Source organism: Clostridium omnivorum (genome assembly GCF_026012015.1).
Classification (GTDB): Bacteria; Bacillota; Clostridia; order Clostridiales; family Clostridiaceae; genus Clostridium_AX; species Clostridium_AX omnivorum.
The window spans coordinates 1,087,401-1,145,071 of sequence record NZ_BRXR01000001.1; the positions used below are offsets into that span (position 1 = coordinate 1,087,401).

The 57,671-nt window shown below is 34.9% G+C and carries 58 protein-coding genes and 1 pseudogene (2 of these 59 cut by a window edge); 9 read left to right on the top strand and 50 right to left on the bottom strand.

What is annotated here, in order from left to right:
* The 6 genes from bsdE14_RS04990 to bsdE14_RS05015 all read right to left on the bottom strand — a co-directional run.
* Window positions 1–383, bottom strand: the 5' portion of a protein-coding gene (locus tag bsdE14_RS04990; protein ID WP_264848863.1) for a glycerate kinase family protein. It extends 748 nt beyond the left edge of the window; only the first 383 of its 1,131 coding nucleotides appear in the window; its start codon is at window positions 381–383; its stop codon lies beyond the left edge, outside the window.
* Between the two features lie 48 nt (window positions 384–431).
* The gene (locus bsdE14_RS04995) at window positions 432–1,163 is read right to left on the bottom strand and encodes a nuclease-related domain-containing protein (RefSeq protein ID WP_264848864.1); all 732 of its coding nucleotides are present in this window, start codon (window positions 1,161–1,163) and stop codon (window positions 432–434) included.
* A 94-nt stretch (window positions 1,164–1,257) separates the two neighbouring features.
* A complete protein-coding gene (locus tag bsdE14_RS05000; protein ID WP_264848865.1) occupies window positions 1,258–2,142 on the bottom strand; it encodes a class II fructose-bisphosphate aldolase in 885 nt (294 codons plus the stop codon).
* Between the two features lie 19 nt (window positions 2,143–2,161).
* Window positions 2,162–3,250, bottom strand: a complete 1,089-nt coding sequence (locus bsdE14_RS05005) for a PTS fructose transporter subunit IIC (RefSeq protein ID WP_264848866.1) — start codon at window positions 3,248–3,250, stop codon at window positions 2,162–2,164.
* A complete protein-coding gene (locus bsdE14_RS05010) occupies window positions 3,250–3,558 on the bottom strand; it encodes a PTS fructose transporter subunit IIB (RefSeq protein WP_264848867.1) in 309 nt (102 codons plus the stop codon). The genes bsdE14_RS05005 and bsdE14_RS05010 overlap by 1 nt, the downstream gene beginning before the upstream one ends.
* A 2-nt stretch (window positions 3,559–3,560) precedes the next feature.
* Window positions 3,561–4,019: a PTS sugar transporter subunit IIA gene (locus bsdE14_RS05015; protein WP_264848868.1), complete on the bottom strand. Its 459-nt coding sequence runs from the start codon at window positions 4,017–4,019 to the stop codon at window positions 3,561–3,563.
* A 410-nt stretch (window positions 4,020–4,429) separates the two neighbouring features.
* Between bsdE14_RS05015 and bsdE14_RS05020 the strand changes: the two genes are divergently transcribed.
* Entirely contained in the window at window positions 4,430–5,608 is a 1,179-nt protein-coding gene (locus bsdE14_RS05020; RefSeq protein ID WP_264848869.1) for an iron-containing alcohol dehydrogenase, read from the top strand.
* A 45-nt stretch (window positions 5,609–5,653) separates the two neighbouring features.
* On the opposite strand, the gene bsdE14_RS05025 is transcribed toward bsdE14_RS05020, so the two are convergent.
* The 5 genes from bsdE14_RS05025 to bsdE14_RS05045 all read right to left on the bottom strand — a co-directional run bounded on the left by bsdE14_RS05025 (window position 5,654) and on the right by bsdE14_RS05045 (window position 13,005).
* Complete coding sequence (locus bsdE14_RS05025) at window positions 5,654–7,609, bottom strand: BglG family transcription antiterminator (RefSeq protein WP_264848870.1); 1,956 nt, start codon at window positions 7,607–7,609, stop codon at window positions 5,654–5,656.
* 116 nt (window positions 7,610–7,725) lie between these two features.
* Entirely contained in the window at window positions 7,726–8,913 is a 1,188-nt protein-coding gene (locus tag bsdE14_RS05030; RefSeq protein WP_264848871.1) for a thiolase family protein, read from the bottom strand.
* A gap of 20 nt (window positions 8,914–8,933) precedes the next feature.
* A complete protein-coding gene (locus tag bsdE14_RS05035; protein WP_264848872.1) occupies window positions 8,934–9,782 on the bottom strand; it encodes a 3-hydroxyacyl-CoA dehydrogenase family protein in 849 nt (282 codons plus the stop codon).
* Window positions 9,783–9,797: 15 nt separating this feature from the next.
* Complete coding sequence (locus tag bsdE14_RS05040; RefSeq protein WP_264848873.1) at window positions 9,798–11,378, bottom strand: acyl CoA:acetate/3-ketoacid CoA transferase; 1,581 nt, start codon at window positions 11,376–11,378, stop codon at window positions 9,798–9,800.
* Entirely contained in the window at window positions 11,365–13,005 is a 1,641-nt protein-coding gene (locus bsdE14_RS05045; protein WP_264848874.1) for a class I adenylate-forming enzyme family protein, read from the bottom strand. The genes bsdE14_RS05040 and bsdE14_RS05045 overlap by 14 nt, the downstream gene beginning before the upstream one ends.
* A 250-nt stretch (window positions 13,006–13,255) precedes the next feature.
* Between bsdE14_RS05045 and bsdE14_RS05050 the strand changes: the two genes are divergently transcribed.
* Window positions 13,256–14,269 carry a LacI family DNA-binding transcriptional regulator gene (locus tag bsdE14_RS05050; protein WP_264848875.1) on the top strand — a complete coding sequence of 338 codons (1,014 nt, stop codon included), beginning with the start codon at window positions 13,256–13,258 and terminating at the stop codon, window positions 14,267–14,269.
* Window positions 14,270–14,319: 50 nt separating this feature from the next.
* Here bsdE14_RS05050 and bsdE14_RS05055 read toward each other — a convergent pair whose 3' ends face one another.
* From bsdE14_RS05055 to bsdE14_RS05105, 11 genes are all read right to left on the bottom strand, one after another.
* Window positions 14,320–15,492, bottom strand: a complete 1,173-nt coding sequence (locus bsdE14_RS05055) for a M20 family metallopeptidase (protein WP_264848876.1) — start codon at window positions 15,490–15,492, stop codon at window positions 14,320–14,322.
* 12 nt (window positions 15,493–15,504) lie between these two features.
* Entirely contained in the window at window positions 15,505–16,920 is a 1,416-nt protein-coding gene (locus bsdE14_RS05060) for a YfcC family protein (protein ID WP_264848877.1), read from the bottom strand.
* A gap of 120 nt (window positions 16,921–17,040) precedes the next feature.
* The gene (locus bsdE14_RS05065; protein WP_264848878.1) at window positions 17,041–17,961 is read right to left on the bottom strand and encodes a LysR family transcriptional regulator; all 921 of its coding nucleotides are present in this window, start codon (window positions 17,959–17,961) and stop codon (window positions 17,041–17,043) included.
* Window positions 17,962–18,129: 168 nt separating this feature from the next.
* Window positions 18,130–19,014: a hypothetical protein gene (locus bsdE14_RS05070; protein WP_264848879.1), complete on the bottom strand. Its 885-nt coding sequence runs from the start codon at window positions 19,012–19,014 to the stop codon at window positions 18,130–18,132.
* A 344-nt stretch (window positions 19,015–19,358) separates the two neighbouring features.
* Complete coding sequence (gene fabV, locus bsdE14_RS05075) at window positions 19,359–20,540, bottom strand: enoyl-ACP reductase FabV (RefSeq protein WP_264852220.1); 1,182 nt, start codon at window positions 20,538–20,540, stop codon at window positions 19,359–19,361.
* 23 nt (window positions 20,541–20,563) lie between these two features.
* Window positions 20,564–21,838: an amidohydrolase family protein gene (locus bsdE14_RS05080; RefSeq protein ID WP_264848880.1), complete on the bottom strand. Its 1,275-nt coding sequence runs from the start codon at window positions 21,836–21,838 to the stop codon at window positions 20,564–20,566.
* Between the two features lie 251 nt (window positions 21,839–22,089).
* Window positions 22,090–22,506 carry an SRPBCC family protein gene (locus bsdE14_RS05085; RefSeq protein WP_264848881.1) on the bottom strand — a complete coding sequence of 139 codons (417 nt, stop codon included), beginning with the start codon at window positions 22,504–22,506 and terminating at the stop codon, window positions 22,090–22,092.
* A gap of 97 nt (window positions 22,507–22,603) precedes the next feature.
* Complete coding sequence (locus tag bsdE14_RS05090; protein WP_264848882.1) at window positions 22,604–22,867, bottom strand: zinc ribbon domain-containing protein; 264 nt, start codon at window positions 22,865–22,867, stop codon at window positions 22,604–22,606.
* A 64-nt stretch (window positions 22,868–22,931) separates the two neighbouring features.
* Complete coding sequence (locus bsdE14_RS05095; protein ID WP_264848883.1) at window positions 22,932–23,399, bottom strand: flavodoxin; 468 nt, start codon at window positions 23,397–23,399, stop codon at window positions 22,932–22,934.
* Between the two features lie 30 nt (window positions 23,400–23,429).
* A complete protein-coding gene (locus tag bsdE14_RS05100; protein ID WP_264848884.1) occupies window positions 23,430–24,158 on the bottom strand; it encodes a MerR family transcriptional regulator in 729 nt (242 codons plus the stop codon).
* Window positions 24,159–24,185: 27 nt separating this feature from the next.
* Window positions 24,186–25,049 (bottom strand): Hsp33 family molecular chaperone HslO, encoded by an 864-nt coding sequence (locus bsdE14_RS05105; protein ID WP_264848885.1) that lies wholly within the window; start codon window positions 25,047–25,049, stop codon window positions 24,186–24,188.
* A 227-nt stretch (window positions 25,050–25,276) separates the two neighbouring features.
* Here bsdE14_RS05105 and bsdE14_RS05110 point away from each other — a divergent pair, with 227 nt between their 5' ends.
* Window positions 25,277–25,675, top strand: coding sequence for a hypothetical protein (locus bsdE14_RS05110; RefSeq protein ID WP_264848886.1), 399 nt, complete (start codon window positions 25,277–25,279; stop codon window positions 25,673–25,675).
* Between the two features lie 84 nt (window positions 25,676–25,759).
* Here the strand turns inward: bsdE14_RS05110 and bsdE14_RS05115 are convergent, their stop codons facing one another.
* Window positions 25,760–26,722 carry a helix-turn-helix transcriptional regulator gene (locus bsdE14_RS05115; RefSeq protein WP_264848887.1) on the bottom strand — a complete coding sequence of 321 codons (963 nt, stop codon included), beginning with the start codon at window positions 26,720–26,722 and terminating at the stop codon, window positions 25,760–25,762.
* 109 nt (window positions 26,723–26,831) lie between these two features.
* Here bsdE14_RS05115 and bsdE14_RS05120 point away from each other — a divergent pair, with 109 nt between their 5' ends.
* Window positions 26,832–27,311 (top strand): GyrI-like domain-containing protein, encoded by a 480-nt coding sequence (locus bsdE14_RS05120; RefSeq protein WP_264848888.1) that lies wholly within the window; start codon window positions 26,832–26,834, stop codon window positions 27,309–27,311.
* Between the two features lie 105 nt (window positions 27,312–27,416).
* A complete protein-coding gene (locus bsdE14_RS05125) occupies window positions 27,417–27,881 on the top strand; it encodes a DUF8821 family protein (protein WP_264848889.1) in 465 nt (154 codons plus the stop codon).
* A 171-nt stretch (window positions 27,882–28,052) separates the two neighbouring features.
* On the opposite strand, the gene bsdE14_RS05130 is transcribed toward bsdE14_RS05125, so the two are convergent.
* The 12 genes from bsdE14_RS05130 to bsdE14_RS05180 all read right to left on the bottom strand — a co-directional run bounded on the left by bsdE14_RS05130 (window position 28,053) and on the right by bsdE14_RS05180 (window position 37,748).
* Window positions 28,053–28,679: a Vat family streptogramin A O-acetyltransferase gene (locus tag bsdE14_RS05130; protein WP_264848890.1), complete on the bottom strand. Its 627-nt coding sequence runs from the start codon at window positions 28,677–28,679 to the stop codon at window positions 28,053–28,055.
* A gap of 5 nt (window positions 28,680–28,684) precedes the next feature.
* Window positions 28,685–29,050, bottom strand: coding sequence for a DUF4180 domain-containing protein (locus bsdE14_RS05135; RefSeq protein WP_264848891.1), 366 nt, complete (start codon window positions 29,048–29,050; stop codon window positions 28,685–28,687).
* Window positions 29,051–29,213: 163 nt separating this feature from the next.
* Window positions 29,214–30,371: an alpha/beta hydrolase family protein gene (locus bsdE14_RS05140; RefSeq protein WP_264848892.1), complete on the bottom strand. Its 1,158-nt coding sequence runs from the start codon at window positions 30,369–30,371 to the stop codon at window positions 29,214–29,216.
* Window positions 30,372–30,429: 58 nt separating this feature from the next.
* The gene (gene ppsA / locus bsdE14_RS05145) at window positions 30,430–33,036 is read right to left on the bottom strand and encodes a phosphoenolpyruvate synthase (RefSeq protein ID WP_264848893.1); all 2,607 of its coding nucleotides are present in this window, start codon (window positions 33,034–33,036) and stop codon (window positions 30,430–30,432) included.
* Between the two features lie 365 nt (window positions 33,037–33,401).
* Window positions 33,402–34,166, bottom strand: a complete 765-nt coding sequence (locus tag bsdE14_RS05150; protein WP_264848894.1) for an ABC transporter permease — start codon at window positions 34,164–34,166, stop codon at window positions 33,402–33,404.
* A complete protein-coding gene (locus bsdE14_RS05155; protein ID WP_264848895.1) occupies window positions 34,167–34,928 on the bottom strand; it encodes an ABC transporter ATP-binding protein in 762 nt (253 codons plus the stop codon).
* A gap of 190 nt (window positions 34,929–35,118) precedes the next feature.
* Window positions 35,119–35,313, bottom strand: a complete 195-nt coding sequence (locus bsdE14_RS05160) for a cysteine-rich KTR domain-containing protein (RefSeq protein ID WP_264848896.1) — start codon at window positions 35,311–35,313, stop codon at window positions 35,119–35,121.
* A 12-nt stretch (window positions 35,314–35,325) separates the two neighbouring features.
* Window positions 35,326–35,676: a DUF1048 domain-containing protein gene (locus bsdE14_RS05165; RefSeq protein WP_264848897.1), complete on the bottom strand. Its 351-nt coding sequence runs from the start codon at window positions 35,674–35,676 to the stop codon at window positions 35,326–35,328.
* A gap of 9 nt (window positions 35,677–35,685) precedes the next feature.
* Complete coding sequence (locus bsdE14_RS05170) at window positions 35,686–36,033, bottom strand: DUF1048 domain-containing protein (RefSeq protein ID WP_264848898.1); 348 nt, start codon at window positions 36,031–36,033, stop codon at window positions 35,686–35,688.
* Window positions 36,033–36,359, bottom strand: coding sequence for a PadR family transcriptional regulator (locus bsdE14_RS05175; RefSeq protein ID WP_494337211.1), 327 nt, complete (start codon window positions 36,357–36,359; stop codon window positions 36,033–36,035). The genes bsdE14_RS05170 and bsdE14_RS05175 overlap by 1 nt, the downstream gene beginning before the upstream one ends.
* A 449-nt stretch (window positions 36,360–36,808) precedes the next feature.
* Window positions 36,809–36,874: a DUF2200 family protein gene (locus tag bsdE14_RS22350; RefSeq protein ID WP_309298134.1), complete on the bottom strand. Its 66-nt coding sequence runs from the start codon at window positions 36,872–36,874 to the stop codon at window positions 36,809–36,811.
* Between the two features lie 49 nt (window positions 36,875–36,923).
* Window positions 36,924–37,748: a class I SAM-dependent methyltransferase gene (locus bsdE14_RS05180; protein ID WP_264848899.1), complete on the bottom strand. Its 825-nt coding sequence runs from the start codon at window positions 37,746–37,748 to the stop codon at window positions 36,924–36,926.
* Between the two features lie 257 nt (window positions 37,749–38,005).
* Here bsdE14_RS05180 and bsdE14_RS05185 point away from each other — a divergent pair, with 257 nt between their 5' ends.
* Entirely contained in the window at window positions 38,006–38,605 is a 600-nt protein-coding gene (locus bsdE14_RS05185; RefSeq protein ID WP_264848900.1) for a TetR/AcrR family transcriptional regulator, read from the top strand.
* Between the two features lie 137 nt (window positions 38,606–38,742).
* Here bsdE14_RS05185 and bsdE14_RS05190 read toward each other — a convergent pair whose 3' ends face one another.
* Together bsdE14_RS05190 and bsdE14_RS05195 are read right to left on the bottom strand one after the other, a co-directional pair.
* Window positions 38,743–41,139 carry a PEP/pyruvate-binding domain-containing protein gene (locus bsdE14_RS05190; protein WP_264848901.1) on the bottom strand — a complete coding sequence of 799 codons (2,397 nt, stop codon included), beginning with the start codon at window positions 41,137–41,139 and terminating at the stop codon, window positions 38,743–38,745.
* Between the two features lie 20 nt (window positions 41,140–41,159).
* Window positions 41,160–41,783 carry a TetR/AcrR family transcriptional regulator gene (locus tag bsdE14_RS05195; RefSeq protein WP_264848902.1) on the bottom strand — a complete coding sequence of 208 codons (624 nt, stop codon included), beginning with the start codon at window positions 41,781–41,783 and terminating at the stop codon, window positions 41,160–41,162.
* Window positions 41,784–41,987: 204 nt separating this feature from the next.
* On the opposite strand from bsdE14_RS05195, the gene bsdE14_RS05200 reads away from it, so the two are divergent.
* The 3 genes and pseudogenes from bsdE14_RS05200 to bsdE14_RS05210 form a co-directional block, all read left to right on the top strand.
* Window positions 41,988–42,215, top strand: a complete 228-nt coding sequence (locus tag bsdE14_RS05200) for a helix-turn-helix transcriptional regulator (RefSeq protein ID WP_264848903.1) — start codon at window positions 41,988–41,990, stop codon at window positions 42,213–42,215.
* Window positions 42,208–42,558, top strand: coding sequence for a hypothetical protein (locus bsdE14_RS05205; RefSeq protein WP_264848904.1), 351 nt, complete (start codon window positions 42,208–42,210; stop codon window positions 42,556–42,558). Before bsdE14_RS05200 ends, bsdE14_RS05205 begins: the two co-directional genes overlap by 8 nt.
* Before the next feature lie 489 nt (window positions 42,559–43,047).
* Window positions 43,048–43,503: pseudogene (locus bsdE14_RS05210) on the top strand (DUF6512 family protein); the annotation flags it as partial.
* 22 nt (window positions 43,504–43,525) lie between these two features.
* On the opposite strand, the gene bsdE14_RS22385 reads toward bsdE14_RS05210, so the two are convergent.
* The 13 genes from bsdE14_RS22385 to bsdE14_RS05270 all read right to left on the bottom strand — a co-directional run.
* Entirely contained in the window at window positions 43,526–43,744 is a 219-nt protein-coding gene (locus tag bsdE14_RS22385) for a TspO/MBR family protein (protein WP_350339556.1), read from the bottom strand.
* Between the two features lie 76 nt (window positions 43,745–43,820).
* Complete coding sequence (locus tag bsdE14_RS05215; RefSeq protein WP_264848905.1) at window positions 43,821–46,592, bottom strand: YidC/Oxa1 family membrane protein insertase; 2,772 nt, start codon at window positions 46,590–46,592, stop codon at window positions 43,821–43,823.
* A gap of 2 nt (window positions 46,593–46,594) precedes the next feature.
* Entirely contained in the window at window positions 46,595–47,833 is a 1,239-nt protein-coding gene (locus tag bsdE14_RS05220; RefSeq protein WP_264848906.1) for a CDP-glycerol glycerophosphotransferase family protein, read from the bottom strand.
* Between the two features lie 116 nt (window positions 47,834–47,949).
* Window positions 47,950–48,627: a CPBP family intramembrane glutamic endopeptidase gene (locus tag bsdE14_RS22355; protein WP_309298113.1), complete on the bottom strand. Its 678-nt coding sequence runs from the start codon at window positions 48,625–48,627 to the stop codon at window positions 47,950–47,952.
* Window positions 48,628–48,994: 367 nt separating this feature from the next.
* On the bottom strand, window positions 48,995–50,425 hold the full coding sequence (locus bsdE14_RS05230) for a purine-cytosine permease family protein (protein WP_264848907.1): 1,431 nt from the start codon (window positions 50,423–50,425) through the stop codon (window positions 48,995–48,997).
* Window positions 50,425–50,622, bottom strand: coding sequence for a hypothetical protein (locus tag bsdE14_RS05235; protein ID WP_264848908.1), 198 nt, complete (start codon window positions 50,620–50,622; stop codon window positions 50,425–50,427). The genes bsdE14_RS05230 and bsdE14_RS05235 overlap by 1 nt, the downstream gene beginning before the upstream one ends.
* 33 nt (window positions 50,623–50,655) lie before the next feature.
* Complete coding sequence (locus bsdE14_RS05240; protein ID WP_264848909.1) at window positions 50,656–52,437, bottom strand: phosphocholine cytidylyltransferase/choline kinase family protein; 1,782 nt, start codon at window positions 52,435–52,437, stop codon at window positions 50,656–50,658.
* Between the two features lie 352 nt (window positions 52,438–52,789).
* Window positions 52,790–54,169: a 23S rRNA (uracil(1939)-C(5))-methyltransferase RlmD gene (rlmD, locus tag bsdE14_RS05245; RefSeq protein ID WP_264848910.1), complete on the bottom strand. Its 1,380-nt coding sequence runs from the start codon at window positions 54,167–54,169 to the stop codon at window positions 52,790–52,792.
* A 33-nt stretch (window positions 54,170–54,202) separates the two neighbouring features.
* Window positions 54,203–54,697 carry a signal peptidase I gene (gene lepB, locus bsdE14_RS05250; RefSeq protein ID WP_264852223.1) on the bottom strand — a complete coding sequence of 165 codons (495 nt, stop codon included), beginning with the start codon at window positions 54,695–54,697 and terminating at the stop codon, window positions 54,203–54,205.
* Window positions 54,698–54,880: 183 nt separating this feature from the next.
* Window positions 54,881–56,011 carry an ABC transporter permease gene (locus bsdE14_RS05255; RefSeq protein ID WP_264848911.1) on the bottom strand — a complete coding sequence of 377 codons (1,131 nt, stop codon included), beginning with the start codon at window positions 56,009–56,011 and terminating at the stop codon, window positions 54,881–54,883.
* 4 nt (window positions 56,012–56,015) lie between these two features.
* Window positions 56,016–56,798: an ABC transporter ATP-binding protein gene (locus bsdE14_RS05260; protein WP_264848912.1), complete on the bottom strand. Its 783-nt coding sequence runs from the start codon at window positions 56,796–56,798 to the stop codon at window positions 56,016–56,018.
* Between the two features lie 12 nt (window positions 56,799–56,810).
* A complete protein-coding gene (locus bsdE14_RS05265) occupies window positions 56,811–57,557 on the bottom strand; it encodes an HlyD family secretion protein (protein WP_264848913.1) in 747 nt (248 codons plus the stop codon).
* An 18-nt stretch (window positions 57,558–57,575) separates the two neighbouring features.
* On the bottom strand, window positions 57,576–57,671 hold the final stretch of the coding sequence (locus bsdE14_RS05270; protein ID WP_264848914.1) for a TetR/AcrR family transcriptional regulator. The gene runs 513 nt beyond the window's last position; only the last 96 of its 609 coding nucleotides appear in the window; its start codon lies beyond the right edge, outside the window; its stop codon occupies window positions 57,576–57,578.

Consider the following 57,671-nt stretch of genomic DNA (forward strand, 5'->3'; position numbering starts at 1 on the left):
TCCTTACAGCCTTTTAAAACTGCATGTTTTATCATTTCTCCTAATCCATAAGTGGTTGCCAGCATAGGATTTTTTTCAGAGTCTAAAACTAATGTAATGCCTGAAGCAGCTGCCGTTTCTATTACTGCAGTTTTCGTTTCTGGAAGATAACCATAATAAGTATCAACTGGCTTCCCCATAGGACCTGTTACTGTTAAATTTATTTTTTCTCCACCTGCACCATTGAGTATGGCATCAGTGGTCCCTTCTCCTCCATCCGCTAGTGGCTTAACTATTACTTCTGCATGGGGCTTTACCCTGAAAATACCCTCTTTAATTGCATTTCCCGCTTCCATAGAAGATAGGCTTCCCTTAAAAGAATCAATGGCTACTACAATCTTCATCCTTCTCCTCCAATCACAGAAAAAATTCTATATAAACAAAGCAAAACACTAAATATTATTGTTTGGCATGTAGTTTTCAATTTCCTGTTTCTTTTTATTTAATAATACTTTATTTTCTTCTAATTTTAAAGAATCACCAGCCATCATTTCCCACAATGCATCAATTTCCCAATCACACAATATCATTTCCTTAGATTTGTGAATATTAATTAAAGTATCGTGAAGCTGTGAACGTCTAATAACATAGGCATTACCTATTTCTTCATCTTTAGTTTTCAGTGTTGACTTATCCGGAAACACAACAATTTTATAAACTGGAGTCTTTATCTTAATTATTTTTTCCTGAAGCTTTTTGCTGAATTGTTCTAATTCTATAATGGGATTGACCATTTTTTCTTTCATCCTTTTATCGGGATGTTTTTTATCATAACTTACTATACTCTCCCAATTTCCTGTGTTTGCTCCGTAAATTTCTCCAGGAGTATTGCTTACCTTTAAACAATAGATGCCGCTGGACAAAATTACAATAATATAAGGCTTGGGCAGCTTTGCACCATTATTAGAAAAAAATTGATAGAGCACTTTATGCTTACCAAAATCCTCTTCCAAAGCAGCACTTTCTGACAACTTTCTTATTCTTTTTTTCTTACTATAGTATTCTAAATAACAGGAATAAATGACTTTATGAATACTCCTTCTATAACTTGACCAACCAAAAATAAATCTGAGTAAAAATACAACTATTGCAGATAAGCTTAAACCTAATATTATCTCGTCCATATTTTCTCCTCCGTATTTTATTTATAAAAGGGATGAACAAGGTTTATATCCTTTTTCATCCCTTCAATAATGTTGCAGCTAAATCTTTTTAATTTTAATCAAGGGCTGGTCCAGTAGTTTTTTCAAAGGTAAATCTTCCACTAGAACCAATCAATCTCATATACTGCTTAATAAATTTCTTCATAGCTTCCTGTGCCACTATATTTACGTCCATATAATCAATATTGGGATTGTCAGCTATAGCATCTGCCATAGCTTGTCTTCCATATTTAAATAAGTCTGTACATACATTTATTTTATTAATGCCGCATGCAACAACCTTTTTGATGTTTTCGTCACCAGCTCCTGAACCTCCGTGAAGTACTAATGGCATCTTCAATGTTTCTTTTAATTGCTTCAAGCGTTCAAAATCTAGAGTTGGAACAAATCCTTTAGGATAGCTGCCATGAGCGGTACCTATTGAAACTGCCAAGCAGTCACAATGTGTCCTGTCAACAAACTCCTTTGCCTGCTCAACATTAGTATATAAATCTGTTTTTATATTATCCTGCTGATTTGCAAGTCCTACATGTCCAAGTTCTGCCTCACAAGATAATCCCTTTGCATGTGCCAATGTAGCTACTATACTTGTTCTTCTAACATTTTCTTCAAATTCATAGCTGGAAGAATCAATCATAACACTTGAGAAACCGCATTGAATTGCATATGCAATATCTTCATAGTCACCACCATGATCCAAGTTAAATGCCACTGGAACCTGAACCTTTTCAGCCATATTTTTAATCATTGGTGCTAAAATATCAGGATGTCCGTGTGCTTTCATCTGTCTTGGTGAAATGTTGATAATAACAGCAGAGTGTTCCTCTGCAGCTGCTTGTATTATTGCTTTAGCCTGCTCCATATTCACACAGTTTATTGCCATAACAGCATAGTTATTTTCATGAGCATGCCACAGCATTTCCTTCATTGATACGTACATATTGATTCCTCCTTGTTATTTAGATCAATGGTGAAATTTCATCTTCATCATCAACATATCCTTCTGGTAGAGGTCTTCTTAAGATAGCATATAGTGTTCCAGTTATACATGCACCTAATAGCCAATATCCTATAAATAGAAGTGGATTAGAGGTCATTGCTATTACAAATATTCCACCGTGTACAGCTGGAGATGCTAAAGCTGACATCATTGCTAAGCCACCAGTTATTGCTCCACCAGTCATACAGGAAATACATACTCTTACGGGGTCCTTTAATAGGAATGGTATAACTCCTTCTTGTACATAAACTGATGATAGGATAACTAAAGATTTTGCCTGTTCTCTTTCATTATCAGTGAATTTCTTCTTTCCACCAAGGAAAGTAGCAAGTGCAATACCAAGTGGTGCTGTCATACCTGCACACATCTTAGCTGATGTAGGTATTAAGAAGCCATCTGCGTTCAAACCGTTTACAAATAGTGCTGCTGTCTTATTAATAGGTCCACCGTGGTCTGCGCAAATCATAGCACCAATTACAGCACCAAATAAGAATTTAGAACCACCATTTAAGGATTTTAACATTCCAGTTAATGCCTTCATAAATGCTGAGATTGGAACTCCTAGTATATAGTACATAATTAGTCCTGCAACTAAAGTAACTAAAGTAGGAATAACAAGAATTGGCATGATACCGGATAACGCTTTAGGAACTTTAACTTTTTTAATTGCTAGTACTAAATATCCAACTAGGATACCACCAACAAGACCGCCAACGAAGCCTGTATTTAATGTGTTTGCAATAGCTCCCATTGCAAGACCAGGTGCAATACCAGGTTTATCTGCCATTGCATACGCTATAAATGCTGCAATTGCAGGTACTACAAAGCTCATTAAGGATTGACCAATTAACATTATTACCTTTGCCATTGTATCAATTTGCTTCATATGATTTCCTATATCATATCCACCAAGCATTTTAGCAATAGCTTGTAAAACTCCAGCACCAACTATTATAGGAATCATGTAAGAAATACCAGTCATAATTGAATCTTTTAAAAATATCCATTGACTTTTTTTACTCTTGTTCTTTCTTTTAATATCTGCCATTATTCAATCGCCTCCATTAATTCTTCTACTATACTCTTAGCATCTTTTACTGCTTCACTTACACTTACATTTAATGTAGGAATAGGCTCGAAGCGGTTAATGTTCTTTATTCTTACATCGCTTGCAATTATACAGCCGTCTGCCCTTTTAATATCTTCCTTAGTGATTTCGTTTTCAACACCTTGTGCCCCTTGAGTTTCAACTTTAACTTCTAAGCCTTTTGCTTTTGCGGCTTTTTCTAAGTTAGCTGCTGCCATGTAGGTGTGAGCAATGCCTACTGGGCAACTTGTTACACATACTATGAACATATTTAACATCTCCCCTTAAATAAATTTTTTATTTGTTCAATGGACTTAGCATGAGTTAAGGTATATAAAAAATCATCGTCCATCAAATTTTTAGCAAGCTGGGATAGCATTCTTAAATGAACGTTATCTTCTGTATTTGGTGCAGCAAGCATAATAACATAATTTACTGGTGCCCCATCTAAAGATCCCCATTCAATATTATTTTTTAACTGCACTAGTGCGAAGCTTGCCTGCTTTACAGCACCGTTTTTACAGTGTGGAATTGCAACCCCCCTCCCAATTCCAGTTTCACATTCTTTCTCCCTTTGTATAACACCTTCAATGTACTCATTAATATCTGCCACTTTACCAGCTTCATACATAATAGCTGCTATACTTTTTATGACTTCTTCTTTTGTGTTTCCGGGGAAATCAAATTTAACTAATCTGTCATCTAGTACTTCACACAAATCCAAATCCATATTTTGTTCCTCCTATTTATGTCTTGGTTTGAGTATAGCAACATATTGCACTAGTAACAATTCAATAAATTGCACTATATTGATGCATAAAAAAAACTATTTAAGCTATTTGCTGATTTTTCAGAATACTTAATCAACACTTTGGGAGCGTTTTCATTATTTATATAAGTTTATTGCCTATGAATTTCACTAAAACTTTTATTTCAATAATCCTTTGCACTATATAAGTGTAAACATTTAACTATTCCACAAACGCATTTACTATTTATAATTAGTATAAAGAAATTAATAAGTTAGAATTATCATTCAAATGAAAGCTAATATCTGCTTGGAATTTTAACTAACAATTTGATAGCGGCAGCAGATAGCATAATGCTATTAGTGCTTCCGACTAAAAGGAGGAATAAATAATGATTAATTTCGAATTTTATAATCCAACAAAAGTTATCTTTGGAAAAGACACAGAAAGCCAGGTAGGCAAGGAAATAAACTCCAGAGGTTATAAAAAAGTATTGATTCACTTTGGTGGAACATATCTTTATGAAACAGGAGTGTTGGATCGAGTTCATAAAAGCCTAGAGGAGTATAATATCCAGTATATAGACTTAGGAGGTGTGGTTCCTAATCCGCATATGTCCTTAGTTAAGGAAGGAGTTCAGCTCTGCAAAAAAGAAGGCGTAGATTTTATTCTTGCAATCGGAGGCGGAAGTCCTATAGATTCAGCAAAGGCAATTGCCTACGGTCTTGTAAATGATTTTGATTTAGTTGATTTATATATGGGAAGAGTTACTACTGATAAAATAGCCCCTATAGGCTGCATCTCAACTATAGCTGCAACCGGTTCAGAAACAAGTAATTCATCAGTTATTACCATTGAAGAAGGCATGCTAAAGCGTTCTTATAATCATGACTGCTCAAGGCCTAGGTTTGCTATAATGAATCCTGAATTAACCTATACACTTCCAGCATATCAAACTTCAAGCGGTGCAGCAGATATAATGATGCATACTATGGAACGCTATTTTACAAATACAGAACATGTAGAGTTAATAGACCGTATGGCTCAAGGACTGTTGGTATCTGTTCGTGAGGCTGCTCTAAAAGTTGTAAAGGAGCCTACAAACTACGATGCAAGAGCTGATTTAATGTGGGCAGGAAGCTTATCTCATAATGGACTTACTGGCACTGGTCGTGTATCAGACTTTGCTTCTCATAAAATTGAACACGAATTAGGAGGTATGTTTGATGTTGCCCATGGTGCCGGCCTTTGTGCTATATGGGGCAGCTGGGCTCGTTATGTATACAAAACCAATGTAGCACGCTTTGCACAATTTGCAAACAAGGTATTTGATGTTCCTATGAATTTGTACAATCTAGAAGAGACAGCCTTAAAAGGAATAGAAGCTTGGGAAGATTGGTGCCACAAAATTGGAATGCCAACTTCAATGACAGAGCTTGGAATTAACCCAACAGCAGCGCAAATAGAAGAAATGGCCGAAAAATGCGTTGCTACTGGGGATGGACATATAGGCTTCTTTAGAACACTATATAAAGAAGATGTAATAAGAATCTACAATATGGCACAATAGTTTGGCCTCCCTAAAAAAGAGTCTTGGATCATTCCAAGGCTCTTTCTATTTTAACTTTATATTGCTTAGCTTATCTGCACTAAGTATCTTTGCAATAGCTTCTGTGTCCTTAGTAATATCTGCAAGCTCGGTAAAAACGCTTTTAAATAAATCCTGAGATTTGGCATCTAAAGAAAGCATAAGTACAATTTGTACCTTTTCATTTCCCCACATTATTGGCTTCTTTAAGGTCATGAGTCCAATTCCCTTTTTTAAAACGTGTCCTTCAAATGCATGTGGAACAGCAAAATTATCTCCTATAGAAGTAGGGGCAAGCCGTTCTCTCTTAAAAGCAGACTCAGTATAACCTTCATCTACATATTTTTCATGCAATAGGCGATTTCCTAAAAGGCTAATAACCTCTTCCTTTGACTTGCAGTCACATTTAAAAATGGATATCTTTTCATTCATTAAGCCAAAAAGATTTGAATATTTTTCTCGGCTTTCGGCTAAAATATTAACTTTATCAGGATTTAACCTTCTACCAATTGCTGATACATCGTTTTCAGTAAGTACTGGAGAAATACTAATTACATCAACACCTTCTAGTATCAATGGAACGGTTGATACTACGAAATCCTGTTCACCAGGCTTAATTTCTGTTTTTGCTAGTGCAATAGGAAGAATCTTTGTTATGATGATATTAGGAAACATTCGTGTCAGGCGTGCTTCTATAAATTGAGAGGTTCCGAGTCCACTTCCACAAACTACTACTATTTGAGGTTTATGCATACATTTTTGCGCTCTTTCACGTTCTAAGCTGGCTCCTAAATACATTGCTATATCGCAAATTTCATTCTCTCCCAGCTCTATGTTAAATCTTTCGCTAATAAGACGAGCCATATAAGAGGCTACCTCTACCTCATATACCAATTCTTCCTTAACCATATGCCTAATGCAGTTCTCTAAGCGTATTTGATGCCTAAGTCTGTTAAACATAGCATTTAAATGCATAAAAAGCGCACATTTCAGCATTTCATCATTTATCAGATTTTCATTATAAACCTTACCTGTTTCCTGAAGAATTTCTTCCATATCTTTTAATTTAGTTGGGTCTAAATCCTCAATATTACTTGAGTTTTCATCAATCATCTGCGTTTCATTCTGAGCATTAATTCCTAAAAGGTTTATTAACAGATATGATTTGTCTCCATCAGAAAGCTTTATTTGGAATTCTTCTTCTAAACGACTTGATATATACTGTGTAATTCCAAGCTCTTTTTTACCAGCATACTTATTTATATCTTCCTCAATAGTACAGCTTTTGCCTTTTAATATTCTCTTCACAACAATAGCTAGTTGAATAACCAGTTCTGAATAAGAAGTATCAGATAGAATAAACTCAATTTTCTTCTCAGCTTCTTGAATAATATCATTTATTTTTTCTAGATTAATTTTTTCAAAGAACGGCTGCAGCTTACTTGAAATATAGTTTCCTTGATTAGAAACAAGTTTACGTATTACATATGCTCTGGCAATACGAAGCTTACCTTCTTCTCCCAAAACACGCATTCCGTATTTTACCTTTTTCTCTAACACCAAACCTATTTTTTCAAATGTGGGTGTTAATTCATTTATACTGTTTACAATAGTCCCCTTACTTACATACATTGATTCCGCAATGGATTCCATAGAAATATAGTCATCTGCATCCAACAGCTTTAATGCTACATAATACTTTCTTGTTTCTGGTGAAATATATGAGTAGTTATCACCATTCATCAGCAGATTATCCAGGTACTGCCTGCCCTTTTCATCATAGGTAATCCATATACCTAATCCAGTCTTTGTATTGATAGTACAGCCAGTATTGCCTTCTTCTAATTCTTCCATGATACGTTTAATATCTGTTTTTATTGTTCTGGGGCTTACATGAAGTGCATTAGCCAATTCATTGGTTGTAAATTTTCTCTTTTTGCCGTATAGAAGTACTAAAATCTTTCTCTCACGTGCCAATAGCATTGTATCACCTCTTTTGTAGAATTGCCATTTGAACAGAACTGTTATCTTATTATATAATAAAAGCTACTTCCCGTGAAGAAGTAGCTTTTATAAATATGCAAAGGAAGCCGGAGATATTATGCTTTAGTAAAATACATGGAGATTCCTTGCCCTCCGCCAATGCACATGCTAATCATCACGTCCTTTTTGTCTGTTCTCTGCAGCTCATACAAAGCCTTTATGGTAAGTAATACTCCTGTAGCTCCAATTGGATGTCCAATTGAGATTCCGCCTCCATAGATATTTACTTTTTCAGGATCTAAGCCTAAATCCCTTCTAACCGCATAAGCTTGACTTGCAAATGCCTCATTGATCTCAAACATATCTATTTCCTTAAGTTTTACTCCTAGTTTTTTAGCTAGCTTTTCACTGGATAGCTTTGGAGCATATCCCATAACAGCACCGTCATTACCTGCTACAGCATGTCCTTTTATAATTAATAACGGTTTAACCCCTAACTCTTCTGCCTTTTCTCTTGACATAACTACCACTGCACCTGCTGCATCATTTAAGCTTGATGCATTTCCTGCCGTTACTGTACCACCTTTTACAAAGCATGGTTTTAATTTTTGTAGTTTTTCAATGGTAAGCCCCTCTCTTGGTCCTTCATCAGTGTCAAAAACAGTTATATTTCCTTTTTTATCCTTTAGTTCTACAGGAACAATCTCTTCCTTGAATTTACCTGCCTTTATAGCCTCTACTGCCCTTCTATGGCTTTCCAATGCAAAGGTATCCTGTTCTTCTCGAGTAACATGGTATTTTTCAGCGACATTTTCTGCTGTTACACCGTTGTGATATGGTCCTAGAGGCCATGTTAGAATATCAATTACACCATCTTCAAAGGTCTTATGTCCCATTCTAGCTCCCCATCTTGCATCTCTCACATAGTATGGTAGCTGTGAAATATTTTCTGCTCCTGCTGCCACAACAACATCTGCAAATCCTGTCTGAATCTCCATGACTGCATCTGCAATAGCTTGGAGACCTGATCCACATTGTCTATTTACTGAGTAAGCTGTAGTTTCAAATGGAAGCCCAGCCTTAAGACTTACCGCTCTAGCTACAAACCCGCATTCAGCTATTTGTCCTACCTGACCTACAATAACTTCATCAACATCAGTTTCTTTAATTCCAGCTCTTTTTACTGCTTCCTTTACAACTAATGCACCTAAATCTATAGCTGGAATATCTTTTAAGCTGCCACCAAAAACCCCTACTGGTGTTCTTGCACCACTTACAATAACTACTTCCTTTAAATCTGCCATTTTACTTTCCTCCATTATCTTTAATTATATTTATAGAAGCCTTCTCCAGATTTTCTTCCTAAATGCCCTGCCTTTACCATATTTTCAAGTACTGGACATGGTCTGTACTTACTGTCATGAAAACCGTTATAAAGCCCAGTCATAGTAGCAAGCATAACATCTATACCAACAAAGTCGCATAATTCTAAAGGTCCCATTGGCTGATTTGAGCCTAATTTCATGGCTGTATCCACATCCTCAGGTTTGCATCCTTCCATAACTAAGAAAGCTGCTTCATTCATCATAGGCACAAGAATTCTATTTACTATGAATCCAGGTAATTCTGGACAATCTACAACTGTCTTCTTAATGTCTATGGCAAAGGCTTTAACTTTGTCATAAGTTTCTTCTGAAGTAGCAATGCCCTTTATTAATTCAACCAATTTCATTACTGGAGCTGGATAAAAAAAGTGAACTCCCATTACTCTATCTGGACGTTTAGTAGCAGCTGCCATTTCAGAAATACTAAGTCCAGAAGTATTTGAAACAATAATAGTATCTGGGTCTGCTGCTGCATCTACCTTAGCAAAAATATCTTTCTTGATTTCTATCTTTTCTGGAACTGCCTCTATTACAATTTGAGCTCCCTTTAAATCTTGAAAATTGCTGCTGTAGCTTAAGTGTCCCATTACCTCTGCTTTTTCTTCTGCAGTCATTTTTCCCTTTGATATTTTTTTATTGTATAAACCTTCAATATTATTTTTAGCCTTTTCAAGCGCTGGTTCATACAAATCAATGTTTATTACATCATAACCAGCCTGAGCACAAGTTTGTGCAATTCCACCTCCCATAAGTCCTGCTCCAATTACTGCTATTTTAAATTTTTCCATTGTACCCATCCTTCCTTATTTATTAATTTTATTTTTTAATCCAAATGCACCACCCAATATAAGCAAATCAGCGTCCATAGTCTTTAAGTTTGAGCTTACAATTGGCTCAAAGTCCATCATATCAAGCACCTGTGTCTTCAAATCAATTCCTGGTGCAATTTCGGTCAGCATAATTCCCTTTTCAGTAAGTTCAAATACTGCTCTTTCTGTAACAATAACCACCGCCTGCTTTTTTTCTCTAGCCATTGGTCCATTAAAGGAGATTTGTGCAACCTTTGATACCATTTTTCGTATTTTACCTTCCTGCAATATGTTGAGTTTTCCATCTTTAAATTCATATTTAGCTCCACCTGCTGTAAAAGTACCACAAAATACAACCTTTTTAGCATTTTGGGTTATATCAATGAATCCACCTGCTCCAGTGCATCTTGGTCCCATTTTAGTAGAATTAACATTACCTTCTCCGTCTAGTTCACCAAGTCCCATATATGTAATATCAACACCTGCACCATTATAGTAGTCCATTTGTTCATGATGGCTAATCATTGCACAAAGGTTTTGTCCAATTCCAAAATCAATTCCACCAGCTTGTACACCACCATAGATTCCAGACTCTACAGTAATCATCACCTCATCTAATATTCCTTCTTCATTGCATATCTTTCCAACCATGTCATTTGGAATTCCTGTGCCTAGATTAATTACTGCACCAGGATATATTTCCATGGTTCCCCTTCTAGCTATAAATTTTCTCTCATTAAATGAAGCTGGTTCTATATTATTTTGAGGTACTCTAAGCTGCCCGCAGTAGGATGGATCATAATACCATGAAGAAGTCTGCCTGTGGTCTACTTCTGGTTTTTCACACACTACAATTGCATCAATAAATACTCCTGGAACTGTTACTTCTTTAGGGTTAAGTGTCCCATTACTAGCAACTCTCTTTACCTGAGCAATTACTTTTCCTCCGTAACGCTTTGCTGCTAATACTGCTGGAAGCACCTCCAATTTCATAGCTTCTTCTGTAGTTGTAAGATTACCCATTTCATCACAAGTTGTGCCTCTTATTAAACAAACATCAATAGGTATCTCTTTGTAAAACATGTATTCTTCATCACCATATTTAATTATATCTACAATATCCTCAAGCTCTTTAGTCCTTCCATTCATTTTTCCGCCTTCATATCTTGGATCTATAAAAGTTCCAAGACCTACTTTAGACATTTTACCTGGCAATCCGCAGGCCATACTGCGGTATAACTGAGCAATCTGTCCCTGAGGAAGACAATAGGCTTCTACTTGACTATTTGCTATCATTTCCATCCATCTTGGCTGAAGTCCCCAATGTGACCCAATTATTCGTTTTACCATTCCTTCATGAGCCAAATGCTGAATGCCGTCTTTTCTATCGCTTTGTCCACATGAATGTAGCAGTGTTAAATTCTTTGGATGTCCTGTTTCAAGGAAACTTTTTTCTAACTCTTTTAGTATTGATTCACATGCACTAACTAGTGTCATGGCAACTGGACATATGGTTACATAGTCCTTCACCATTGCTGCTGCTTCTTTAGCGGTAACAAAATTAGCTTTTAACATATAAAATCTCCTTTTCAAACATAGTTTTAATAAGTTTTTTATTTACTTTCATCCCTGCAGTCTTTGGGATTTCTGACACAAATAAAATCTTAGTCGGTATTTTATATTTTGCTACTCGATTTTTTAAGTCTTCCTTGATTTCTTCTTCAGTAAGCTTACTTCCCTCTTTTATTACAACAATTGCAGCTGCAGTCTCTCCATAAATATCATCAGGTATTCCTACAACTGCTGCATCCTTTATGCCTGATATTAGTAAAAGCTCTTCTTCAATATCTGTGCACCATATTTTTTCTCCGCCTCGATTAATCATGTCTTTCTTACGATCCACAATATATACATATCCATCTTCATTGTAGTAGCCCATATCTCCGGTGTTTAACCAATGGTCCTTACTGACTAAATCAGTTTCCATTTTGTAATACCCTTTGGTAACCACATTACCTCGAATCCAAATTTCTCCTGCTTCATTACAGCCTAGCTCCTGCTTTTGTTCATCCAAAAATTTAAACTCAATTCCTGGTATTGGCTTTCCTGCGGCTCCTGCATATATACTGGTAGGTGAATCCCCTGGAAAGATTAGTGCAGGCGAAGAGGTTTCAGTCATTCCGTAGATAATTTGAAATTTTGTATTTGGAATCCATCTGTGAATTTCTCTCATCTTTTCCTTAGGCATATAGCTGCTTCCACAGGCAAGCATACGCAAACTTGGAAGATAAGGAAACTGATTTTTATAATCCAGCATAAAACCGTAAACTGTTGGAGAGCCATGCATAAAAGTAATTTCGTTGTCTCTAACACAAGTTAAGATCCTTTTTGCATCATAACGCCTGTAGAGATATATTGTTCCTCCGGTGTATACAAATAGTCCTAGAAGAGCTACAAGCCCTGTGATATGGTAGATAGGAACTGGAATAATTGTTTTATCCTCTGGAGTGATTCCAAGCGTTCTATTATAAACCACAACAGCATTCATTACGTTGTAATTGCAAAGTACCACACCTTTACTTTGCGACGTGGTTCCCGAGGTAAACATTATAATTACCTCATCCTCTAGTTCACCTGCTCCCTCCTCAATGTGTAAACCTTCAAAAGAAATATGTCTAAAGCCATAACCTGTTTCTTCATTTTCTGATTTTAGGAGTTTAATTTCTTTAAGCTGATAATCTACAATCCACTTTTCAAAGGTTTCACTATACAAAAGTACTGAAAGATCAGCTTTACGAATTAGCTGTTCTATTTCAGGTTCTCGATATTTACTTGGAAATGGGATTGCTACAGCTCCCAGCTTAACCACAGCAAAGAAGGAAACGCAGAATTCAATGCTATTATGCAGTAGAATTCCTACATGGGTGCCTTTAGTAACCTCAAAGTTTTTCTTTAGATAAGCTGCCATAGAGTCAACCATTCCAAGAAACGCTTCATATGAATAGGAGCGCTCCCAATTATCGTAAAACGCAACCTTGTCAGGAAATTTAGCAGCTGTCTCTTGCAGAGAATGATACAAGCTTTGAGGCATTTCTGCATATGACAATACTTCAACTCCATTAAATGCGATGTTTTTCATATTTTTCATAGTAAAACTATCCCAAAATGTACTACCTTTTATCATTTCACTATCACCTTTCATCTTGATGGGAGCGATTTCATTTATGAGTATATAATACCCCTGTGATTATATGCTTGTCAACTGCATATTCAGCCATTTTGAACATTTTCATCTTATTTTTTTATAATTTTATTGCAATTTCATTCATTTTCTTTATGTTACCGCTCCCGTAACTTTTCCCTAATATATCTTTTACATAGTGGTACTTTGTGCTATAATTTACTCAAAGAACAACTACTCAATGGTTAATTTACAGAAAAGAGGTGCTTCTTTGTCAAAAAAAATTGATATTGAATACATAGCAAAAGCTGCAGGAGTCTCTAGATCCACTGTTTCTCGTGTTCTTACTAACAGTGCTAATGTTAAAGAAGAGACAAAGCAGAAAATCCTTGCGGTTATGAAAGAGGCTAACTACCATCCTAGTATTATGGCTAGGGGTTTGGCTACTGGAAAACTTGAAATGATTGCCCTAATTATCAGCGATATTCGTAACCCATTTTATTCAGAGCTGGTATGGGTTATTAATAACAACCTTAGAGAAAAAGGCTATCTTATGACTCTTTACAATAGTTCACAGATTGCTGGTGAGAATGATCAGCATCTACAAAAAATATTGGATTATGGCTTTTCAGGAATAATTGTTGCAGATGCACGAAATGAAGTTTCCTTCAGTAATATTCTTCAAACTGCGAATTGTCCAATTGTTTTAGTAAATCGTGATATAGGATTTATTTCAAAATACGATAGTATATCAATAGATAATAAGATGGGCGGATACTTGGCCACAAATCACTTGTTATCTATTGGTCACAGAAAAATAGCTATGCTTAAAGGACCGCAAATTTCAACCACAAGCCAAGGAAGGTATGAAGGCTATTTGTATGCTCTTGAGGAATATGGAATTATTCCTGATCCTAAATATGTTGTAGCAGGTAATTTAAATATGGAATCTGGACAAAAGTTTGCACGTGATATTCTGATTAATTCTGATGACCCACCAACAGCTGTATTTGTAGGCGGTGATTTAATGTCTTACGGAGTTATGGATGAATGCATAAAAAATGGAGTTAGAATACCTGAAGATGTAAGCATAGTTGGATTTGATGATATTCCTTTGTCAAACACTAGCTTTATAAATCTTACTACTGTATGTCATCCTTATGAAATGATTGGCTCATTAGTGGCAAATCGTATTATTGATCGTATTAAAGGCAATGATGAACCAATTTCCAAAACAGTGTTAACACCAACACTAAAAGTACGTGGAAGTACTAGTGCTATATAAAAATACAGCTGATAACCGTTATGGCTATCAGCTGTATTACATTAAAAAATTTATTCTAAACTCATCTTAGCCTTTCTATCCATAAATTCTCGCTTTACTTCAAGAAGCAGGCTTGGATTATCAACTAAGTCAAAAGCAGTTCCAGCTAATATCTTAGCTGCATTTATTACAGCCTCATGTCCCCTTTGAGTCTTGCCATCATTTAAAAATTCTTGTGAGTGAGATGAAGCATTTTCATCCACGAAGGCGATCCTTATGCATGACCCTGGAATAATATATGTTACATTACCAAAATCTGAAGATCCAGTCTTTTCTCTAGCTGGTCTAATATTAGGGGCATTTATAAGCTTTGCGTTACTCATAATTACATCATTTAAGCTGTATACTGGCACTTTGCTGTCTAAATCCTTCTCTCTTATAATCTCATAGGTAGTTCCTGTCATTAGTGCAGCACCCTTAACAATATCTTCAAATCGTTCAATTACTGATCTCAAATATGAAGAATTATAAGATCTCAAACTAAAGGAACCTACTGCTGTATCAGGTACTACATTATTAGGGCCGCCTGCATCAACTACTGTATAGTGCATTCTTGTATCTTCTAAAACATGTTCTCTTAAAAATTCAACTGCATGAAAGTTTAATAACAATGCATCCAATGCACTTCTTCCTTGCTCTGGTTTTAAGGCAGCATGTGAACTCTTGCCATGGTATATTACTTTAATGCTGCTAGCTGCTAGGGACTTAACATCTACCTGAGTAGCTGGACCTCCATGCATCATAAGTGCCACATCTAATTCTTTAATATACCCCTCATTTATCATCTTTATCTTGCCGCCGCCACCCTCTTCTGCTGGTGTGCCATAGATGGTTAATTTATATGGTTTGTCCTTATATAGTTCTTTAAGTGCCGCTGCAGCTCCAACAATTGCAGGTCCCTGCATATGATGTCCGCAGCCATGTCCCATAGGCAGTGCATCATATTCACATAAAAGCCCTATATTAGGCCCCCCTATTCCATTTTCGAACACTGCTTTAAAAGCTGTATCCAGGCTTCCAAGGCCTAACTCAACATTAAAACCCTGTTTCTTTAAATAATCTGTAAGTAATTTGCTAGCTTTGTATTCCTTAAATGCTAGCTCAGGATTATCGAAAATATAGTCAGCCATTGCTACTAAATTACTACTTCTGTCATCTATATTTTTAAATAAGCTCTCTTTCAATTTTCTCTCTCCTTACATAGGTCCGTAATGTATCATCTGTGCAACTATCATTAGAGTGCATCCCACCGCTACCCATATAAGGAATAGTTTCCACATAAATTTCATCCATCTATCATATGGTATATTAGCTGCACCAAGTATCCCCATAAGAGCTGAGGATGTAGGTAAAACATAGTTTCCGAAGCCATCACCAAAATTAAATGCTAGTACTGCTGACTGCCTTGAAAGTCCTACCAAATCTGCTAAAGGTACAAATAAAGGCATAACGGTATTAGCCAGTCCACTTCCAGATGTTATAAATAAATTAAGTATAAGGTTGGCTATATACATTGCTGCTCCCTGTACGTAAGCTGGTAAAAAGCCCAATACCTGAGCCATTCCATAAATGCATGTATCCATTATTTTACCTGCAGTTAATATTCCTGAAACTGAACGGGCAAGACCTATAATCAAAGCAGCTCCTATCATTTTCTTAGCACCATCTACCATACATTTAGCTATCTTGCTTGGGCCAAAACCAGCACATGCACCTGCTAATATACCCATCCATATGAATATGGAAGCAGTTTCTTCTAAGTCCCAGCCAAGCTTTACACCGCCATACACTATGACACCAAGTAATGCAAATAGTACAAATATAACCATCCATTTTCTTGTGTCCATTGGCTTATCAAAATCTGAAGCCTCACTCTTGTTTGAGTCACTTAATAAATCCAAGTCATACATAAAACTTGACTCTGGATTATTTCTAACTTTCTTTGCATATTTAATAAGATAAATATTAGTTATTATTAAAAATACAATAAAACAAAAGGCTCTGTATCCTATTCCTGAATAAGGTGGTAATCCAGCAATATTTTGTGCAACTATAGTTGTATTTACATTTAGTGTTCCTGTTGAAAATCCTACTGCTCCACCTAAAAGTATAATTCCCGCACCCACTATAGAATCAAACCCTAAAGCCTTTGCAAACATTACCATTACTGGTGCAAAACCTATAAAGGTATTAACTCCCTGAGTTGTACAAATCAAAGCAAATATTAGCGTAACAATTGGAATAAAAATTGTTTCCTTGGAAGAAAACTTTTTTGAAACCATAGCTATAAGAGATTGTAATGCTCCGCTTGCTACTATTACATTAAAGGCAGCTCCTGAAAATAAAATTACAAATATAAGACTAGCTGTCTCAATATATCCGCTTACTGCATAATTACCCAGCTTAAAAATATTTACTGGTGTATTAGCTATATATTTAAAGGATTTTGCATCAATAACCTTTTTTCCAGCTGAATTTGCTATCCTCTCATACTGACCTGATGGAACAATCCATGTGGCAATTGCCGCTCCAAGTACAATAAGAGCTATAATTACTAGAGAATGTGGCATTTTAAAGCTTTTTTTCTTTACCTTATCAACCATTTCACTCATACAAAAAACTCCTTTACAAACTTAATGAAAAGCTTATATGGCCATATAGCTTAATGTCATTGTAATCACTCATCATTTTTATGTAAAGGTTTAGAACTTTATATCTACCATAAGTTATACTTATACATTTCCACTGAATATGTCCTTAATTGAATTAATGATTTTATCAAAGTTCGCAATTGACATTGAAACATTTGGGTATGCAATAACTAGTTCTGAATTTATTTCGTCCTGAATTATATTATAGTATTCAATATTCTTTATATGAGACATGTAGTTTATATAGCTTGCACGATTGAATCCTATACCAAAATTAGCCGAAACTAGTTTCATTATAGTTTCAATATTTCTAATTTCAATTATTTTTTTCGGGATAATTCCTGCTTTTTCAAATAAAATATCACTAACATCTCTAAGGCTTTGTCCTTTTTGAGGTAAAATAAAAGTTTCATCCTCTAATTCCTTTAGATCAATATATTGAAAATTACTTTTTTCTCCCCATTTGGCCTTTCTCCTTAGCATATTAGATGAATTTACAGCTAAAAATAAATTATCATTGAAAATATGTACATAATTTAAATCTTTTCTTCTTTTCATACAACTATAAATGAGAATATCCAACTCATTATTAATTACCATAGTCTCTAAAATACTTGTATGCGATTCTTTAAATACCAGTTCTATTTCTGGATACTTTTCTCTAAAATAAGTAGCAATTTCAGCCACTATATAAGGTGATCTTCTTAGCTGTACCCCTATTCTTAATCTTCCTGTGCTACCCATAAGAAAGTTATGTAATTCAGTATTAAATTCACGTTCCATCATAAGCATCTCTTTAGCCTTTGCAACATATTTTTCACCCACATAGGTTAAGGAGTAGGAATTACCGCTTCTTACAAATAATTTAGCCCCTAAAGTCTTTTCTAAATTATTAATATACAAACTTAATGCTGGCTGAGAAATAAATAGTTTCTTTGCAGCCTTTGACATACTGCCAAGTTCAGCTAAAGTACAGACGTATTGTTGTTCCTTTAAATTCATATTATTTCCTCCGGATATAAGATAAACAAATACAATGTATAATAAAAACTAATAAAATTTTCGTCCACTAATAAAGTCCCATTTAATCTACCTTATTATAGCATACCAATTACCTCTTAAATAGAAATGCTTCATTTAAGCTGAAAAGGTTCCTGCTCTCTTCAAACACTACAACTCCGTATGACTCTTCAGAACTTTTGAATTATAATATAGTGCAAAAAATGCTAAAACAACAAAAGTTACTACCTTTGTAATAACTGCTCCAATTGGCAGTGAAATTGAAGCCAACACCTGAAATACTGTCTGAATTGGCAGTAGTATTCCTACAAAACAGCATAAGGTTAATAATATATCTAATAAAATGTATCCCATTCCATCTTGCCTTTTCAATAGAAGTATACAAATAAAAGAGGATGGAGCAAGCACACCCATATCCAAAACGTAGGTAATTTGTGTTGTATAAACTTCGATTAATTGTAAGGAGTGTCCTGAAACTAATGAACTAATTATATCAGGAAGCCACGCCACAAATAGTGAAGCTCCAACTAAAGTTAAAAAAACATATATGCCTTTAGATGGCAGCTTATTTCCTATACTTTTTGCAACCTGTTCTTTGCTTATACTTGATATTGAAATTATTAATCCAAAAAGGCTTGTTGAAAAAAGTGCAATATATATTAGATGAAGTACATTGTAGGTCACACCAAAGGCTATGCTTGCAGAGTAGTAAGTAAAAATTGAAAGAACAGAGATCAAAAACAATCTGTTTTTTAATTTATTCTTTTGTACATCTCTTACTAATGCTATTATTAGTGTTGGAATAGCAAAGAATAAAATTGTGAAATCTGTCCCTCGAAATATTGGTGCCATGAAATATGAATCATGTGCATATAGTCCATTACCATACACTTTTACTGTATCACCGTATTGATTTAGAAAATTATATGCAGCCCCTCCATTTGTATAAAAAAGACCTGTCGCCGATGTTACAATTCCAAAAGCAACAATAAAAAGAATAACCCCATGCAGAACTTTGTCAATATTCTTATTCATAATCTTCCCCCTTTTTTCAGTTCATTTAAGCTATATTATACGCTTTTGATTAATGGATTTCCATTTACAATTTTGGTATTTTCTATCTAGAACTTTTCGTATAGATATCCTAAAACCGCTTAACTTGTTTTATAATATATGTACATACTCATCTTCTTTATCAGGTTGTCCCTTATATATTTACTTAAAAGTAAATATATAAGGGATTAAAAATAAAGTGCCATAACATATAGATTACATTGGGTAAAGGCATCTTTTCTCATAATATTATCAAACAATAAACTTTTAAATAAAAAAAGGGTTAAATTTCTCTAACCCTTTGGTACCGGCTGAATTAGTGTCACCTAACCAGAAATACTTACATTTGGATCTGTATCCTTATCGTAGTCAATTGTTGTAAAACCAAAACCGAAAAGTTTAAAGAACTCTTCTCTATACCCTTCAATATCTGAAATTGCATTAATATTTTCAGTATTAACCTCTTCCCACAAGCTTGAAACTTCTTGCTGCACATCCTCTCTCATTTCTAAGTCATCAACACGGATTCTTCCTGCTGTATCCAAAGCCAATGAATCTGAATATAGACGATCTGCAAAAAGGCGAACCATTTGTTCAATGCAGCCTTCATGGATTCCTTTTTCCTTCATTACTTTATATAATAGAGAAATATACAGTGGAACTACAGGAATTGCCGAACTTGATTGTGTAACCAATGCTTTGTTTACTGATACAAATGTCCTTCCACCAATCTCTTTAAGCTTGCTGTTTATAGCTTTTGCAGAAGCTTCTAAATGATCCTTTGCCCTGCCAATTGTCCCCTCTCTATAAACTGCATGAGTTATCTCAGGTCCTATATAAGAATAGGCAACAGTAGTAACTCCATCTGCAAGCACACCTGCCTCTTGAAGTGAATTAATCCACATTCCCCAATCTTCTCCACCCATAACAGCTACAGTTTGCCTGATCTCATCCTCAGTGGCTGGCTGTATAGTAACCTCAGTTATCTTTCCAGTGTGGAAATCAACAGTTTTATTAGTATATGGCTTACCTATAGGTTTGATAACGGAGTTGAAGCTTTCACCTGTTATAGGGTGGGTACGCCTAGGAGAAGCAAGACTGTAAATTACCATATCTACCTGTCCTAGGTCTTCTTTGATTATCTCTATAGTTCTTTTTTTAATCTCATCTGAAAAAGCATCACCATTTATGCTTTTAGAGTATACTCCTGCTTCCTTTGCCCTTCTTTCAAAAGCTGCTGTGTTATACCAGCCGGCAGTGGCTGTTCTATTATCTGTGGCCGGCCTTTCAAAAAATACACCTATGGTAGCTGCACCTGCTCCAAATGCAGCTACAATTCTTGAAGCTAATCCAAATCCTGTGGAAGCTCCTATTACCAGCACTTTCTTTGGTCCCACGATTGGTGCCTGCTTTCTTACATAATCAATTTGTTCCTGTACATTTTGTGCGCAACCCTCAGGATGAGCGGTTATACAAATAAATCCTCTAGCTTTTGGTTTTATAATCATCATCAATTCCTCCAATAATAACTTTATATTTCAACTTCTTTTCCCATAATATATCTCATGCATATATTTCTATCATCCCCAACATAACAAAAACGTTCAAGTCGTTCCAAAGGAGTAATATCTTCCGAGTACATATTACTATCATCTATTACTAATGCATTGAAACAATATCCTTCTTCAAATGCTCCTACATTTTTGAAATATCTTCCTCCAGAACGGGTTGCCATATAAAACGCTTCCGTTAGATTTACAGCTTCCCACTGTGGGTCAAACATATTGCGGATTTTTGAATGCTCTATAGTACTAGCAATTCCCCTAGCTATTGACAGACTAGCACCTGAACCTATATCACTACCAATTGCTAGGTTTATGCCCATTTTCAGAAGTTTTTTAACAGGCATTATGCCGCCAGCATTAATGTTTGCAGTTGCGTCAGGACAATGCACTGCCATACAGTTTGGATTTTTCATTAATTCCAAAACATCATCATCCATAAAAATGCAGTGTGCCATTATTGTAGGCCTTTGTCCAAGCAAATTATTTTTATAAAATATTTCTGCTCCATTTTTATATTTAGGAAAAAGCTCCTTAACAACCTTCATTTCGTTAACAGCCTCACACATATGAGAATGAACTGGAACTTCATATCTTTCAGACAAGCTTCCTAATCCAGCTAATAGTTTTTCGCTACAGGTAATAGTGAACCTTGGAACAATTGCAGCCTTTACATTTCCGCTTTTATGATGCTTTTTAACAAATCTTTCTGTATCAATAATAGACTGTTCTGTATCCTCTATATAATAGTCAGGGCTATTTTGATCCATATTTAATTTTCCTGTAAATGCAAACAATCCTCTCTGCTCAAGTATATCAAATAAAATTTCAGATGCTTCATAATGAATAGATGGAAAACAATTTACATGTAAGGTTCCCTGACGTAATAACTCGTCTACAAATAAGGTATACACCCTCCTTGCATGGTCTTTATTATTAAATTTTGCTTCATTTGGATATGTATAAGTATTAAGCCAGTCTAAAAGTTCTCTATCCATTCCAATGCCTCTTTGCAAAAACTGAGGTGCATGCACATGCATATCGCAAAAACCAGGAATGATAAGCTTGTTTCCAAAGTCTATGATATTATCTTTTGGAAAGCCATATGGCAGCTGATTGCAAATCTCTTTTACAACTCCATCAGTAACCAATATATATGAATTCTCTTTAATTATCAGAACATCTTTACTCTTACTATATATTACATTTCCTTTGAATGCTTTATACTTGCTATACTTCTCCATTTAGTTCACCTCTCCTAAATTGATACTAATTTCTACTGTACCCTATTATAATCCTAAAAGTGTGATAAGCACTGAAAGTATCCTTATCCATTCATTTCTAATTATACCATACAACCAAAACTCTAGCAGGATAGCGGAGGTTTTTGATATTTTTACTATCTAAGTATCGCACTTTAAATTTTTGAACATTTATAAAAAAACCAGTAAGGAAGTCCATATCCCTACTGGCTAAGGCTGATTGTATTTAATTTTTATTTCTCTGCATATTTTTTAAAATTATCCAATATTGCTTGCCAGCCACCTTGCTGCATTTCAATTGGATTAGTGCTTTCAGCTTCAAAAGTTTCAGTTATCTCTGTGAAGTTTTCCCTACTCTCAAAATTAATCCAGACTTTTCTCCCATCATCTAGAGTATAAGAAATAATCTTATATAATTCTACTTCATCATAAACTCCACCAAAATCAAATCCAAAACTTCCATCTTTAGCTTCCATTCTTGAAAAAAATTTACCTCCTACTCTTAAATCATTTTCCGCAATTGGTGTATGCCAGTCCATTGATGCACTATTCCATTTTTTTATATGTTCTGGCTCTGTCCAATATCTCCATACCTTTTCTACTGGAACATTCACTGCTACTTTTATCGTTATTTTTTGCTTGTCTTCCATATTGTACACCTCCTCAATTTTACTATTAGTTCACTTCGAATTTTATATCTATTAACCTTCAATCCAATAAAACACCATTTATTGAGTTTTACGTAGATTATGCTCTTTTCCAACGCTTAAGAGTTGGCAATAAAGCTGTCGTTTCTCTTCTTGCTTCCTCTTCACCTATTGTTCTTCCCAATATAGGTACAATTATCTCAATCATTTCTTCCATAGACAAATTAGGGGCGATAAATTTTCCGTCCTTATAGCAATTTGTACAGTAAATACTTTTGCTTCCGTCCGGTTCTGTTGCTATGAAATGTGCATGTTCTTCGTTAAACGGTAATCCACAACTTTGACACATTGTTACTTTTGTCATTTTTATCATTCCTTTCGTATATTATATAAATACATAATTAAATTGGATTATTTCCTATCTACAGTTAGAATCCAATTGTCTCAAGCCACTTTGTAATCTCTTCAGGTGCAGCAGCACCATTTACAGCAATACCAGGTAGAATGATGGAATTTGAACATTCTCTAGCTATATCATTTTCTATTTGGCAAAATCCACCGCCTCCATGAGTGCAAAAGGGTATTATCCTTTTACCTGTAAAATCATGTAGCTTAATAAAACTCATAACTGGAGGTGCCAATGTTTTAAACCAATTAGGTGTACCTATAAATATTGTTTGATAATCATCTATGGCCTCATTTCCAGTTATCAGCTTAGGACAAAATCCTCGAGCAATTTGATTCCTTACTTCTTTAGCTGCAGTATTATAATCAAAGGAATAACTTTTTTCAGGAATTAATTCTCTAACATCGCCGCCAGTTTGTTTTGCTATTTCTAAGGCTAAATTCTTTGTATTTTGAAAAAGTGAATAATAAACAATCAGTGTTTTGTTCATATGTGCTATATCCTTTCCTACCTTCTAATACTATTTTATATTTTCTAATGCATCTTTAATATATTTGTAAAGTTCTCCACTCATGCCACTTCCTTTTGCTGCATGTGGATTATCTGCATAATAGCGTTCAGCTGAGTTTATAATTTCTGCATCTCCCCCAGTAAAAAAATCCATTCCCTCTTTCCACCTTATTGCTAGTTCAATAACTCTTGGATTATCTACGGATGTACCCTTTTCCATTTCAGCTTGCAATAAAGAATTTAATTGATTCCAGCTATTAGCAAACTTTTCAGCTTCAGTATTATTAAGTTTATCATATTGCTTTTTCATCCCACTAATTTGCTCCTTAGTGAAGTATTCCTTTTGATTCTTAATCAATTCTATAGAATTAACAAACTGGTCTAGGCTTGGTTTCTTCAAAGAATGAAAAACCTCCCATAGTTCCTGAAGCTGCTGCTTTAATTCTTCTTTCATCTTAATTTCCTGATTTAACCGTTCAATCTGCATATCTAGAATTTCCTTAGGATCATATTTAGGATTCTCAAAAAACTCTTTAATTTCATCCAAAGAAAAGTCCAATTCCTTCAGTGACATAATTTGCTGAAGTTTTACGATGTCCTCCTCTGAGTATAGTCGATGTCCGGCGTCCGTACGAAACATGGGATGCAGAAGTCCAATTTCATCGTAATGGTGAAGAGTTCTTATTGTAAGCCCTGTAAGCTTAGCTAGATCCCCCACCTTCCAAGTTCTATCCTGCACTATCATCACATCCTTCCAACCTTTTATCTATTGTACAAGATTTTTTATTTCCTGCGGACTAAAAGAATACTTTTTTCCGCAAACATTACATACAATCTCTATTGACTTTTCACTTTTATATGCATCAACCAGTTCTTCCCTATTTAGCGAATACAGCATAGGATAAAAAAATTCTTTCGAACACCCACAAAGAAATTGAACTGGATATTGTTCTACTATTTCAATATCCCTAAATAATAAGTGAGGTATTTCTTTAAAATTCTTTCTATCATTAAAATTTGATAGAATCAATTGATTTTCAAAAGTAATTTCTTTTATAGTATCAATAAGACTAATAGGAGCACCTGGAAGCAGTTGAGCCATTATACCTCTAGATAAAATAATTTCGTTATCTTCATTATAAACCATATTTACTGAGAAGAAAGTATCAGTCTGCTCACTTTGTTTAAAATAGTATGAAAAATCATCAACAATGTTTCTATAAGGCATATCAGTGACGCCTGTAAAAACGCTGTGCATTCCTATATCCTTCATTACTTGAATATACCCCTTGTCCCCTATTAATTCCTCAACAGATAAATTATTTATAGTATCTAAAGGTTCATTTAATAATGCATCACTAATATAACCGCGAATATTTCCCATTGAATCTACGTCTGCAAATATTTTATGCTGACTATTACTTGCATTAACCTTTATACTAACTCTTTGGTTACCTTTTAGAGTTGCCGATATTAAAGTTCCAATTGATACTGTTTTGCCCAGTGCAGTTTTTAAAGTATTACTTATATTTTTATTATTGCATATCTCCTTTATCATATCTGTATTTTCCATGAAAAAAATACGTACTTGTTTATTGTAAGCTAATGTTTTTAAAATATAATTATTCATTTTAATTTAATTCCTTTCTATTTTTTTAGTTTTCTCCTAGTTATATATTGGTAATCTTCCAAGCAGCTTCTTCACACCTTACGTAAGGTTATAAGGTAGTAAATAAATCATACAACCTCACGTAGGGTGAGGTTCAAGAGTTTTTTTCAATTTTTTTAATTTATTATCACTGGATAAATCTCTATCATATACTGTAGCACAAGCATAAAGTAAAGGAGTTTAAAATATTGACAAATAATTATATGCCTCCGCCCCAGTTTTTTCCTGGTTCTGATGCAATATCAATAGTAAATCATCCACCTGAAATTCATCCAGGCACTCCTGTGAAAATAGTCAAACCTTGGTTTGGAAATCTGTGTGCAGTTCAATTACCCAACGGCATGATTCATCGTTGGTTTGCATGGTTTGAGCTAAAACCAGAAGGCCCTTATACAAATATCCCTCTCGCTCCGGGCAGCTATGCTAGGGTAATAAATTCAACTGGACATGGCAACCCTCCACATGTAAAAGTTGGTACAAAAGTAAAAATTGTAAAATGCATTCCTACAATCTTCTATGATTCAATGCTAAGCAGCGGTGAATATCACAGATGGTTAGCTGAGTTTGAACTAGCAAACCCAATTTAAAATACTTAAATAAAAAATACCCTTAGTCAGGGTATTTTTTATTTAAGCAACCTGTTATGCAGTTTAACAATACACTTATGCTGTTTATGGCCAGTATAAGCGCAGCCTCTCTTGTAGGCCTTCTAAGACTTCTTCTGGAACTTCCCTTACCTTAATATCCTCCCCTAGGAAGAGCAGCCAATTTGTTATTTCAATCAATTCTTCTTGCTTATTAACATTGATAAAAGCCTTTGTGATAGCTGTGGTTTGGTAAGGATTCGTATAAGAAATTGAAACCTTTAAAGGATGGTATTTTTTGAACTGGGCAACAGCTTCAGGGCCTAGTTCAAGCACAAGGTTCATTTCTTCTTCCTGTTTACTTAGTTTTTCTAAAATCTTTTTCTTACTTAATCTTTTTTTGGACTCGTAGGGTTTCACATCGCTGAGATGATCCACTGGAAAAATATGCTTCATTTCTTCCTTCAAGTCAAAGCCTTCAATAAGCCAAAGTCCTTTTTCATGATAAAGGTGCAGAAGATAAATTGGATAAGTCTTCATTACCTCCTCTTCTTCGATAGTAATTAATAAATAGTTATCCAAAAGTAGGACTTGTATGAGTTTTTCTAGTATAGGATGTGGGATATCTGAAAGATTAAGTAAGTCTGGATTATAGGGGTTGGTCCCCTCAAAAAGCAAGACTTGATTTAAAAGAACAAGATCATCTTGCTGACTTTCTGAAATAAGACCTAGTAATTTTTCAGCTAAGGACTGACGGCTCTTTAGATATGGGAGTTGTTGATTTCTTGTGGCCATAAATGCAATAAAAAGAGCCTTGACCTCATTATCAGTAAATCGAACAACGGGCAGAACAGAATTGTGCATAACAAAATATCCCCCATCCCTTCCAACTTCAGAGACAAGCGGCATGCCCATGGCCTGAATTTCTTCTATATCTCTCATAGCTGTGGAGCGAGAGATATTAAATTCTCGCATGATTTCAGAAATCGTAAAGTGTCCGCGGTTGTTGATATATCTCATAATTATATTAATACGTTCAACTTTTTTCATAGGGCCTCCTAAACAGTATCATTTTTTGATACAATTTAAAGTTATTATAAATCCATCAAGTGAAGAACACAAGTCATTTGAATAATTATAAAAAAGGAAGGTTTTCAATATGGCAGATTATACACTAGAAGAAAAAGATAGTTTCACTGTTTTAGGTTTCGGAATTGAGCTTAAGAGCAATTATACAGACTTTGCTGGCTTAAACAAGGAAAAATCAGAATTTTGGAAGGCAATCAGCCAAGATGGAAGGCTTGACACTTTAAAAGCCCTGGCAGTAAATGACTACATTTTTTCCGTGAATGAAGCCGTAAATAACAAGCTGATGCATTATGCTGGAGTTATGACAGATACATCGGTATCAGAAGAAGCCAGAGTTATCCAATTTCCTAAAAGTGAATATTTAGTTGTTAAAGGTGAAGGAACAACGGCTGAAGAATTGAATACTAAGCTTACTGGTATCGCCTTTGGTCAAGTCTTACCAGAAGCAAAGAATTTTGCCTATGTTGGCGGGCCAAATGCAATGGCTGTGATGGGGCAGCGAAACGGTGTAATTTTTGGTGAAATGTGGATTCCTGTTGTTAGGAAATAAAGCTATAAAAAGTGGTTAAAATCTTAAATATATATTTATAAGCAATTTACCATGGAAGCAAGTGGGGCAAATTACCCCGCCTTCCCACTATGAGGAGGAATATAAATGTCTTATATTGTTGATTTTAGAAATGTTTCTACCGTTGGTTTAGAGTCTTCACCTGTAGTAGACGCTCTTGCTGGTTTACGTGCTAATGAAGCCCGTTACTTTATGAACAAATACAAGCATGAATTTGCAGTTGTACCAGCTAGTGAAAGTCAGGACACCCTTGATTATGTGAACCAAATTTTGAAAAAGGAACGAAATATCGAGTTTGCAGCCAAACCTTTAGAAACCTCTCGTTTTCAAGTGGAAAACATCAAATTTACCTATGTATTTTATGAGGATGGTCTTGCGATTAACGTTATGTATACAGTTGATGATCCAAAGAAAAGAGCCGTTGGTCTTAAGCTTTCTGAGGGTATGGAGGTACCAAAGGAGCTAGAAGGGAAGTTTAAGTTTGCTAGACAGAAGTCTAAACTAGCTGGAACAATTAGAGGTTCGTTTTTTGTAATTAAAGGAGAATACTAAGATAAATTTGAAGTAAGTGAAATATTCAAGCAATCTATTGGTTTCCATTTACGTAATTTTAAATCAAACCCTATTTTCAAAAAATGGTTACAGGTTCATAAGTTATGAACCTGTAACCATAAGCTATATCTCCACCACATACTTCATATGCATTTTCATATAAAAATGATATTATAATTTATCTAAACCATTTTCTGATACTAGCTTTTCAAGGTTATTAAATATCTTTTCTTCGTCCCAATTCCACCATTGAAGCTTTAATAAAATTTCAATTTTCTCATCACTAAATCGTTTCTTGATAAACTTGGCTGGATTGCCGCCATAAATGCTATAGGGTTCAACATTTTTCACTACAGTTGAATTAGAAGCAATTATTGCCCCATCGCCGATACTAACTCCCGGCATAATAGTTACATTTTGACCTATCCAAACATCATTGCCAATCACTGTATCACCCTTAAAAGGCAATTGTTCTACTGTAGGAGTGACCTTTTCCCAGCCACCTCCAAATATATTAAATGGATATGTTGTAATCCCATCCATTCTATGGTTTGCTCCATTCATAATAAACTTAATACCTTCTGCAATTGCACAGAACTTGCCTATAATGAGTTTATCCCCTAAGAATTCATAGTGGTGTTCTATGTTATCATAAAATTTCTCTGGAGATTTTTTATTATCACTATAGTAAGTGTAATCTCCAATCTCAACATTGGGTCTTTTAGGCAGATTACTTATATAGCATACTGTCCTAATATTTTCATTTGGATATAGTTTATTTTTATCTGGTCCAAACATAACTTTCACTCCTTACTCAACATTTCAGCTCCCTGCTCTTCATTAGGCACGAAAAATATATGTTTACCTTTGTTACTCTCATAAATAAAATTCTTTAAACTTTTACTTGAGTATACAGAAAAATCTCCCACAATTGCAACTTTAACGTTATAATTAACGAATTTCTGCAAAACTTCTCCAGCTAGTCTGGTCTTTAAATCAAAAAATTCCTCAACTATGGCTGATTTATTTATAATTATTCTATGACAGCCTGTATCGTAATTTATGGTAGCCATTAAATCCAGAGCAGACTGAACATCATTAATCAATACCTCATGGCTATTAACAACAGCAATTTCAAACTTATTTTTTTGTATGATCGTTATATTCATAATTTCCCCCTTTAAAGATTTTTATAAATTATCAGCTTCCGTTAGCAGCGAAACCATACTCAGCATTTCTTCAGTAAACTTCATTGCTCCCCATAGCATAATTCTTAACCTATCTTCTTTTTCATAATATTTCGTATTCACTGTTGAATTCCCTAGGCTAGCGTCACTTTTGATCTAGTAAATTGCTATCCACATTTTTAAGGTATTTATCAAAAAAAGTAGCTATATATGAATTTGTTATTTGTAAACCCCGCTCCCAATTTATAGTACCGTAAATACCCATAGCTTTTAAAATAGGCGAGAAAAACAATGTGTTATCCGTAAAGCTAAAATGCGCTGCCTTTGGTATTTCTATAATGTATCTATCCTTATTTATGCTGTTATAGAAGTCATGGATTTTATTGTTTTCCAGAAGGTCAATCTCATTTTGTCCATGTTGACTCATAATAAACATCAACGGCTTTTGAGGACTTTTTTGCACTCCATATAAATATCCATCTATATCTATACTTGCTTTTATTCTCTCATCTGTAGCACTTGCTTCAGCAGAGGCAGCACCTCCAAAGGAGTGTCCAAAGGCACCTACATGTTCCATATCCACATGCTCTGTCCACATATTCCCCTTCACTAAGCTCATTTCACTGAATTTACTTATTGCAAAGCTCATATCCTTTGACCAGGTTTTCACTAGCTTTAAACCAGCATCATTTAACTCTTTATCAGTGGCATCACCTTCAGGCATAGAACCCTTAGAGGTTTTATAGGCTGTACTACCATCTGAAAACACAACAAAATCCGAACTGAACGTTGGATTTATTGCTAAGACAATGTATCCATGACTTGCAAGATTTTCTGCCAGTGCTGTATAGTTAAACACTATTTTACCCATTCCAGGTTCAAAAACTACCAAAGGATACTTAGCTTGCTTGGTGGATAAAAGAGCCTCCTCATAGGAATTAGTCTGGATTTTTGTTAAGTTCTGCTGCAAATATATCATCATACCAGCACTTTTTTCCTGCTCAGTTTTCCACCTGCCGGGCAAGTACTCTGCCTTTTTAGTATTTTCTTTTAAATCCGCTGGATACCAAACCCATACATCTAACTTTCTTTTACTGCCATTAGCTTCGGTAAAAGTTTCATTCCTTGAAGGGTCAATCCAGTCATAAGTTGTTCTCCCTACTGCATAGGAGCCTGTGGGTTTAGGCAATGCAACAATTTTATTTCTCTCATTTAAAAAATATATTGACACTGAAGCTAGTAAAATCACAACAGCTGTTATTACGTATAAAAAGGGTTTTAATATGAGTTTTTTTGGAATCATATATATTAATTCTCCTCGATTAATTTACTTTTTAAATTAAAAACTTCCACTTATATTATTATAGAATTTCTACATACCCTTCTGTTCCATGCACTCGAATTCTTTGCCCATCTTTTATAAGTTTGGTAGCATTTTCGACTCCCACAACTGCTGGCAACCCATATTCACGTGCGATAACTGCTCCATGGGTCATCAGCCCACCAACTTCGGTGACTAAGCCTTTTATGGATACAAACAATGGTGTCCAGCTAGGATCTGTAAAGGAAGTAACTAATATATCTCCATCTTCTAGTTCAGCATCTTCCATGTTTAGGATGACACGTGCTCTTCCCTCAAAACTTCCAGAAGAAACAGCTAGACCTGCAATAGCGCCGGTTGGTAGATTTTCTCGTTTGTACTCACCAGAGAGTGTTTCACCCTCAGAGGTTATCACACGTGGAGGTGTTAGTTTTTCATATAATTTATGTTCATCTTTTCGTTTGTTTATAATCTGATAATCCAGTTTTTTTGTGCGTACTACCTGTTGAAGTTCTTCAAAAGTGAGGTAGTAAATATCTTCTTTTTCATGGATAACTTCCTTTTGTACCAGTTGTTCTGCTTCTTTCATTAAAGCCTGCTTATAAACAAAGTAGCGACTAACCATGCCGTATTTTGGGTACTCACGGTAACCGATAAAATTCCGAATAAGGTCAATCATTCGTTTTGTCTCCTTGGCCTTTTGTTCACCATCAGATAATTGCCTTAATCGATCCAATAACTCTTTTTCTTTTTTCAAAGCTTCCTGTCGCCCTTGCTCAAATTTCCTTTTGCCAGCATTTGTGTCAAAGTTTTTGATGTTGCTGAGAAGCATAGGGACAAGTGTAATTGGCTTTTCGCTGAAGCGAGTTCTGGTAATATCTATTTCTCCACTGCATCGCATTCCGTATTTGCTCAGATAAGACATTATTGCATCCCTAGCCTTTTGTCCGCCATCAAACTTAACTAATTCCTCCAAAAAGTTATTATCTTTTGCATGTTGTAAATATTCAATTACTTCCGGATATGGACGAATCACATCTGCCACATCCATTAGTTCCAGACCCATTTCCGAGGTAATATTGTTTGGTACAGATTGAGAAAGGATATCTGCTGCATTTTTTTCACCTAACCACTGGTTCATTTTTTCATTAATCCAAAATGAAGCATTTATAGCAGCCATAAATACAGCTGTACTTTGTGGGTCAAATAAAATCTTCTTTAATTCCTTTATATCTTCCATAATAAAATCAATTAAATCCGATCCTGATTTCCTTTGAATTTTTTGTTTTAACTCCTCAATAGAGACTTCACTCTTCTTAATCAAATCGGAAACTATTCTGGGATTACTTTCGATTTGTGAATCCACAGACGGCTCACCTTTATTGCTTTTACTGTCACTGTGTTCCTCTTTATCGTTTGGTAAACATTTTATGAAATCTCGCTCTATTATAGTCATAAGCGCGTCTTTCATTAGTGGATCGTGTTGTCCCATATTATTTAATAGCATTTTTCTGCTGTCAGGTGAAGCCAGCATTTGTGTGACATCAACAAACAATCTTCCACCAGCTTTAACCCTGTGACCAAAAGATATTAACTCCATTAAAGATATTCCTAGTGGTTTCAAGGGATCTGTCATCATTTGTTGATGTCCCACAGATACATAAACATGATTTTCTTCATCATTTACTTCAGGGATAGGGTATAAAGTAGTGATTGGCCGACTTTGAACAATATAAAAGGTATCGTGATTCAAACACCATTCAATGTCTTGAGGTCGTCCGAAATGTTCTTCTATCCTTCTGCCCATGTTCGTGAGGCTCAAAATCTGTTCATCCGTAAGTGCATGCCTATTTTGCATTTCAGGCTCAAGCTCCTGTTGTTTCGTACCGCCATGCTTTAAAGCATAAATAGCAAGCTTCTTGGTGGATATCTTCTTATCCACAATCTTACCGTTCTTAACTTTATAGTTATCTGCATTCACAAGACCGGAAACCAAGGCCTCGCCAAGTCCGAAGCTGGCATCAATGGATGACACCTTCCTATTAGAAGTTACAGGATCGGCAGTAAACAAAATTCCTGACACCTCAGGGAAGACCATTTTCTGAACAACCACAGACAGGTACACTTTACGGTGGTCGAAGCCGTTTTGAATACGGTAAGTTACTGCCCTCTCTGTAAACAGCGATGCCCAGCACTTGCTGATGTGCTTTAGGATTGCCTCCCTTCCAATAATGTTCAAATAGGTATCCTGCTGGCCTGCAAAGGAGGCCGTTGGTAAATCCTCTGCAGTTGCGCTGGAACGCACAGCATAGGCCTCTTTTTCACCAAACTTTGAGAAATAACCCACAATCTCTTCTTCTATATCCTTAGGAATAGATATTCTTTCAATAACCACGCGAACTTTCTTACTAACTTCAGCAACTTTTTCCCTATCTTCTAATCTAAGCTGCGATAATTCCTGTAATAAATCATTAAATTCCTCATTATTTTCAGTTATCTTTTTATATGCTTCTGTAGTAACACAAAAGCCTTCCGGTACTAGGATTCCATGAGTCTTGGATAATTCCCCAAGGTTGGCACCCTTTCCCCCCACCGTTGAAAGCTTTGTTTTATCAATTTCCTGAAAGCTAAGCACATACGAATTCATATATATTCTCCTTCCTACTTTTTAGGTATAGGTGAAGCACTTCTCTATTAATTGATGACTGTTCCTATAATACACACAATAAGCACAAATTATAAGTCTGTTTTTTAAAAATTTCGTATGATATAATAGAAGTAGGGGAGCAGTTTACTGCAAGTTGTCTGTTCTCAATTAACAATTATGCAAAACCCTATCCATAATGCAAATCTCATTAGCTTTTAATATAAATTAGGCCAGTAAAATAAAAGTCCCCTTAAACTATCAGTTCAAGGGAACATAATACACATCGTTAATATTTATCCAAATTCTATAAAACAAAATTTTCTTGAAAATCTTGAAGCTATTAGGAACAAACTGAAATAAATAGGTTATAATTTCTTATAAATCCTCATTGCAAAGATATAAGCAACAACTATTATTGCTATACACCAAGCCAAAGCAGTCCATATCTCATTTCCTACAGGATGGCTTGCTAATAAATTACGAATAGCTTCTACTATAGGAGTTACAGGTTGATTTTCTGCAAAAGCACGTACTACTTTTGGCATCGTAGCTGTTGGTACAAAGGCAGAACTGACAAATGGTAAAAAGATGATTGGGTAAGAGAACGCGCCTGCACCATCTGGTGTTTTAGCAGCAAGTCCAGCAATTACTGCAATCCAAGTTAAAGCAAGTGTAAATATCCCAAGAATTCCAAATACCGCAAGCCACTCTAAGATTCCTGCTGAAGAACGGAAACCCATTAATAATGCAACAAGTATAATCACTACTACAGAAATTCCATTTGAAATTAGTGAGGTTAATACATGTCCCCATAATACTGTAGAACGAGCGATAGGCATAGAGTGAAAACGTTCAAAAATACCACGCTCTTTATCTATAAACAAACGGTAAGCTACATATGCAATTCCGCTGCCAATAGCCATTAACATTATACCTGGTAATAGATAATTAACATAATTATCTGTACCTGTTTTTATTGCACCACCAAATACATAAACGAATAATAACATCATCGCAATTGGTGTGATACAAACTGTAATAATTGTATCCATACTTCTAAAAATATGACGCATAGAACGTCCAAACATAACACTCATATCTTTGAAAAAATATTTATTTGTAGCATTCATTTAATTCTCCCCCTTTTTACCAATGATTGTAAGAAATATTTCTTCTAATGTCGGTTGTTTCTCCACATATTCAACTTTTGCAGGTGGAAATAATTTTTTGAGTCCCTCTAGTGTATCTAAAGCAATGATTTTTCCTCCATGAAGAATAGCAATTTTATCTGCAAGTTGTTCTGCTTCCTCTAAATATTGAGTGGTCAAGAATACTGTAGTTCCTGTATCAGATAACTCTTTTACAATTTTCCAAACCTCTAAACGTGCTTCTGGATCAAGACCTGTTGTTGGCTCATCTAGGAAAATAATCTTTGGATTTCCCACAAGACTCATTGCAATATCAATTCTTCTTTTCATTCCTCCAGAGTAAGTACCCACCCTACGGTCAGCAGCCTCTGACATACCAAAACGATTAATTAACTCCTCTGCTACTCCATTTGGATTTTTAAGATGTCTAAGTTTTGCTATCATTTGAAGATTTTCACGACCAGTGAAAATTTCATCAATAGCAGCAAACTGGCCAGTAAGGCTGATAGAACCTCTAATTTCCCCTGGATCTTTTTCAATATCAAAACCATTTATCGTAACACTTCCAGCATCTACTTTAAGTAAAGTAGCCATAATTCTAATCATCGTTGTTTTTCCTGCTCCATTGGAACCTAGTAATGCAAAGATACCTCCCTGCTCTACTTCAAAATCTACTCCTTTGAGTACTTCTACATCTTTGTAAGCCTTTTTTACCCCTTTAATTTTTATGATATTTTTTTTCATTTTCTTTCCTCCTTTTAGTCGGAACCCGTGGTTAATTACCCCACTCGCTCCGCTCACAATTTACCCGTTAAAGTCCATTTAGGACTTTAACCCCCTCTACAATATAGTAACCTTATTCAAATCTGCGCCTAACCCTTTCGAGGCAGCTTGATTTGTTTCATAAAGAAAGAGCCGACAACTATGATTTCACTCACGGTTGTCGGCTCTGCATCTTAGTGTCTGGCTCTTTGATAACTGATATATTAAGTTGTTTTGCATTAATTATCGTTTCCTGTTTACACTTAGGACAAAATAGCGGAAAGTTTTCAAGTACCGTATCAATGCCTATTTTAACCCTTGTTTTGTTACCACATACCGGGCATAATATCCACTCGTATTTACACACTCTTCCATCCCCCTACTTTGTTTTATCCGTAACCTTTTTCATGGCCTTATTAACTTCTTGGTCAACAGATTCTTGATAGATGTCAGCATAAGTTTTTGAATCTTTGATTAGCTCGTCGCAGAAAGCTGCTACGTCACTACCTGTCACTTCCAATACGCCTTTTCCTATGGCTGCACCCTCTTCAAAAAGATCGACAATTCCAGAAAGCAAGCCTATGCCTTCGGTTAGCTCAACAGGGCCGACCTTAAATAAATATTTTTGAATCTCTTTATAAACAACCTGATAATCTTTCGGCAGCGCTTTGACACGTGCCATATGAGCTCTCCACTCTTTTTTGCCTTCGATAATATCTTGTATTCTCATTTTACCCTCCTATTTACCTAATTTTTTAGCGATATTATTGTTGAGCTGCTTGCGCCACCTGTCGCGGTAAGACTTTGACCCTTCTTCACCAGCCAGCGCTGAACAGAAGCCACTGATATCGTCACCTAAAACCTCTTGAACATTCTGACCATCCGCCGCTGATTCTTCAAGTAATCCAAGCACACCATCAAGAATTGGCATCAGGTTACGACCGGTGAAGTCTGAGTGCGGCCAAAGATTAGCTTTAATTTTTTCCCATGCCGCTTGATACTCAGCAGGCAGATTTTTGGCGCGTAATTCAAAAGCTTTCAATTCTTTAGTCATATCGCTTCCCGTAACTTTTTCCCAAAAATTCATTATTTCCTCTCCTTTAACTCATTAATTTTTGATGATACGAACTCCCATCTTTCCCAGAACTTCCGCAGCTCTTCACGTCCAGCGTCGTTGAGCTTGAAAAACTTTCTCGGCGGTCCCATATCGGATGGCTTTTTCGTAATTTCCACCAACTTATTTTTCTCGAGCCGTACCAAAATGGTATAAACTGTCCCATCCACAACGTCCGAAAATCCGAGGTCATTCAGTCGCCGTGTAATCTCATAACCGTAGGTTTCCTCATGGCTGATGATTTCAAGAACACAGCCTTCCAGTGCGCCTTTGAGCATTTCCGTAAGATTCTCCAACATAACCCCTCCTCACTATTCTGTATCACTGGTATTCAGTATTACTTACTACAGCTATATAGTATCACGTAGTAGTGATGATGTCAATATGATATATTTATTTTTTTCAGCTAGATTTAACTCACTACATCTTTATATTTAACGTTTGATTGTATTCAAATTCTATATAATTGGATTACCCTATATCATCATAAATACACAAAACCTATATATTTACGCAAATATCCATATTTCTGCGTAAATATATGCCCCCTGAAGCAATATTCCCCCAAACTATTAGTCTGGGGGAATTTATTTTATAATTGTAACGTATTTTTCTATTATCATAAGTTGCTCATATAATTTAGAGCTTCTTATTCAAAGTACTCCTTTTGTATATCAATAACTATTAGAGCTTTTTTCACTTCTACAACCTCCTCTATTTAGCTTTACTAAATCTTATATTATTCCAGTTATTCTTTCCTCAAAATCTTATTCATCGCTTTTCCCTTTGCTACCTCATCGATTAGCTTATCCAAATATTAGACAGCTTTACTTCGTATCTAGCACAATATTATTAGTATATCACTAAAATTGGTAACGAAGAATTCTCCCACCCTCTCTTTTCATATTGCTGCTTAACGACATTACTGCAGCCAGCATACGGAATCCCCACGGCATTTTTGCGGCAAAAGCAGATTCTATAAGGAATGCCTCCTCGATTAAATTAAGTCGTGGAGCCCAGCGTTCTGGCTCTCTTGGATCATCAAATCCCATATTTGCTTCAATTCCGATTGCTTTAATTGATGGAGTATTCTTCATAAGCTTCACAGCTAATGTAGTATATCCGTTGAAGGCTATCTCACCAGTTTGAAAATAGTTTGTAAGTCTGTTAAATAGCTCTTTTATGTCCTTTTCCCCAATGAATGGTAATACCCCGTCTGCAACAATTATAACTGGACGATCATTGGGAATCTTTTTAAGCCATCCTAAATCAAGCAAGGAAGTGCCTAGCATATGGTATCCGCTTTTTTCAGAAAAAAAGTGCTTACGTAAGTTTATAACCTCAGGAAAATCAACATCATACCAACTTACACTATTATGTGTATTTACCCTTAATACCCGGCTATCCAAACCACATCCTAGGTCTAAAACTATAGCATTTTTATGGTTAGCAATAAATCTTTCTATTCGCATGTCCAGTTCTTTTGTTCTTATTGCTGTATTATACTTCTCTTTTGTAACTTTTAAACCTTCAAAATTATAATTGATTCGGCTGACTATATCTTGAGCAGATTTATCATCTAGAATAGGATTTTTTGAAACACTGTCCAAAGCCCTTGCGTATAACGTTATAAAAAGTGTTTCTTCTACTTTTGTAAGATTATTAGTATCGATACGACCTTTATTCATAATAGCATCTCCTTTTAGTAAAAATGTGTGTAAAATTATCATGAATGGTGATTTCTGTCTTACCTCAACATCAACCGGTAATGTACAGGCTTTTTATAAAGAATAGAATGTATCCATATAAACGCTTGACATTATGGAATGCAAATCATCATTTTATTCCATATTATCACCACAGCATACTACTGTCAATATATTATGGAGTCAAATTCATTGACTCATTCCATAATATTGATTACAATAGTTAATGAGGTGATACCATGAATGGTTATGAACGTCGAAGAGAACAAAAAAAAGAGGCTATTCTTAAAACCGCTGGCGAGTTATTTTTTCAAAAGGGATATGATGCTGTAAGCACTTCTGAAATTGCTGAAAAGGCAAATGTAGCGCAAAGCAGCATTTATAATTTCTTTGAAAACAAACACGAACTGTATATTATGGCAGTTAAAAGGACAGCAATTCACAATATGGATGAATATGATAAAATTCTTTCATCAGATAACAGTTTTTATGAAAAGTTATCTGATTTTCTTAAATTAAAAATGAATGGTATAAGTTCTGGTAGTAAAGATTTTAATTCTGCTTTAAATATGCAAAATCCTGAAATACAAAATTTTTTAAATAAACTAATAACTACACGGGCAGTACCTATATATCATAAGCTAATCGAACTAGGAAGACTGGAAGGGGCTATTGATCAGGATATAGAATCAGAAACTATTATTGACTACATAAATGGATTTGCCGATGCTATTATGCAACCAAATATCTACAATAAGCTCATAGAAAACGAAAAATATTTTAAAGACTTTTATAGGTTATTTTGGTTTGGTATATCAGGGGGGAAAATAAAGGAGTAACGAAAAAAAAGGAGAACTCCGGACACTTGAAGATTCTCCTTCCTTACTCTTATTATTTTTAATCAATTATTTTAGTTTGAACTTCTGTAGAAGGAAAAAAGCTATCGCTGCATTATGCTTCTTTCAATCTTAAAGGTTCACGCTTGATCAGAAATAGGAACACCAGCAGCTGTTGAATCCAATATTTGCACAACTCCCTGTCCACCATCAACAAGTACTCTATCTCCATTCTTAAGTCGTGTAGTGGCATTGCCGCATCCAACAACAGCAGGAATACCAAGCTCCCTAGCTACAATGGCAGCATGGGATAATGGTGCTCCTATGTCAGTGATAATTGCTGCAGCTTTAGGAAATAGAGGGGTCCATCCTACATTAGTAGTTGATGCTACTAATATTTCACCTGGTTTAAGGTTTTCGCCATCCTCTGGATTAATCAAAACACGCACAACTCCCTCTATTCTGCCTGCTGCTCCAGCATAGCCATTTAGTGTTTCCGAATCAGGCATATTGACAGTTACTAAAGTAGGATCATAATAATCCACTCTTCTGTCTGGATTTTCTACCCATTTAAACGGATCAAATCTTCCACGAATAATTGATGGTAATGGTGGCAGTGTTTTATATTTTTCATAGGTTTTGCGTCTAGCAGGAATATGAGTAAGCGCCGATTCGTCCCCAGAGAGCAAATTCAGAACTTCATCTAGGTAGAGAAAAAAAACATTCTCTCCAATTCCTGTGAGCTTTCCCGCTTTAATTGCAAAAGCACGGTTAACCCTGAATACTCTGGTCCATTCTGAACGAGCAGCTTCTCTTAAATAACTGCCTTCGGAAGCATCTGCAATTTGCCTTATAATCTTTTTTGCTTTTCCAGGATAACGTTCCTCAAGTTTTTTTAAAGTTCTTTCGTACTGAGTATGCTGCTTCTTTAGAAGTCCTTCAGCATCTACATCGGACTTTTTAAATTCCTCTATCTGTTTTTCAAGCCAAGCTTGATCCTCTGAAGGATCAGGTATCGATATCTCAAACTCATGAGGACCTCTATGACCATACTTCATTAAATATTCCTCTCTGCTCAATTCTCCCTTAATAATCTTTGATATCCCCACAACTGGACCAAGACTTTCAAGTTCAGAATTTCCCCTTAAATTTGACAGCAGAGTATTTGCGTCTTCCTTTCCTAAAAGCTTTGGAAGTTCTTCATTTAGCTTAAATAATCCCATTAATTTTTTTCGAGGAGCAAACCGGCCAACCCATAACGCTTTACAGTTATAAGGCCAAAGTTCTTCCTTCCAAATATCAAGCAATTCTTTATTGGTCTTTGTTCTATCAATGCGTTCTTTCATAGATCTGCACCAGTTTGGTGTGTCCTTAAGATAATTCGGCATTACCTTCGCAACTTCTTTAGAATTTTTTGAGGTATTCTTTATTCCTGGTATCATTGCTTTTATTAATCCTAATCCAGAATACGGATAAATAGGAATGTTCATTTCTTCTGGCATCTGTCCAAATATATCATTCATTTTTTTCAGCACAGGCTTATAGTCCTTACCAAAGGCAGGATATATTGATAATGCCAGATTAACATTGGAATACATTCTTCCGCATATATTACCGGAAAATAAATAATACCCTGGAACTACCATCTGCTCCTCATCAAGGGCTCTTATTACAGACCAACTTAGCGGAGTAAAAACGTCGGCCATGGCTTCACCCACATTGGTGTTAGTCCATAAGAAGTCTCCATCGAATGAATCATTCAATTCATAGGTATCAGGATTACCAGGCTTTAAGGTTGTAATAGGACGTGCTTGAAGAATATATAATTTCCCCTTTGCAACAGCCCATTCTATATCCTGTTGACTTCCCGATTTCTTCACTAGTTTTGAAGCATATTTATACATCTCTGAGGCATACTTCTTAAAATCACTTGGGCCTTCATATTTTCCTTTTGGCCTCATCAACTTAAAAGGATAAGCATTGGACTCTCCAGATACAAGCTGCTCTCCCAATCCATATACAAAATTACCTGCCATACTTGTGTGGCTGCCTGTAATCGGATCAGCTGTAAAAAGTACCCCCGAAATATCCGACTGGACCATAAGCATAATTACTATTGCAATCTTATGAGACTGTTCCATACCTTGAACAGAACTGTATGCCTTTACTCTCTCCGAATTTCTTGATTTAAAAACAGTATAAATTGCTTCCTGTATCTCTTTATCTGTTTTAACATTAAGAACAGTTTCAAACTCTCCTGCAAAAGAAGCCTGCGCTGAATCTTCACTTAATGCGGATGACCTTACAGCAAACAATGCTCCATCATAATTTTTTCTAATGTTATTTAGATAAACCTTTATCTCATTCCAGGCTTCATCATTAAGCCTTTCCTTCTGAAAGGCGGATGGTAAAACAACGAAACCTTCTGGAACAGGATACCCATCCTGATACATTCTAGCTAAGCTTCCTCCTTTTCCTCCTGCAAATGCCTGAAGCTCTGGAGTCAAATCTTTAAAACCTTTCACCATAATTGACATATTATGCATCTCCCTTTTCCTTACTTATAAAAACTATCCTTTAAAAGTTCAAAATAAGTATCCATCTCCACCAATATTTCATCAAAATTTAGATTAGTTATAGGGTTCTTCTTTATCTTTTCCTTTTCTTTAGCTATAAAACCTTCCATGGTCCAAATAATAACATCTACAGCTCTTTTTATATCAATACCCTCTTTAAATTTGGAAGTATCGAAATTATTTAGTACTTTACTATAGGCATTTATCAAGTATTCTTTATTCCTTGACTCCATGTCATTTTTTACTTCATCGGAGTCTTCAAAATTAGCAGCCTTAACAAATTCAAGCATATCAGGATATTTATTAACTAGCATAAATTCAACTAATAAAACTTGACGCAGCCTTTTTAAGATATCTTTTTCATTCAAATCAATTTTCCCAAAGAACTCATTCATAAGAATCTCTAAAGCATGATCATACAAAAATAAGAACATATCCTTTTTACTATTGAAATAGTGAAATAATGCTCCTTTTGAAATATTAGCTTCCTTAACAATCTCATCTGTGGCTGTATTTTTATACCCTTTTTTTGCGAATTCCTTTATTGCAGCATTTAAAATCCGCTCTTGTTTTTCAGCTTTTAAGCTTAAAAACTTTGTATACATACTGTTCACCTTCCTTATAAAGAAAAAAACGTACATTCATTGACTAAATTGGTCAATCTAAATATAACATTATTGACTGATTTAGTCAACCTCAATATTATAAAATTTTCAATCCAAATTGCGCAAAGTATGCTTATCATAATGCCAAGTTCACTTGACATTGTCTCTGCTTCCTGGTATAATTTACTAATAGGAGGTGTTACTTTGGATGATAAAATTAAGCTAAAAAATCGCTTAAAGGTTGCTAGAGCTGAATTAAATATTTCTCAAGAGCAACTTGCTAATTTAGCAGGTGTTTCTCGACAAACAATAGGTTCAATTGAAACAGGTCAATATTGTCCCACCGCTAAGTTAGCTTTAATACTTTCAAAATGTCTGCACAAAACTTTTGAAGAACTATTTTATATTGAGGAGGAAGATAACAATGTTTAAAAAAGCAAATTCTGAAAACAAAGAGGTCTCCATCTATGGTATTGTCGATGAGCGAACAAAAGCAGTTGTTTATCAAGGAGATGCCTATACTGGGCGATTTATGCTCTTTGCAGTTCTTATTGACGTAGTCCTTCGTGGATTAAAACTCAACATTTCCTTTATAGATTCAAATTGGGACTTAATGTTGATTGTTATAATGGGAGGCCTTATTTCTACAGCTTATCAGATAAAAAATAAAGTTATTTTTAATCGTCCACTTTCAAAAAGTTTCTATTTCGTCATTTTACTTATGGGCTTCAGTGCACTAGCTGCGTTTATTCTTGCTTATCTTATTTCAAAATAGCGGATAGAAACAGCTGTGTTGCTTTCTAAAGCTTCACAGCCTTTTTTCCCAGCAAGCCCTCTCATCCTTTAATTACCAAATTACATTAGCCATCAGCTAGCTTAATTCCAAAACGTTATCTTTCTATCAGCTCATAGTCAATAATAGTTATGCCACTACCGTTAAAGTGCTTCAGCACAATATCAATCTGTTGAAATCCTCTAGTATATCATGGTTATTGGCATCTAACTCATGCGCAAAAGGTATAGTATTCCTATCCAATACTCTCTATTTTTTGTATTTATGTACCCCTGGAACGCAAATCCATAAAACCCTTAGTCCATAAAAACATGAAACACACATTAAAAAAAAGGCTAGATTTCTCTAACCTTTTGATAATAACCTATAAGAGTACCATAAGAGTATTAACAATAACATACATATACTAGAACTTATGTATTACTTTGTAATTTAGCAGTGTGCATAGCTGAATAACACGACTTTTTATATAATTTTACCAGTGCTAATATAATAATTGGTACTATAGCTCCAGTAAATGAAAGTGTCTGGGAACATTTGAAAATGGTTCCTTTACCTGTAATCCTATGGTGGTCAATTTATTATTTTACAGCTGGAGAAATAAATAATATTGATAAAAACAGGTGGTTTATGGGTGCTTTAGTAGCTTTACTTACAGCTTTAATAACAATCCCACTACTGTTTTATTTTTATACTAGAGCTTTTGGAGTAGAGTTATTAGTAGTTGATATTTTATTATTATTTTTAGCACTATTATTGGGTCAGCTAGCAGGTCTTCATTTTTATAAGTACCATAAAGGCATAAATTCACTTATTGCAATAAGTATATTGTTAATAATAATTTTTATTTTTATATTATTTACTTTTTATCCACCGCACTTACCATTATTTAGAGATAGTAATACCGGTAAGTATGGAATATATTAAATTGAGATTGAAAGGCCAATGTCTACGAAAACAGGCCCACTGTGGAATTTAAGTCCGGTGTGACGATGGATGTGAAAAGATAACTATAAAATACAACCGGCCAAAGAAAATTAACAATCAGCTGTACCCAATATAAAGTGATTGCTTTTTTGCGTTCAGGTGTCTCCGGGGTTTGATAAATAGTATAGACCGCAATCCCCATTAGAAGATACAGTATAGGGCAAATGACGCCGAAAAGCATAAAAAAAGCTCGGGTGTCCTTATAGATTGGACATCCGAGCTTTTTTGTCAGTTATTCAAACTCATGACCAGGCATTTTACTTTAGTGTTGGAAAAGTAGCATTTTCATTTATAACAGACCAATTATTTTTATTCCTTACATCATTATGAACCTTGAACCAAGTTCCTGGTAGGTAAACATTTCCGTTGTTTTTTGCAATATCCCAATTCATTGAACCTAATACATACTGATCATGGGCATATTTCTCATTATTATTAATTTCTTCTCCTGTAAACGGATTCTTAGGATTTTTAATAAGGCCCTTCATTGCAAGTGTTGGTACATCACCATTTGTCATAAATTCTTCTGAAGTTGAAAATTTGTTACTATTAAAGTCCTTCACTAATAACAACGGATTATAAAATTCTGCATCATAAAGAAGATTCTTACCATCATCCAATATCATATCGTTCAATTGTTGTAATGGTCTTCCATGATCTGCTACAATAATTATCCTTGTATTATCATACACATTATTCTTTTTCAGATAATCCATCCATTCACCAATCTTTAGCATACTTGCCATATTCGCTTGATAATGAATATACTGTTCTGATGTTTCCATTTTTAATTTTTTTCCATCTATAGTATATCGATTTGCATTTTCAGTTTCATATGCAGTATTATCTACATGCCTTGCTGGAACATAATTTGGTTCTTGAAGTAGCATTGGTTCATGAGTCGTATCATTTGTCATCATTAGGAATGTATTCGTATTATCAACCTTTATTTCTGTCATGCTAGGTAGATTTTCTAACGCAGAATATGCATCCATAAAAGATGTAGCCATTCCATCTGCAACAAAATTATTGACTAATGTTTGTCCATTTGCGGCGGCAACTGCGACATCTTTATGATTATAATTTCCACCATTGTACAATACAGGTTGTACAAATAAAGGAACTGTTTTCATAATACTATAACAAAAGAAATTCCTCTTATTATTGACATACTTAATTACTTTACTCTCTTTATCTTCAAATTTCCCCATCGTGATATACTTATGAATATCTGGATATTCGTCATAAATAGACAAATCCGGTATCCATTGATAATTTGCATAAGTTGGGTCACAAACTGTTACATTATAATGATTTTTATCAAACAATACAGGCATAACCTTTAATGCCTCGTTCTGTTTAGATGCCAAAGTCTCTCTGTCACGCTTATTTATCTCCACCGGCGTATATTCGTAACCTCCAAACAAAGCAGGTGTCCCAAAGTTGGTAAATCCTCCGAAAGAAAGTGTATTTGGGTAATAGGTAAATCCCGAAAACATATCCTTCAATTCCGGTTTTTCATTGAACAAATAAGGAATATATTCATTCATTCCTCTATCCATCATCAATACAACAACATTTTTTCCTGATTTGCTAAGTGAAAAAGAAGGAACACCTTTCTTGGTCTGTGTAACACCAACCTTTATTTTAGAAACTGATTCATTTATTTTAACTACATTATAAAATGACATTACACCTAATGCAATTGCACAAATAATTAGAACCTGCGGAACTACTTTTCTACCAAATCGATAAATAACAAACATAATAATGGCTATACCAATGATAGCTGCTAAGTTTTGCATTTTTTGCACAAGATCAAAAGATATACCATTCTCATAAATTAGCGAATTACTTAATATTCCTAAATTTTTTCCAAAGAACATATAATTCAATGTCATTATTCCACATATTATCCAAACTCCAATTTCAAAATATGCTCTGTACTTCTTACTCGTTAACCAATAGAATACACCCATCCACACGAGAAATGTTCCAATGGAGAAGCTAAGCGCACTACAAATATACCATAAAGGATTTACATAGTAATATGGATCCACGAACTCTTGAGGTGAAGCCTTAATAACTGCAGACGGTATCACGCAACCAATTAAAATAACCATAAATATTGCCCCAGCAAAATATGCTTTAGGATTTGCTTCAATATTTAATGTTTTCAATTCCATCTTACTATATTTTTTTATTAAAGAAATAATAAGTGGTATCATAAATGTAATACCAATTCCTGTAACGCTAATAAATTTCATTGGGCCTTTTGTATATAAGAACCGTACTGCATAAATGACTAAAGCTGCTCCTGCAAATGCGAACATAATATTTAAGATTTTCTTTGCATTCTTTAATTTGTAAAAAATAGTTTTTACTAAAGAAAAAATATTGTTCAATGTCCAATAAAAGACTAATCCCGCTGGAGAACTATATAAAAAGATGAAAAAGAAAATCGCCATTGAATACAATTGAGCTTTCGTTTTCATCGGATATCCCTTTGTAAATATTACACAAGACACAAGATTCACTGCAGTCATAATAATAGGTAACAAATTAATATGAAAATTGCCAATTGCAATCAATGCATCTGCTGCCCCCAAGTTTGCAATAACGCCAAATCGTACACCTTGTAATATTTGTAAATGTGATAAAAACTGATACGCAGCAATAAAAAACGGAATTTCCAAAAACAATGAAATTGAGCTCTTGAATACATACGTTGGTTTGTAATTATTCTGCCTATAAAATGTTTGCAGAATCATCATTTTCTCGTCGCCTTTGAATGTTTTCTTGATATGAGCTACTCCATCATGAAGTTTTACTTCCATATCACGCTCTTCCTCTTGCATAGCATCAGCTCTTCGATAAAGAGGTAACACTAAAAAATTCATTGTCAAACTCAATACAATAATTGACATTCCTGGATTATTAATAATATTATTAGCCATCATATAAAGGGTCTCAAAAAATAATTGAAGAGGAGATATTAAAATTGTATATAATATATCAGGTATTGTCATTTTTATTTATCCTCCTCTTCTTTGGTCAACTGACTATATTTATTGAGTAACCAGTCTACAGTTCTCTTGGTTCCTTCTCCAAAATACTCCCATGTTTCATTTCGAACTTCATCACGACCTATGGCATACTTCGGATCCTCTAAACATGTATCGATCATTTCTTTTAATGAATCCATTTTCTCTTCTGTTAATTTCATTCCAATTCTCGGAAGTGCTGTATTTGTCCAGAGATCTTCTTCTAACCACCATACATCATATGGTGCTTTATCAAATTTTGTATCCGCGTAAATAATTGGTTTGTCATAAACCAAAGCAAAATCAAATGTTACTCCAGAAAAATCCGAAATCAATATATCAGAACGTTTCAAGACATCAAAATTATCAACATCCCTATTCCATTCTAATTGTTCGGACTCTGGATATTCTTTCATAATCTTATCAATCATATCTTTTTCTGATTCAAATGATTGTGGATGTGGTCTCACAATAACATGATATCCTGTCTTTAAGAGTGTTTTTATAATATTTCCGCCAAACTTACTAAAAATGGCACTTGGTCCCCATGAAGGAGCCAATAGTACTGTTCTTTCATGAGTTTCTACCGGACCACTATTCTTCAATCGCTGTACCATTTCATCCATATATGGTAATCCAACTATGTAAATCTCTTTTTCTGGTAATTGCCTTAACTGTTCCAGCTTTCGCACATCTTCAAGCTGATAATGACTTGATAATAACATTGAATCATAGTAATCAATTCCAAACATTCGATACAATGTTACCTCACCTGCTGCATGAAGAATATGCACATAGCATTGTACATCTTTTGATCTTTTCCACTGATAAACATCCAAGCCTGGTGTAGTAGATAATACAATGGTCGCATTTAAAAAGTTAAGCTTAGCGAATGCCACATTGTTTTTACCAATAAATTTTCCTTTTACATGTTCATAAGGGCACTTAAGAACAGGATCATCTGGCGATGCAGTCATATAGACAATATCAATGCCTCTTCGATCAAATTCCCTACATATGGGTTCAAAAACATTCCAATATCTTTTGTTATCGGAAAAAATCACATATGGAATTCTTCCAGAATTCATGTCCACTTTTTTTCCACCACTTAGAATAAAACGTAGCTTGACCATTGTCATGCGAATCACATATTTAAGTGCCCCAATAATACCAATTAAAATAGCAAAAAGCATACTTCCAGTTCCTGGATCAATATAAAATTTCATAATCTCACCTTATACCTTACGTTGTTCTTTCTATTATTATTTTTTGAATAAAATTGTGCAATATACAGAGCTGCACAACCTTTGTTCCGCATGCATAACAACGGATATAATATTTATTAAATAGTCCGCCACTTCCACTTCAATAAACATGCATAAAAAATATGTAGAACGGATAATATAAAAAAGAATAATAATACATGATAATTGCTTTTTTCCATATCAAATGAAGTAATGTTAATTAGATAATGAACGATTACCCCTGGAAATATGGATTTATATTGTGATACTAGCACACACAAACACAATCCTATTCCACAAGCACAAAGCATTTGAATCATAGTATATGAGATATCCGCTCCCTGAAAAAGATTCACAATATGAAACATGCCAAACAAAACACTTGAAATAATCATTCCAATCCACTTGTTGTCAATCCCACATTTTTCGAAGAGATATACTAACAAATATCCGCGAAACAATAATTCTTCCAGAAATACTGTAAATAACATCAGTAAAAACATTATCCAGGAATTCTGTAACATTGTTTGATTTCCTTGTAAATACATATTTGCAAAAGGAAAACTCAACAAAGGCATTAACCAACCAACGTCTTTTTTTCTCCAATATTTAGGAAGGCATAAACCATATACTGATAACCTTTTCCGCTTTTTCAAAAACATATACAAAACAACAATATATAGCATTATTGGAAAGACCGCTAGTATATGATTTTCTCCAAATTTTTCGGAAAAAGAATATATTATTCCATATATAACAATCCATATAACACTCATTTATAACACCATCTTTACATCACTAATACATAATTATAGCACAAACTTAATATTTGTAAATAAAACCGCCAATTTGTCTATATAGTGATAAAATGGGATTATAGCATCGATCATAGTATTTATAAGCACTTCTACAAAAATTAGCAAACCTTTGTTCTTTTTCTCGTTAAAAAAAGCATACATAGATTTGATTTACACAAATCTATGTATGCTCCTCCACATATTAATGAACCCTTTATTTTCTATGCCCATTTTTAAGAAATACCTCAACCCAAGGCACTGCTTTGCCTTTTTTACTCGACGAAACAGTGCCTTTTAATTGAAAATTGTTACTTTTAACTAATGTCAAATATTATAATATGTATAACTAAACAATCTCAAGATCATCACGATCTCGAAGCATATACTTCTTCAATGGTGTTAAGCTAGCTAACCAATATAACAATCCACCAAATAGTGCAGTAAATCCACTTCCAGTTGTTAGTAAGAATATATCACTCTTAATTGTTCCATTATATGGATTATAGACAAACAAAATAGTTACTGCAAAGGCAATTATTACACATGCTAATCCTACAATATTAAATCCATTGGTATACTTATATGAATCATGTCCTTCCATGAAATACGCTGATTTCAATGAAAGTTTACGTTTTCGAACAATAAGATAGTCTACAACAATCATACCAATTATCGGCCCCTGAATATATGCCGCCAGAGAAATAAATGCTCCAAAATTTTGTTGTACACCACCCCAAATGGTAAGTGCGCTTACATAAACCATAGCAAGAATAACCAATAGACGATAACTTACTTTTGGCAAACCACTTTTTACAATCATACAATTCACATAAGAACCCGTTCCCTGTGTTCCAACATTAGCAAATGCTACTAAAAGTAAGCTTAATATAGCAAAACCTGGTCCGCATAAAGTAGCAAGCATCCTTGTAGGATCACTTTCAAAAACTCCAGTACGTACAAACATAGCAAGTGCCATTACACTACCCGCACAAACAAAGAAAGGTGCAACCACACCATAAGAAAGTGAAGTTGCCCAGAATCCACTTCTCTCAGTTTTTGCAAGTCTAGGCATTATAAGTGCCTGAGTTGACCATGAAAATGCAAAAGCCACATTTCCTTCTGCGGATAACATAAAGTTTTGCAGTGGAGTTGTCCCATTTTGAAGTACAGGTTTTACTGCCATTATATCAGAAAGTGGTACAGCAACAAAACATAATACTACAATTATAACTCCTACAGCAAGAAGCGCCGTTACCAAGAATCGATTGCTCCATTTAATAACTTCTGGACCACCTAACGCAATCAATGTTCCTAATACAACACAAAATGTACCTAAAATTGGATTCCATATGAACGGATTCAATGATAATCCAAAGTTTCCAGCTAAATTGATCATTGACGATGAAAACAGATTGGCTGCAACAGCATACCATCCGAAATTGGCCAAACTAATAACAATTGAAAGAACGGCTACACCCTTACTTCCAAGTACAGATCTTAACCAAATCCATAAATCAATCCCATAACGTACTGCAAATAATACCGGGATGCATTCAATCAGAACCCACACAATATTGAAACAAAAGATGTTAATTAACAGCTGTTTAAAGCTTAGGAATTGTGCAACATACGCTCCCTGCGTGTAGCACCAGGTTGCAATTGCAAAGCCACTTGTAGTTAAAAACAAATCTATAAAGGAATAAAGGCGTTCTCCTTTCATCATAGGAACAACTCCTGTTACACTTTCCTGTTTGATATAATCTAGATTTTTTGACATTATTGAATTACCCCCATCATACATAATACAATTAATAAAGAACATATAACGATTCCAGCGGCAATTGCAACAACGTCTACCTTTGTAATGCTTTTTGGAAATTCATAATCAGGTTTCTCCATAATTGCTAATCGATTTTTTGTTTCATTATAAATCAGCTCTTCTATGGATTGATTTTCCTTAGATAGTTCTTCCATAATCTCTTTCCTCCCCCTTTTTTAAAACTATGTTTATAGCTCGTACATCTCTATTGCTTTCTTTGCATAGAATTTTGAATTCTTATACCAGATGTATAAATATTCACCAACATGTTTACCCATAGTTTCCTGATACAAAGCCCAAAGATACCAATAATATGATGCAATCGAAACATATCCTAGATAATGTGCTAATATTTTTCCGTCTACCTTTCCGTCATGATACTGCTCAATTGTTGCAACAGCTTCCTCATAAGAATAGTCCGAGCAACAAATAAAAGTTCCCAGATCACTTGCAGGATCATCATTTCCTGAATACTCCCAATCAATCAGATATAGATTATTTTCATCATCAAATAGGAAATTCGGAGAGTAACAATCACAATGGCATAAACACTTCTCTGTAGTATCCTTCTCAATATATGAATACAACTGCTTCATCAAATTTTCAAGATTCAAAAAGTCATCAAAATCAGACTTTTGTTCTTCCTGTAATCGTTCAACAAACTCCATTGCACGTTTCCATATATCAAAATTATATTCCGATTTACGCTTTTCCTGGCTTAACGTTCTCATCATGGAAATCGCAGCTGCCACTTCACTACTATTATGGTAATCTAATTCTCTCGCATTTTGTACGAAATACGAGATTTTCCAGCCTTCTTGTTCATCTATATAGATAAACGTATTATCAAGTTTTAATTCTGCTGCTACTTCCATGGAAAAAGCTTCACTCTTACGATTAATATAATTCTCTGTACCTTTTCCTGGATGACGATATACATAATCCTTATCGCCAACTGAAAAACGAAATGAGGTATTTGTCAGTCCTGCCTTAATTGCTTTAATGTTCACAATATCTCTATCCTCACACTGAAGGACTCTACAAATATTCTTCATGATTTTAGAATCTGTATTATTGATATAAGCCTGATCAAAGGCACGAAGTTCATCTAGGGAATCAAATTCCAAGACTTTATCCGCCTCATACTTACGAATATACAAACACAATTCATTCATATGCCGCATATATAAATTTTCCCAAAGTTGAGAACGAGTCTCCTCTTTTACATATTCCTCTTTCAGAATCTGTACAAATTTCTTACTGAAGTTGTGATCAAAATATACATGTCCTAACATATACCATGAATCAACTCCACCTATTTTTACATTCTTAATTCGTCCTTTATTATCACATTCAAGGCAATATTCATCGGTTTCGCCTGCTGCATAAACTGCAGAATAGTAGGGCTTAAATACATATGGTTCGAATACATTATCCACAAAATAATTATCACTAGAACAGATATATGTATTTGATAATTGTTCCGTTACACGAATTAATGTTGATGTATTATTAAAACGATAGTAGTCTTCATTTACAATAATCTTTACACCAAATTTCTCTTCCAAATAGAAAAACTTCTCTTTCATGTATCCTACTACTACAGTGATGTCATCAATTCCAGCTTCATGCAACTGACGTATCTCACGTTCGATTAGAATTTCACCTTTTACTTTTAAAAGTCCCTTCGGTTTCTCATAGGAAAGCGGTGCAAAACGGCTAGACATTCCCGCTGCCATAATAATGGCATTATGTACCTTATATGGTTCAAGTGCTGCTACACCTCTCTCAGTGATTTGAAACACATTATCCGAACCAATTTGGATCAACTGCTGTTCACAAAGCTTTCTCACAATTTGATTTACTTTTCCGAGGGACATAGAAAATTTCTCTGCCACTTGACGTTGCGTACACTTTATTTTTAATTTAATCAATGAATTTAACAGCTCATATTCTTTTATTTCTAACATGTTTCTCCTTTCTACTATGCATGTTCATTTTTTTAAAACTTAATCTATTTTATGAACATTGTAACATAAGGAAAAATGTGGGTCAATAAAATCTATCAGTATCCTACTTTTGTTGTTCCTTTCATGTTCTCATCTTGAAGCATCCCGTTTTACTATCTTCCTAGAAAATATACCCCTTCTGTTGTAGCTAAATAGCACATAAAAAAAGGGGCATAATGCCCCAAGCCTTTGAAATCAGGCTATTCCCGTTCTATCAAGCAAACCATCTCCGCAGTAGATTGCACCCTATCAGGCTTCGCATACTGCGCTCGCCCTCTTGGGCAATCCTTGCGTGGGTTCTACTAATTACTTACTATGTCGCTATGCTCCTTGTAAGTAAAGTAACCACCTCAACATGAGCCGTCTGTGGAAACATGTCCACTGGCTGAACTTCTTTAGTTTTATACCCAAGTTCCTGAAGGATTCCTAAGTCTCTAGCTAAAGTTGATGGGTCACAGGAAACATAAACTATTCTCTCTGGTTTCATATTTGCTATAGCTTCAAGTAGAGATTTTTCGCAGCCTTTTCTTGGTGGATCAACAACTACTACATCAGCCTTAATTCCCTTATTTATTAATTCAGGAATCACAGTTTCTGATTCACCTACTATGAATTCAGCATTATTTACTCCGTTTTCCTTGGCATTAGCTTTAGCATTTTCTATTGCCTCAGGAACAATTTCTACTCCATAAACCTTTTTTGCCTTCTTAGATAAAAATAGTGATATGGTTCCAGTACCGCAATAGGCATCGAATACAGTTTCTTTACCTGTTAGTCCCGCATATTCTAATGCCTTTCCGTATAATATTTCGGTCTGCACAGGGTTAACCTGAAAAAATGATAATGGAGATATGTTGAACTTAAACTCTCCGATATAGTCACTTATGGTGTCAGACCCCCATAAGGTTATGTTTTCAAGTCCTAAAATTACATTAGTCTTCTTATGATTTATATTTTGTATTATGCTTTTAATTCCTTTTATATTCTTTACTAGTGTATCAATAAGCTCTTCCTTATAAGGCAAATCTCTATGCTTAGTTACTATAACTACCATAACCTCATCTGTTTTAAAAGCACGTCTTATCATTATATGTCTTATAAGGCCAGAATGCTGTTCTTCATTATAGGGCTCAACTTTATGTCTAACTATCCATTCCTTTGTAAGCTTCATTACCTCATCTGCTGCTGAATCTTGAATATGACAGCTTTCCATTGGCACTATATCATGACTCCTTGGGGCGTAAAAACCAATGTGCACTTGATTATCAACATAGCCTACAGGCAGCTGCACCTTGTTTCTATATCTATAGGGTTCTTTCATTCCTAGAGTATCATGAATTTCTACATCCTTAATCTTGCCAATTCTATCTACTACATCCTTTACCTTTTGGGTTTTAAATCGGAGCTGCCCTTCATAAGAAAGATGCTGAATCTGACAGCCTCCGCACTTTTTATAAATACTGCATACTGGATTGCTTCTATACTCAGAAGGCCTTAACACTTCTAAAAGTTTTCCATAAGCATAGTTTTTTGAAACCTTAACAACCTTTATCCTCACTGCTTCTCCAAGAAGAGCACCAGGTACAAATATAGTAAAGCCTTCAAACTTTCCTACACCTTCTCCTTCATGTCCCATTCCTGTTATCTCAATATCATAATCCTTATTTTTTTCTACTGGTATTTGAATTTTCATTAACTCACCCTTTGATCTTTAGTTTTTTATTATCTATTTCAATGCACCAAATCTGCTAAATGGAAACATTATAAATCTGCCTTTACCCTTAATATCTTTAGCTGCTATGAAGCTGCTCTTTTCCCAATAACGGCTGTCCTTAGAATTGGACCTATTGTCTCCAAGGAAGAAGTATTGCCCCTCTGGTACTGTGTACTTTCCAGTTTTCCCACCGTTATTCATTATGTATGGTTCATCTAGTTTTGTTCCATTTACATAAACAGAGCCGTCTTCTCTAATATCAACTACATCCTTAGGAAGTCCTATAAGTCTTTTTATTAAGGTATCGCTAAGCTCATTTGAATAAAATACTACAATATCCCCTCTTTTTAAGCTATTAACATTGTGAATTCTCGTAACCACAATCCTATCACCAGGTTTTATTGTTGGATACATAGATCCTGTAGGAACTACTATATTAAAGAAAAGAAATTTATTTATCAGCGCAGCAATTACGAAGGCTACTAATATTGGAATAATCCAATCCATAAAAAATTTTTTTGCAAAATTCAAATTTAACCCCTCTTTCAAGTATATTACTCTAGTTAATATTCCTATTTACTAACTATAACCACTATTCATTATTATATTACTATTTTTAGGTATTTCCTATTAAAAATTATTTTTTACATAAAAAACCAAGCTTTTTTATTATAAGCCTGGTTTTCATTATTAATCAAGTTTCTTTCTAAATCTAATCATGCTAAAAGTAAGAAGGAAAAATCCAAGTATAAAAAGCAGTACAACATCCTTATATAGATAATTCATGCCTACTCCTTTTAGTACTATGCCTCTTAGAATGTTTAGAAAGTAAGTAAGCGGCAGTGCATAGCCCAAATATTGAATTATCTTAGGCATGGCCTCTCTAGGAAATACAAAGCCTGATAAAAGTACACTAGGTAGTATTATAAGTACACTAAGCTGCATTGCCTGAAGCTGGGTTTTTGATATAGTGGAAATAAGTATTCCAATGGCTAGAGCACAGATAACAAATCCAAAGCCCAAAAATATTAGAAGTCCTAAACTTCCTCTTATGGGAACTCCAAACCATAAAAGTCCTAGTGCTAGGGAAAATATAAAATCAAAGAACCCAATGACCACATAAGGAAGCAGCTTTCCTAGGATAAGCTCTGAAGATTTTATAGGTGATACAATTAACTGTTCTATAGTACCCCTTTCTCTCTCTCGAACCAAAGCAAATGCTGTAAGGAGAACTGTGATGTTTTGCATTATAAGTCCAACTAAACCAGGAATAGTAAAGTTCTGGTTTTTTAAGCTTGGATTGTACATTACCTTAGTACTCACATCTACACCGCCTATATTTATCTTTTGTGAGAGTCTGCTTCCTAGTACCTCCATTTGCTTTACGCCCTGATTTTGGATTGCTAGAACACCACTTGAAAAGGCAGTTCGTGCTGTGGTAGGGTCGGAACCATCAACTAGCAGCTGTACCTTTGGCTTTTCTTTTTTATCTAGTTTTTCAGAGTAATCAGGAGGTATTATTAGAGCTGCATGTATTTTACCTTCATTCATCTTTTCCTCAATACTTTCTATACTATTAGACTGTTCAATTACTTTAAAGTATAGTGTATTTTCAAAGCTCTTTATTAGTTCTCTGCTGTCTGCAGTATGGTTTTGATCCAAAACTGCCGTGGATATATCTTCAAGCTGAGTATTTACCGCATATCCAAATAAAAACATCATCATTATAGGCATTCCTATTGCAATACCAAAGCTGGCTTTGTCCCTTTTTATTTGGATGAATTCTTTTTTAACTATGGACCAAAATCTTTGAAAATTCATAAGCTTAATCCTCCTCTCCAATGAGACTTCTTAAATCCTCAAAGGAGGATTGGATTTTTTGATTTGTGACCTTTTCCACGTATTTAATAAATACATCCTCCAAATTGTTTACCTTCTCATTTTTTATAAGTTTTTCTGGAGTGTCAATTGCTATAAGCTTACCATTAAAAATAAACCCAAGCAGGTCGCAGCTGCTAGCTTCATCCATATAGTGTGTGGTAACAAGTATTGTGATCCCTTGCCTAGCAAGACTATAAATCATTTCCCAGAAAATTCTTCTAGATACTGGGTCAACTCCTGCTGTTGGTTCATCTAAAATTAACAGCTTTGGCTTGTGAATAAGAGCGCATCCTAAAGCTAGTCTTTGCTTCCATCCACCAGAAAGATTCCTTGTAAGGTTGTTTTCCCTTCCTTCTAACCCTGCCATGCTTATAATTGCCTTTTTTCTTTCATCCCTCTGGTTCTTATTAAGTCCATATATTCCTGCATAAAAATCTAGGTTCTCACTTACTGTTAAATCTTCATATAAGCTAAACTTTTGCGACATATATCCTATGTTTTGCTTTATTTTTTCAGCTTCCTTTACAATATCATATCCAAGCACTGAGGCATTACCCTGTGTAGGTGTCAAAACCCCACAGAGCATCCGTATAGTGGTAGACTTTCCTGAACCATTAGGTCCAAGGAATCCAAAAATTTTTCCTTTAGGTACTTCAAAGCTAATATTGTCAACAGCTGTATAATCGCCAAACTTTTTAACAAGCCCATTTACCTCAATTGCATTCATTTTCTCTACCCCCTATTTTATTTCTACATCCACCATCATTCCTATAGCTGCCTGTATATCACTTGGAAGAGTTAATTTTACTTCAAATACTGTCTTCTCCTTATCACTTTTGGTTTCTGTATTTTTAGGAGTGAATTCTGACTGGGGTGAAATATACACAATAGTTCCGCTTCCAATATTTTTTCCATCTGAGTATATAGGAAGGCTTCCTCCTAATTTAATGCTATTTCTTTTACTTTCTTCAATGTACACCTTCACATATTTTTCTTTACTATTTAAAACCTTCGCCAGGTTTGAGCCAGCAGCTACAAGTTCCCCTTTATGAGCGTATACTTCCATTACTGTACCATCTACTGATGAGGAAATGGCAGTTTTATCAATTTGCAGCTGATTCAAATCTACTGCAGCCTGTGCCTGATCTACCGCTGCCTGAGCTTGATCCTTTAAATTATCTTTAGCTTTATCAGGAATGTCCTCTTTCTTTAGGTTTGCAAGTGTTAAATTTGCTTCTGCTTGTTTTTTTTGAAGTTCATATACTTTACTATCTAATTGCGCTATTTTTTCACCAGCTTTTAGCTCACTGCCCTCTTGTATAGAAAGCTCTAGTACTTTTCCCGAAACTTCTGCTGGTATATAAAAGCTTTCTGCTTCCACAGTTGCAGTGTATCTATTTTCATCATCCTTATTTGTAGTGCTGCAGCCCACTGTAGTTAAACTTAATCCAATAATTAATAACATACTAGCAATCCTTTTATACATGATATTACCCCCTATAATTTAATTTTTCTTACTTAATCCATACAAAAATAAATCCACCATTTCCTCAATCTGCCTGTCTTTATCCATATTAATTACTTCAGGAAAAACTTGACT

Bases quoted from the DNA above. Each gene is read 5' to 3' on its own strand.
- bsdE14_RS04995 (WP_264848864.1), bottom strand. From the start codon at position 1,163: ATGGACGAGATAATATTAGGTTTAAGCTTATCTGCAATAGTTGTATTT.
- bsdE14_RS05000 (WP_264848865.1), bottom strand. From the start codon at position 2,142: ATGTACGTATCAATGAAGGAAATGCTGTGGCATGCTCATGAAAATAAC.
- bsdE14_RS05005 (WP_264848866.1), bottom strand. From the start codon at position 3,250: ATGGCAGATATTAAAAGAAAGAACAAGAGTAAAAAAAGTCAATGGATA.
- bsdE14_RS05010 (WP_264848867.1), bottom strand. From the start codon at position 3,558: ATGTTCATAGTATGTGTAACAAGTTGCCCAGTAGGCATTGCTCACACC.
- bsdE14_RS05015 (WP_264848868.1), bottom strand. From the start codon at position 4,019: ATGGATTTGGATTTGTGTGAAGTACTAGATGACAGATTAGTTAAATTT.
- bsdE14_RS05020 (WP_264848869.1), top strand. From the start codon at position 4,430: ATGATTAATTTCGAATTTTATAATCCAACAAAAGTTATCTTTGGAAAA.
- bsdE14_RS05025 (WP_264848870.1), bottom strand. From the start codon at position 7,609: ATGCTATTGGCACGTGAGAGAAAGATTTTAGTACTTCTATACGGCAAA.
- bsdE14_RS05030 (WP_264848871.1), bottom strand. From the start codon at position 8,913: ATGGCAGATTTAAAGGAAGTAGTTATTGTAAGTGGTGCAAGAACACCA.
- bsdE14_RS05035 (WP_264848872.1), bottom strand. From the start codon at position 9,782: ATGGAAAAATTTAAAATAGCAGTAATTGGAGCAGGACTTATGGGAGGT.
- bsdE14_RS05040 (WP_264848873.1), bottom strand. From the start codon at position 11,378: ATGTTAAAAGCTAATTTTGTTACCGCTAAAGAAGCAGCAGCAATGGTG.
- bsdE14_RS05045 (WP_264848874.1), bottom strand. From the start codon at position 13,005: ATGAAAGGTGATAGTGAAATGATAAAAGGTAGTACATTTTGGGATAGT.
- bsdE14_RS05060 (WP_264848877.1), bottom strand. From the start codon at position 16,920: ATGAGTGAAATGGTTGATAAGGTAAAGAAAAAAAGCTTTAAAATGCCA.
- bsdE14_RS05065 (WP_264848878.1), bottom strand. From the start codon at position 17,961: ATGAATTTAAAGGAACAACAATACGTCTGTACTTTAGCTGAACTTGGC.
- bsdE14_RS05070 (WP_264848879.1), bottom strand. From the start codon at position 19,014: ATGAATAAGAATATTGACAAAGTTCTGCATGGGGTTATTCTTTTTATT.
- fabV (WP_264852220.1), bottom strand. From the start codon at position 20,540: ATGATTATAAAACCAAAAGCTAGAGGATTTATTTGTATAACCGCTCAT.
- bsdE14_RS05080 (WP_264848880.1), bottom strand. From the start codon at position 21,838: ATGGAGAAGTATAGCAAGTATAAAGCATTCAAAGGAAATGTAATATAT.
- bsdE14_RS05085 (WP_264848881.1), bottom strand. From the start codon at position 22,506: ATGGAAGACAAGCAAAAAATAACGATAAAAGTAGCAGTGAATGTTCCA.
- bsdE14_RS05090 (WP_264848882.1), bottom strand. From the start codon at position 22,867: ATGACAAAAGTAACAATGTGTCAAAGTTGTGGATTACCGTTTAACGAA.
- bsdE14_RS05095 (WP_264848883.1), bottom strand. From the start codon at position 23,399: ATGAACAAAACACTGATTGTTTATTATTCACTTTTTCAAAATACAAAG.
- bsdE14_RS05105 (WP_264848885.1), bottom strand. From the start codon at position 25,049: ATGAATAATTATATTTTAAAAACATTAGCTTACAATAAACAAGTACGT.
- bsdE14_RS05115 (WP_264848887.1), bottom strand. From the start codon at position 26,722: ATGAAAAAAGTTGAACGTATTAATATAATTATGAGATATATCAACAAC.
- bsdE14_RS05120 (WP_264848888.1), top strand. From the start codon at position 26,832: ATGGCAGATTATACACTAGAAGAAAAAGATAGTTTCACTGTTTTAGGT.
- bsdE14_RS05125 (WP_264848889.1), top strand. From the start codon at position 27,417: ATGTCTTATATTGTTGATTTTAGAAATGTTTCTACCGTTGGTTTAGAG.
- bsdE14_RS05130 (WP_264848890.1), bottom strand. From the start codon at position 28,679: ATGTTTGGACCAGATAAAAATAAACTATATCCAAATGAAAATATTAGG.
- bsdE14_RS05135 (WP_264848891.1), bottom strand. From the start codon at position 29,050: ATGAATATAACGATCATACAAAAAAATAAGTTTGAAATTGCTGTTGTT.
- bsdE14_RS05140 (WP_264848892.1), bottom strand. From the start codon at position 30,371: ATGATTCCAAAAAAACTCATATTAAAACCCTTTTTATACGTAATAACA.
- ppsA (WP_264848893.1), bottom strand. From the start codon at position 33,036: ATGAATTCGTATGTGCTTAGCTTTCAGGAAATTGATAAAACAAAGCTT.
- bsdE14_RS05150 (WP_264848894.1), bottom strand. From the start codon at position 34,166: ATGAATGCTACAAATAAATATTTTTTCAAAGATATGAGTGTTATGTTT.
- bsdE14_RS05155 (WP_264848895.1), bottom strand. From the start codon at position 34,928: ATGAAAAAAAATATCATAAAAATTAAAGGGGTAAAAAAGGCTTACAAA.
- bsdE14_RS05165 (WP_264848897.1), bottom strand. From the start codon at position 35,676: ATGAGAATACAAGATATTATCGAAGGCAAAAAAGAGTGGAGAGCTCAT.
- bsdE14_RS05170 (WP_264848898.1), bottom strand. From the start codon at position 36,033: ATGAATTTTTGGGAAAAAGTTACGGGAAGCGATATGACTAAAGAATTG.
- bsdE14_RS05175 (WP_494337211.1), bottom strand. From the start codon at position 36,359: ATGTTGGAGAATCTTACGGAAATGCTCAAAGGCGCACTGGAAGGCTGT.
- bsdE14_RS05180 (WP_264848899.1), bottom strand. From the start codon at position 37,748: ATGAATAAAGGTCGTATCGATACTAATAATCTTACAAAAGTAGAAGAA.
- bsdE14_RS05185 (WP_264848900.1), top strand. From the start codon at position 38,006: ATGAATGGTTATGAACGTCGAAGAGAACAAAAAAAAGAGGCTATTCTT.
- bsdE14_RS05190 (WP_264848901.1), bottom strand. From the start codon at position 41,139: ATGTCAATTATGGTGAAAGGTTTTAAAGATTTGACTCCAGAGCTTCAG.
- bsdE14_RS05195 (WP_264848902.1), bottom strand. From the start codon at position 41,783: ATGTATACAAAGTTTTTAAGCTTAAAAGCTGAAAAACAAGAGCGGATT.
- bsdE14_RS05205 (WP_264848904.1), top strand. From the start codon at position 42,208: ATGTTTAAAAAAGCAAATTCTGAAAACAAAGAGGTCTCCATCTATGGT.
- bsdE14_RS22385 (WP_350339556.1), bottom strand. From the start codon at position 43,744: ATGCTTTTCGGCGTCATTTGCCCTATACTGTATCTTCTAATGGGGATT.
- bsdE14_RS05215 (WP_264848905.1), bottom strand. From the start codon at position 46,592: ATGACAATACCTGATATATTATATACAATTTTAATATCTCCTCTTCAA.
- bsdE14_RS05220 (WP_264848906.1), bottom strand. From the start codon at position 47,833: ATGAAATTTTATATTGATCCAGGAACTGGAAGTATGCTTTTTGCTATT.
- bsdE14_RS22355 (WP_309298113.1), bottom strand. From the start codon at position 48,627: ATGAGTGTTATATGGATTGTTATATATGGAATAATATATTCTTTTTCC.
- bsdE14_RS05230 (WP_264848907.1), bottom strand. From the start codon at position 50,425: ATGTCAAAAAATCTAGATTATATCAAACAGGAAAGTGTAACAGGAGTT.
- bsdE14_RS05235 (WP_264848908.1), bottom strand. From the start codon at position 50,622: ATGGAAGAACTATCTAAGGAAAATCAATCCATAGAAGAGCTGATTTAT.
- bsdE14_RS05240 (WP_264848909.1), bottom strand. From the start codon at position 52,437: ATGTTAGAAATAAAAGAATATGAGCTGTTAAATTCATTGATTAAATTA.
- rlmD (WP_264848910.1), bottom strand. From the start codon at position 54,169: ATGAAAATTCAAATACCAGTAGAAAAAAATAAGGATTATGATATTGAG.
- lepB (WP_264852223.1), bottom strand. From the start codon at position 54,697: ATGGATTGGATTATTCCAATATTAGTAGCCTTCGTAATTGCTGCGCTG.
- bsdE14_RS05255 (WP_264848911.1), bottom strand. From the start codon at position 56,011: ATGAATTTTCAAAGATTTTGGTCCATAGTTAAAAAAGAATTCATCCAA.
- bsdE14_RS05260 (WP_264848912.1), bottom strand. From the start codon at position 56,798: ATGAATGCAATTGAGGTAAATGGGCTTGTTAAAAAGTTTGGCGATTAT.
- bsdE14_RS05265 (WP_264848913.1), bottom strand. From the start codon at position 57,557: ATGTATAAAAGGATTGCTAGTATGTTATTAATTATTGGATTAAGTTTA.